Raw genomic sequence first — 57,671 nt, forward strand, 5'->3', positions numbered from 1 at the left:
CGGTTATTTAAATCAGTAGATGAGTTAAAGAATTTACTGGATAGATTGTTAAATCAGGGAGAACTAATAATTCAATGGGGACGAAAAGTAAAAAATAAAGGAAATGCTGCTATTGCAAACTAAATGTGGAACAGCTTATTACCCAGTTAGAAATTCCACATCGCTCAACCATCTATAGATTCGTCTCTAAACTAGAGCCAGAAGTAATAGCACAGGAACGCTATGGGAAGAGGATAGCTTCTCAAATGTATGACCCGGTGCTTAAAGGTCCACGCCCTACACGTCCCTTAGAGAGAGTAGAAATTGACCACACCAAACTGCCGCTATTTGTTGTGGATACGCAAACTCGGATGCCCATTGGTACTCCTTGGTTAACTTCTGCTGTAGATAAATATTCAGGGATGACGCTGGGCTATTACGCCAGTTTTGAACCGCCAAGTTATCTATCAGTAATGCAGTGTTTACTGCACACCATTCGCCCTAAAAATTATCTCCACTTTGAGTACCCAAGTGTAGAAAATACTTGGGACGCTTATGGATTACCGGAAGTAATTGTAGTAGACAATGGTAAAGAGTTTTACAGCACCCACTTTGAAGATGCTTGTCTGCAATTGGGAATCACCATTCAATATTGTCCTCCAAAAATGCCTTGGTATAAAAGCGCGATTGAAAGATACTTTGGGGCTTTAAATAGTCAACTGCTAAGTGACCAGCCGGGTAAAAGTTTTCCTAATTTTCTTCAAAAGTATGATTACGACCCGATAAAAAATGCAGTAATTTCTTTTGAAGCCCTACAAGAAATTCTGCATATCTTCATTGTCGATATTCATAATCAAAGTTCGCATCCAGAACTAAAGTCTCCACGTGCTAAAGTATGGTCAAAAGCTATCACCGAGTTTCCCCCTGCATTGCCAGCTTCTAATCAAGAACTAAAAATTTTAATTGGTAATATAACTACTCGTAAAGTCAGCAGACATGGGGTGGAGTTTGAAGGTCTATTTTACAATAGTTCAGACCTGGCACGTCTGCGTTCTTCTAGTTTGAAATCTGAAAAAGCAATTGTCAAGTATGACCCCACTGATTTATCCCGAATTTATGTTAAAGACCCAAATACAGGGCAGTTTTTAGAAGTTCCGGCACTTTCTCAAGATTACACAAAAGGATTAAGTCTTTGGCAGCACCAAGTGGTGAAACAATTTGCACGCACCAGTGTTGATAACGTAGACATTGTTGCTTTGGTCTTAGCTAAAGAGAAAATACAACAGATTGTCGAGCGGGAATGGAAAACAAGCAAGAAAGGTAAAACTCGTACTGCAATGGCTAGATGGCTTGGGGTTGGGCGTGAAGAGTTAAAGGGGGGCGACCAGGAATTTTCTCCTCCTCCACAGGAGCCGATTATAAAATCTACCATAAGTCACAGTCTAAATGAAGAGAAAATAGTTGATAATCGCGAAGAAGATTGTACGGGTGAAATAACAGGTGTATCTGACCTTGGTAGTGCCTTAACCAATTACTCATCACCCCTATTTACTCTCGATATAGAAGCATCGGAATTGGATAAAGTTAATCACAATTGTGATGCTAGTCAAACTCCAGTAGTAACTACAACTAAAGAGATTACCAAAAAACAACGGAAACGTTCAAAAAGTAAACCATCAACTGCTGAGATTGCTAAAAATGTTTCTGTTAGTGACTTTGATACTGATGAATGGAAGCCAGATTTATCTGGATGGGATGTCAGTATTGGATTACCAAGAGGGCTATAAATTTTTATGCATCAAGAACAGAAGCCCTTAAAAGAAATGACCTTGTCAGAAAGGTTATACATTGCTAATAACGTCTATGTGCTATATCCTCGCTTCAAGGAAATTTTAGCAGCAATAGATGATTGTCATCATTTCTCAAATCTAAAAGACGAACCTGAATGCTTATTTTTAAAAGGAGAAACTGGCGCAGGAAAAACTACGATTTTAAAAAGTTATGCCCAGAATTATCCGAGATACCAAACGCCAGATGGCACTATTGTCCCTGTACTCGAAGTCACAATTCCTTCTCCCGCAACGGTTAAAAGTGTTGTTACTAAGCTTTTATGGGAGCTAGGAGATCCTGCTTATGATAAGGGAACTGTTTCTAATCAGACTATCAGGTTAATTGGATTGATGAGAGATTGTGGAGTATCTCTAGTTTTTTTGGATGAGTTTCAACATTTTATTGACCGTGATTCAAAACGAGTTCTCAAAACGGTATCTGACTGGTTAAAGGATTTAATTCTAGATACTAAAGTGCCTGTGGTTTTAATTGGATTGCCTGAAGCTGAAACAGTTTTTCAATTCAATCCTCAACTGAGTCGGAGATTTGCTAATAGACACAACCTCAGTCCTTTTTCTTGGGAAGATTCTGGAAGAGAGTTTCGTACTTTTCTACATGCTGTGGAGTCACAACTACCCTTAATTGAGGAGTCTGCTTTAGCTGGCGAGGAAATGGCTTTGCGTTTTTATTATGCCTCTGATGGTATCGTTGCTTATGTGATGAAGTTAATTCGATATGGTACACATCTAGCACTTAAGCATGGTCAAGAAAAACTTGACTTAAATGTCTTAGCTAATGCCTTTGAAAAGTATGTAAAAGCAGATAAGCCCTGTAAGAAAAATCCTTTTATTGACTCGGATTTTTTAAGTGAAGTCAAAGACGCTTACCTCTATACTCCAACAATGGCTATGGTAGGAGCTACAAGTAAAAAAATCAAAACAAAGAAAAAAACTACCAAGGCATCTGATATTTTACATAAATAAAAGGAGTGAGAGTGCATATAGGTGAAAAATTGCTGCGTAGACCCCGCCCTAACAGAGATGAAAGTCTAGCTGGTTATATTATTCGGCTTGCTGAAAGTAACTATTATCCTTCTCCTAATTGGATTTTTCAGATGTCCGATTTGAACAAAAGAGGAATTTATGCGAATTTATTTTATCCTCACAAAGATGATTTACAGAAACTGAGTCTGCTATCAGAAATAGAGTCAGATATTCTTTGGTCGATGGCTTGGACTTCCAATCAACAGAGTCATAGCATAAATCTGAATACAGTAAAGATATTGGGAGAGTCAGTTCCAATCCAAACCATAAGTACACGAAGGGTGAAACTTTGTCCCATTTGTTTGCGCTCTGCATCTTATTGTCGGTCAATTTGGGATTTATCTTTGCTCACAACTTGTCCATTACATTACTGTTTATTAATTGATTATTGTCCCCAATGTAGTAAAGATATTAAATGGTCAAGACCAAGAATCGCGATATGCAAGTGTGGATTTGACTGGCGTAATTACGAACCACAAACTTTGAGTGAGGAACAAGTTTCCTTATCAAAACATGTATATAAGCTATGTCGGATTGTGGATTTAGAATCAGAAGTAATCAATCATTATAAAAATATCAACCCTGTTCTCAAGTTGAATTTCCGAGACTTTGTACATCTTTTACATTCTGTAATGAGATTTGGAGGTCTTTATCAAATTAGAGAGAGGTTTCAAAATCGGGCAAAATCTCTCTTTCACTCTCAAGGCTCTAACTGTTATTTTGACTTAGCTTTTTTTGTTGCACTAAATTGGCGTTCAGAATTCAAAAAACTCGTATTATCTCACAAAAATTGCTTTGACTCTGATTATAATGGTTGGTTCATTAAAAGACCTAATCCCCAATATTATCTGGATTTATTTAGATGTATATTTAATTGTTTTTCGACCAAATCCTGTGGTTTTATCACAAAAATTATCGAAGATTACTTTTGGAAGTTACTGGTCAAGATGTCTATCAAAAATGTGAAAATATCTGGAATTATACAACCACGTTTTTATTCTTTTTCTAGTCCTGTTAATCAAGGTAAAAGTTTTTTAAAGAAATTAGCTGTGGATTTGGAATTAAAAGAGTTAACTATTGCATCCTTATTTGCTAGAAGTAAGGTTGAGATATACAATGAGACTATTTTCTTTAAAATGACGTATCTGAGCGAACTTTCTGAGTATGAATTTTTTGAGTGTGATTGGTAATTGTGGTGCTTTTTTCTTGAGCAAGGAACCAGCGAATGGTTCTTCTCCAAAAGTTCTTGGCATTTGGACAGTGTCTCAGATGTAGGAAATTTTCATCTTTTGAGCGAATTGTGTCGGAATTTTTCATATAGTCCGCGACAAATTTTCACTTTATCCGCGACAACATGAGCCAGAACCCCTATGATTGGGTTATGAAATTTTCAACTTATGTGCGAACTTACAAGAAAATTGTTGCTGTGGAAGTTGTATTTGATGGAGGATATGTATGACTCACTTTTAAGTAGATCCACTTTGTTCAAAAACAGCCAACCAATAGCCTGTGAACAGCCGTGCCGATGCCAATTTTAATTTCAACCCAGAATCACTGGCGTTAACCGAACCAGTGCCGCTGACATTACACCCAGCTGAGGTTTATCTCAACAGTCTTGGTTCTGGTTCTCGGCGGACGATGCGAGAAGCGTTAAATGCTATAGCTCGGTTGTTAACGGCTGACAGTTGTGATGCTTCTACTCTTGATTGGTCGAAATTGCGCTACCAACATACTGCTGCGGTACGGTCAGTGTTGATGTCAAAATACAGTCCGGCGATGGCGAACAAGATGCTGTGTGCCCTGCGGCGGACGTTGAAGGAAGCATGGCGGTTGGGGTTGATGTCTATCGAGGAGTATGGGCGAGCAACTGATATTGGATCTGTGCGAGGTAAAAGTTTACTCAAAGGGCGGGCGCTGGCTGTATCAGAAATTTCTACGCTCTGGGATAACTGTATAAAGGACAACTCAAATTTGGGGATTCGTGATGCGGCGCTGTTGGCAGTTTTGATGGTAGGGTTGCGCCGCAGTGAAGTGACACATCTTGATTTGAGCGATTTTAGATCGCGCAGTCGCTCATTAACTATACGTGAAACCAAGGGGGGCAAAGAGCGAATAGTATATTTAACTGAAACTGGAGTACAAGCAGTTAAGGATTGGTTAAAAGTACGCCTACTAGAACCAGGCCCGTTATTTTATCCTTTAGATAAGGGACAAAAAGTTATACCGAGACGCATGAGCGAACAGGGGATATTGCGAGCATTGCAACGGCGTGGAGAACGTGCAGGTGTAGAAAATTTTACTCCCCATGATTTTAGAAGAACTTTTATTGGTAATTTATTAGATGCAGGAGCGGATATTGTCACAGTATCTAAGCTTGCAGGTCATGCATCACCAAGTACTACTTCTAAGTATGACCGACGTGGGGAAGAGGCGAAAAAGCGGGCGATTGATTTATTGAATGTACCCTTAAAAAGCACTACCAATAGCAGTAGCCAAGCTGCATGTGCGGGGCAATCCAAACACCCAAAACAGTCTCAACGAGTGCAGGCAAACACATCGAATCTAAAATGCCCTAACTGCAAATCAAAGAAACTTCAAAAAAATGGTTTTCAGGTATTAGCTGATGGTTTAAAGCACCAACGTTTTCGATGTCAAAACTGTGACTATGTGTTTACCCCCCTTTTATCAATTCCGAATTAAAAAGTTGGAAATTAAGCGGAGGCTGATAGTATTACTCATTCTTCACTGCGACCGTTACCATTACGGGGTTCATAGCGTAGGTAACGCCAGATTTCACGAATTTCTCGGCTGTTTTGCGCTACTAGCTGTATGGTTTCAGTTGTTGAAGTTGTGACTAGTTCGGCTAGCTGATTCATCCGCATCTCCAGTCTGTTTATCTGTTCAGAATTCTGTCTAGTCTGCTCCTCAATCCTTGTAAGCGTTTCATCATGCCTAGATACAGAATTTTCTAATCTACTGAGAACTTCATCATGGCGATCAAGCTGTTGTTGCTGCCTCTGGGCTTGCCTAGTGCTAAATTCGGCTAGTTCACGGTGTGCGATCGCTAATTCATTGAGGATTTGGCTGTGGACTGCTTGAGTGACTTCAATGCGGTCTAGTCTACTTGGTTGGTCTTGAGTCATTTGTTTCTGGAGTTTAGTCAGCTTGACAGGGGGCTGCGGTATTAAACCAACGAGACATAACAATGATTAGGTACAACCGGGCTGCATCAAGTTTAGCTCGAATCAGGTTTTTTAAGTTTGCCGTTCCATAATAGTGCGATCGCTTTTTCACATCTCCTAACTAGCACATTTTTCAAAGGAGGGCTAAAAGCTTTGCCATATAAGGCTTCTAAAATGTGCAAGTTAGAAGGTACCTCATAAACCTGCAATACGCTGTAACTTGGTTTTGCTCAAATTTTCGTAGTAATACATTTTGAAGTGCGGAATGTGAGCAGTTTCAACTTCTACTTTTATGAGCAGCGTTCGCAAGAATATTGTTTACTGCCATTACAAACTCTTGTTCCAGATAGGGTTTGGTAAAGTAAGCAGTTGCACCCAATTGCATTGCTAATTGGTAATGTTTCTCATTGCTACGAGATGTGAGTATAACAACTGGAATTTGCAAAAATTGAGGATTTTGACGGCGGTAATTGAGAAACTCAAAGCCATTCATTCGAGGCATTTCAATATCACAAATTACGAGTTGCACTGAAGAATTTTGCCGTAATTTCTCGATCGCTTCTTGTCCATTTTGTGCTTGTAGAACTCGAAAACCAGACCTTTTTAGGGAAAGAGCCAAGCTGCGGCGGAGAGTGACTGCATCATCAACAACCAGAACCATAGGTGCTAGAACGGGTTTGCTGGGACTCAAAGACGGACGAACTGATATACTTTCAGTCTGAGATGGAAATCGCAAACCAGATGTATTGCTAAGTGTATCCCTGTTTTGCGTTTGCACAAAGTTCAAGAGGCTATCAGCATCAATCACAGGAATCAAACTGCCATCTCCCAAAATGGTGCAGCCATAAGTATAGCTAGGTGGTGTGATCGCACCACCAAAGGGTTTAATCACTAACTCTTGCTCGGTCAGCAGTTGATTAACCTGCAAAGCCACTAGCTGCCGATCATGGGTGAGGAGCAATACTGGCAATTCCCAAGATTCGGGTGCAGAGATAGAAGCCCATATCCGACTAGGAGAGGTTTCTGGTAGCGGACAGCCATAATCTAAAAGGTCAGCTAGTTGATAAAGTGGAATAATTTTTTCTTCCCAAAATAGGAAGCGCTGTGTTCCAGATTGTCTGATTTGGACGGTTTGAGGTGCTAATATTTCAACCACGCTGTCAGTGCGTAAGGCAATGGTGGTCGAACCGCTACTACAAATCATTAATCTGGCCATGATTAAAGTTAACGGCAAATATAAGGTAAAGGTTGTTCCCAGGTGGGGAACAGACTTCACAGTAATTGTTCCTTTGATTGATTGTAATTGCGATCGCACCACATCCAGACCAATGCCTCGCCCTGAGAGCTGATTCACCTGAGAAACTGTTGAGAATCCTGGCTCAAAAATCAACTCGTAGAGCTGGGTTGGAGGAGCGATCGCCACCTCTTGAATTGATAAGTAGCTTAATTCTAACGCTCGACTGCGAATCCGTTCTAAATTCAGCCCTTGACCATCATCCTTTACTTCAATAATTGTTTGATTGCCTTTATGATAAGCGCAAATTTCAATCTGCCCTTGTTCTGGTTTAGAGTGGTGTCGTCTGACCTCTGGTGGTTCGATACCGTGATCAAAAGCATTGCGAAGTAAATGTAATAATGGGTCATAAAGTTTTTCTAGGATCGCTTTTTCTACCAATACATCAGCACCAGTAAACTTTAAGGTGACAGGTTTATGATAGGTTGTGGACAGATCTCGCAATACACGAGGAAAACGATTCAAAATTTCGCCCAAGGGTAACATCCGCGCTCGCAGCAGGTCATCCCGTAGGTTTGTCAGCATGTGTCGCTGTTGAGCGAGGGTGTGTTCCGACTGCTTGGCAAAGAAGTTCATGTCGTCAGTAATTTCTTCTAGCTGCACCATCTCCTCAACAATCTCCTGGACATGGGAGTGCAAAGCTCCATATCTATCTATCTCCAGGGAATCAAAATCGGGCGTAGTTAGATGATCTCCACTGGCAGCAACGTGTTGAGTTTTGTTGGTCTCCAAGAGGTGACTTTGTTGTGGAACAGCTTCACGAGGACGATCACGTTCTGGCATCATCAGCGTTTGATCACACAGTTGCCGCAACTGGTTCATTTGCCTCTGCAATCGGGCAAACCGCTGCCGCAAGTTTCGCAATCCTCCTTGAAGCTGCTCATTTTGGAGGAAAAGCCCTTCACGGCTAATAACCAGTTCGCCCACAAGGTTGTTCATGCTTTCTAGGTGCTCTGAGTCTACCCGAACGGTCAAACTTGGATTGGTTGGCAATTCAACCTGATGAACGTAGAATGGGGGAATTGTCTGGTATGGCTCGGTCGGTTGACTGACTTGCAGGGCACTACCAAGCTCAGATGGAATGGCTTTTGGGGAGAGATTTAGCTGATGTTGAGGAATGAGGTGCGATCGCTGCTCAGGGTTCTGGAACTCCTGCTTTGGGGACGCCACAAATTCCGCACTGCCTGACTCATCTCCATTTTCTTCTGCTTGAAGAACACTTGAAATTTCGACTGCCGTTGTCGGTTCAGGATCTTCAGTTTGGAGGTGTAATAAATCGTTACTTACAGAGACTGAAGTTGACAAACTTGCGGTTGGGTTAGCGTCCTCAAACTGAGGTATGATGTTTATCAGGTCAGAGATAACTGACTCTGTTTCCGGAATTGGCTGCACCACAGTCAATTGCTCAGAAATTGATGAAGTGGTCGTTGTGGTATTTGCCAAGGCCATTAAGGAAGCCGAAGCACCTGTTTCTTGAACGCGATCGCCTGAGAGTACCGCAGTTCGATATCGCTCAAAATCAATCAATGCCAATAGTGTAATTTCCAAGGCACGGTACGGGTAAGCCTCTAGAGCCTGGAGAGCCATTTTGGCAATTGATCCAAATTCTGGCAGGTTCAAGAGTTCGGCAAATCCGGCAAAAACTTCTGCTTGCGCCCGCAACTCTCCTGCAACTTGATACTGATGAGGAGCGGCAATAACCATTGCCAACCGCTCCAATCCTTGAGCAACATCCACAGTAAAAATGTCAGTCACCAGATTGACACCTAAATCGGGTGAACTCGGAATATATCGATCTGTGTTGAATAGTGCATCTCCACAACGGGCCTCAAGTTGGCTAAAAATCGGTTCAGCGATCGCCAAAGCTGCCTCTGGGTCAAAACACCCTGTTGTTATTTGTTCTATCAAGGGTATACGGAGACAGTCGTAAGCTTGTAATAGATAGGTTTCTAGCTCTGTATCAATTTCTAATGTTTCGTCATAGAAAGCTCCCAGAATGTTTTCCAGACGGTGCGCCAGCGTTGCGATCGCACTTAACCCAACGCTAGCGGCTCCTCCTTTGAGGGTGTGAGCAGTACGCATTAAGTCGTGGACTTTGGCTGTGCTCCGCTCTTGGTTGAGCGACAATAATCCAACTTCGAGTACTTGCAGTAACTCAGGTGCCTCTTCAACGAAGAATTGGTAGGCTTGGTCACGGATATCAGGGGGAATTGCCATAGTAGTCTGTCAACAGGGAAGGGATCGGGGAAGGTGGGGCCCCCTCTGGGGATAAGGGGTAACGGGGATCGGGGATCGGGGACACGAGAGATGGGGAGAATAACTAATGACCAATGACAATTGACAATTAACAATTGACTACTGAACTTTAAATTGCCCGACACTCTCCTGTAATAATTGCGCTACTTGGCGCAATTGCTCAAACGACGATAAGACTTGATTGGCTTCTGCTGAAGTTTGATTGGCGATCAAGGCAACATCCTGCATAGTTCGGGTGACAGCTTCGGATGTTTGAGATTGAGAAATCGTTGCTTGAGAGATCGTAGTAACCCGTTGGCTAATTTCAGAACTGACTGCTGTAATTTTATTTAAGCTTTGGCGAGTGTCGTCTATGAGCTTGGTTCCGGTCACAACCTGCTCTGTCCCCGATTCCATGGCTGTAATCACTTCTCTTGTTTCTGCTTGAATACTGAGAACTAACTGTCTAATTTCTTCTGTTGCTTCTGCGGATTGTCGTGCCAGTGTCCGTACCTCATCGGCAATCATGGAAAAACCCCTTCCTTCTGATCCCGCGCGGGAAGCTTCCACGGAAGCATTGATAGCTAGAATATTGGTTCGAGCAGCAAAGGCACTAATCAGCTCAACAGCTTTAGAAATTCTTTGTGAGGACTCTCCCAAATATTTCACCTTCTTAGCGGCCTCCGCAACCGTTACCCGGATTGCCTGCATTCCATCCACCGTTTGGTTCATGACAGCATCTCCTTCAGCTACAGTCAAATCTGCGAGTTTCACAGCCTCTTCTGCCTGTGCAGCATTGGCAGCAACTTCTCGGGCAGCGTTTGCCATTGTTGTCACGAGTTTTAAGGCAGCAGTTACTTCCTCTGCTTGCCGTAATGCCTCTGCTGATAAAGATTGTATTGAGGTATCATTTGTGTCCGTTGTGACAACTACTTGATTAGTGGCTTCCTGGACTTGCAGGACTATTTTCCGCAAGCTAGCCACAGTAGCATTGTAGACGTCTGCGATCGTGCCAATCTCATCATCCGTGACCTTTGCCCGGATCATCAGATTTCCTTGGCTAATGGGATCTACTTCTTTAAGCAGTTCTAATGCCCGTTTTTGCAGCCTTTCTTTGAGTTGACGCTGCTCTTCTGCTAGATGGATGGTTCGCTCTAGCAAATCGACTCGGTAGATCGAAAGCCCAAGTTCATTGCTTAAGCGTTTGAGGAAATTAATCTCGGACTGCTGCCAGTTACGCAAACTTGAGCAGCTATGAGCAATTAACAACCCGAAAATCTCATTACCACTGAGAATGGGGATGATCAAACTTGCTTTAACTTGTAACTGCTCTAGCAACTTGAGATGTTCGGGATGAAACTCTGCCTGGGAGATATCATCTGCGACCAGAACTCGGCCTTGATGGTAAGCATCACGGACTAGTTGAGGAATGCAGGAATCATTGACGTTAAGTTCAAAGGCACTTGACCAGTTTTCTGCCACAGATTCTGAGATAATGCCTCCACTGGAGCCAGCATCGAAACGATAAATCACCAGCCGATCCAATTGCAGGAGATTTCGGGTTCCCTCAAGGGTCTGATCAAAAATATTTTGCAGATCCGGTGTCCGTAATGCCCCAGATCCTTTGGCTGCCGTCAGTAAGCGCTCCTGCGCTGTTTCAAACGCTTGTGCTCCTGAAGACTCCTGCAACTGTTGTGCCATCTGGTTGATGTTGCTTGCCAGTGAAGCAATTTCATCTGTTCCCTGAAAGCGTAAACGAGTTCCCAATGCTCCTTGACCAATTTTTTCAACTGCCGTTGCTGCTGCTAGAATTGGGCGAGTTGCGCGGTTGGCAATCATCGCTGCGATCGCAGCTACCAATAAGGCGGTGATCGCAGTTCCAATCGACAGCGTCAGCAGAAATTGTCGTTGCGTAGCGAAAGCAGTCTCTGTATCAACAGATACAATCGCCTGCCAATTGAGATTTGGCAATCCTCGTAGCTGAACAGAAGGACTATAGGTGAGCAGATGCTCAGTCCTGGTGATTGAATTGTAGGAAATAATAGTGCTAACCTGATTGGCTGCCTTGATGCGCTCAAATAAAGGATAAACTTCTTCAGCAATAATTTTCTTGTATTCCTCTCGACGCTCCGTTGTGGCTGGATTTGCAGCATCAAATGTTATCACCTTTGTCCCTTCAGTAGAGCCTTCAGGGCCAAGAAAAATCTCGTTAGCAGTATTGATCAAGTAATACTGTGTTCCTTGAGTTCCATAATTTCGGAGTACCTCATCCAAAAATTCCATCGGCACACGCGCCCGGATGAAACCAATGGGTCGATCTGTGGTTTTATCTTTAATAATAGAAGCTGCATAAAGAGCATAAACCTTTGAGCTTTCCGAAAGCCTTGGCTGGCTGATGCTCGCTCCGTTGTTTTTTAAGGCAGCTTGAATATAATCTTGGTTAAGCTGGTTCCCAAGAGGAGGCCCTGCTGTTTGAGCAACTACATTTCCCTGTAAATCAAAAATTGCAATACTATCATAGATGCCATAGCTATTCATGAGGCGGGTAAGAGTTGCTACCTGATCTTCGACTGTCGCTTGCGATCGCAACTGGGGATCGGTAAAAACATCTAGGCTTGCCATCGCTTGGATGTCATTAAAACGTTGACGCATAAACAGGTTCGCTTTCTGTTGCAAGTCAACTACCTTTGCTTTGCCAAAAGCTTCCACTTGCTGAGTAATTGACTGATCGGCAAAATAATAAGCAGTTCTCCCAATCACTAAGACGGGAATCGTACTCATCATCACCGCCAAAGAGGTGACTTTTGCTCTCACATGCACGCCTTGCCACCAGCGAACCAGTTTGCCTCCCACAGGCGTTTGTAAGTTGTCGGCGATCGGCTCGATTTTGTTCAACAGGGGCTGTTTGGAAGTTTGGCGTGATTGTAGCGGTAAAGCATCAGTGGAATTTATATAGATTAAATCAGTGCTCTGGTGATCTGCGAACTTAGAAGTTTTATGTTCACTGCGATCGGATTTGAATGGCTGTTGAACCATAATTACACATTGTTAAGTAGTTGGACAAAATTAAATTTCTTAGCCAAGACAGGGAATACGGAATGGGAAACAGGGAACAAGAAAAACAATGTGTGTAATTAATCCTGTCTGAGTACATTTACTACCGGGGCATGGCTCGCAGAATTGCAGAACCATCTAAAACTGCTAACATCACATCATTAGATTTCCACCAATATCCGCGCAAAATATGTGTTAACTTCGGATTGAGCGTGAAGTTTGGAGGACATTGAATGGCTTGCCAATCACACCATTCAATATCTTCGACTCGATCAACGACTAGCCCCAGCGTCTGACTTTTCGGCTGAGTCTTTGTGGATTGTTCATCAGCCACTTCCAACACGATCGCTTCATACACCGAAGGACTAGTTATCTGTTCGTACCAGGGAGCAAGTCCGCATAGGTGGCCAAGATCGATCATCCAAAGAACTTCACCCCGCCAGTTATAAACTCCCATCACCCAAGACGGCATATGAGGAATTGGTACAATTGTGCCAATCGGAATTGTCAGCACCTCAGCTACCTGTTGAATGGGTAACAGAGCCGTCATGTCTTGCACAAGATGTAGCCGTAAAAATTGTTCACTCTGGGCTGAAACCGATACCAGGGCTGAGTCTTGCCTATTCTCAGGGGATGAGCTTGAATTTGGCAGGAATGAAAAGTTAGTCATTGGAGTTGCTTCAGGTATCACTACTTTTGATGAACTGTTTAATTGTCTGCACCAGTTCTTCTTGGTCGATTGGTTTCGTCAAGTAAGCAGATGCTCCCTGTTTCATACCCCAAAATTTATCCATTTCGCCTCCCTTAGTAGAGCATAGGACAATCGGAATCTTATTTGTATCGGCGTTTCCCTTAAGTTCACGACAAACCTCAAATCCACTACAGCCAGGTAGAACAACATCCAAGAGAACGACATCCGGCTTCTGTCGGCTAATAGTGGCAATGGCTTCTTCTCCAGTTTGAGCAATTAAGACATCGATGCCTCCTTTCTGAAGACAGCCGATCAAGATTTGCATATCCGTTAATGAATCCTCGACAATTAACACAGTTCCCATAGCTTCACACAGAATAAATGAGGTTGATTTAGTTAGTAGTCACCAGAGAAATCGTATGCACCCTAAATATTTTTGGATTGTATAGAGTACAGCATCAGCAGATAGCGGCTGACTGGGAAAATCCGACGCTCCAACATAATTAGAGTTGCGACGGTGTGCGGAGCCAGTATCGGCTGTCACAATGAAGACTCAGAATATTGTGAAAATACGCAACTTCGCATAACTGCTCACAAAGCTCATAACCATATACTTTTAGGTATGATCAAGTCCAGAGAAACTAAATCTGGCTTTTATGATTGGTAGCACCCCGATTGCCCGCAGGGGATAATCCACACCAATAACACTGATACCCAGCACTGGTGAGCAATGTTTCCATCGTGCGGAAGACTGATAATCTCCTATGATCGTGCGTTAAGTGTATTTTGATGATAGAAATTTTTCATATTTAACTAAATCTTTAGCTAGTCTTTATATATCTTTATCTAATTCATTCTGTTAAGGCAGTAGTAGTCTCTCAAGTGATTGAGGGTTTGTAGTAAGCACTTTAGTGCTTAAAAATTCAGGACTAAATTAAGTAAAAAGCTTACAGCATAAGTGTTCTTTCTTTTGACTTTTTACTTTTGCCTTTTTGTACTAGTACAGTCAAATGTTGCATCTAAAGAAGCTGCTATTTGCACAAATACCCGGCCGACTGTAGAAGTGGGATCTGTTAAAGTCAGTGGTTGTCCGATGTCACCTCCCGTACAAATTCGTGCATCGATAGGTATCTGTCCAAGCAACGGGACATAAAGTTCTGTTGCTAGCTGTTGACCACCACCACTGCCAAAAATGGGAGTCGGTTCTCCACAGTGTTCACAGATGAGATAGCTCATATTTTCAATAATCCCTAAAACTGGAACACCCACCTGACGAAACATATAAATACTACGCCGGACATCTGAGATTGCCACTTGTTGTGGTGTTGCAACTAAAATCACCCCACAGATAGGACTTTCCTGCACGATTGTGATTTGGGCATCGCCTGTACCTGGTGGCAGATCAATCAGTAGGTAGTCGAGATCGCCCCAGGCAACTTCATGGATGAACTGTGTGACAATTTTATGTAAAACAGGGCCACGCCAAGCTAAGGGATGATCGGGTTCTGCTAGTAACCCAACTGACATTAACTTAATGCCGTGAGCTTCTAGAGGCACAAAACGTTGACCGTTTGGGGTGTCCAATATGTTCACACCTGTTTGTCCCAACCCCATCATCTGAGGCACATTTGGACCATAGACATCAGCATCTAATAGCCCTACCTTTGCTCCTTGTAAACTTAGGGCAACTGCCAAATTGACTGAGACAGTGGATTTGCCAACGCCACCCTTGCCGCTAGAAATTGCTAGAGTTGTTTTGACTCCAGGGATTGTACAAATATGAATGTATGCCTTTTTACACCAGGATAAAGTTGACAGAGCCGATTGAATTTGCTCTTCTAAGTGGTGTTGATGCTGCCCAACGTAAAGCCGCAGGTAAACATAGTTATCTACAACCCGTAGATTACGAACCATTCCCAAACTGACAATATTGTTTTTGAGAATTGGTTCGGTGATTTGCTTGAGACAGTTAATAACTGCTTGTTGGCGATCGCCCATCTGCAAGTCAGCTATTCTTCCTGAATTTTCTGCACTAGCTTGCTCAAAAGGAGAATCGTCACTAGGCATGGGCAGATCCCTGCTGCGATTCCTGAATAGCTTGAATGGCTCGTTGTGCGTAAATACAAACGTCTCGATCTGGGTCGTCTAGCGCTTGCTGAAGAGCATTGATCGCGGCGGGATTCTTGAGAATACCAAGGGCGATCGCCGCATCTCGACGCACATCTGAGGATTCATCAGTCAATGATTTCACTAATGCAGGTAAAAACCGATGATCTGGTGTTTTGTGTAATACCTGAATCGAAAATTTTCGGACTTGCCAATGTTCATCCTCTAGAGCAATCGTCAGCGCTGGCAATGCTGCCGGCGATGCATGGAGTGCCAGGGATTTAGCTGCATTACGGCGCACCTGCCAATCATCATCCGCTGTCAGCGCTTGACACAGCAAGCTAACCACCTGTTGATCTGCCAGATGTCCGAGCGTCAGGGCAGCTGCACGGCGCACTGTTGCATCGGAATCTGCGATTAACGCCAAGGCTGGCTGACATCGCTCGACTTGGTTGAGGTACCGGAGCGTTGTCACTGCTGCTTCTCGTAAATCTGGCTGTTCCGCCTCAAAAAAGGGCAACACATAAGGTAGAGACTGAACATCATGAATTTTCCTTAACAGAGTCAGCACACTGATCTGTACATTTAAATTGTCCTTTTGCAGAGCATCCAAAAGCAGCAGCAGATGATCAGGTGTAACTAACTCCCCTAAAGCTGATAGTGCTTCTTGACGAATTTCTGCATCAGGTGATTCTAAGCAGGTCAATAAAGCTGGAACAGCATGAGGATTTGCCAACTCCCACAGCGCTGTTACTGCTAACTTCTGCACAGCCAAGCTCTCATCCTCTAGTGCCGTCATCAATGGCTGTAGCGCTGCTTCCTCACCTAAATGTTGCAGAGTTTTTACCGCCACTAAGCGATCGCTTAACTCAGGCGATCGCAGCATGTCTAACCATTGGTTCAGTTCAGAATTTGTATCAGCAACCATGTTTTATTATTTACATTCACTATCAGCTATTACCGTAACAAAAATGGAATTTGCACCGTGATTGCGTTTGTAGGGCATTCTTTCTCACAGGGTAGGCAAAACCAGCATTCATCATACTTCATATATGCCTTGCCTGTTTCCGGATTCTTCACCAGCACATCTAACGGACAAACCTCAATGCAAGCCGTACATTTTTCCAGACACTTCGACTCATCAACAATCACCGGAACATCCACTCTTTGGATTGCTAAAGCCATAAATTTGATACCCTCCTGCTTTGAAAACTTAGTACAACATTACACAAATTCACAAAAACTCTGCGTTTAAAAACCCTCTGAACTTGACGCAAACCTAGCGAACCGCAACATCGTAAACTTCTTTCTCTAGATCCACCTCCACCACATATGGCTCAATCTGGCGCTTAAAGAGAATCATTTCTCCCGACTCATGCTTTTTCAAGTTAACGTGGCAGAACCATTCCTCATTATTTTTTTCTGGGTAGTCTAACCGATAGTGGTATAATCCCCAACGACTTTCTCGCCGATACAGCGATGACCGGGCTGCCATTTCCGCGCAATCTCGAATAAAGTGAACCTCCATACACCGCATCAGTTCGTGGGGATCACGAGCGCCCATCATGTCCAAAGTCTCGCTGTAGCGGGTAAAGTAGTTTAACCCAATTTCCATTTTGTGACCAACTTTGGGCGGCTGTAGATAATCGTTGACAAGTCTGCGTAATTTATACTCCACTTGTGTATGTGGAATACCATTCGGGCGAGTCAGCGGAGCATAGATCCGTGCTTTTTCTGCTGCCAAAAAGTCTAAGTCAGGCTCGATATGCTCCAAGTCTTGGATGTAATCTACAGCACGTGTACCTGCTAATCGTCCAAAAACAAATGCCCCAATCATGTAATTATGGGGAACACTTGCCATATCCCCTGCTGCATACAATCCTGGTACAGTTGTTTCCGCCTTCTCATTTACCCAAACACCAGATGCGCTGTGACCACTGCACAAACCAATCTCAGAAATGTGCATTTCTACGCCATGAGTGCGGTAATTTTCTCCCCGCCCTTCGTGGAACCGCCCCCGACTAGGGCGTTCGTTTGACCAAAGAATGGATTCAATCTCAGCGATCGTATCTTCATCGAGGTGGGTCATTTTGAGTTGGATCGGTCCTTTACCAGAGTGAAGTTCTTTCCAAACCTCCAGCATCATTTGACCGCTCCAATAATCACACCGGATGAAGCGATAACCTTCAGCATTGGCGGTGTAAGCACCAAAGGGACCAGCAACATAAGCACAGGCGGGTCCATTATAATCTTTGATCAATGGATTAATCTGAAAACATTCGATATTGGTTAGCTCTGCTCCGGCGTGATATGCCATCGAGTAGCCATCCCCTGCATTCGTGGGATTTTCATAAGTACCGTAGAGGTAGCCAGACAGAGGTAGCCCCAAACGCCCACAGGCTCCGGTACAGAGAATTACTGCCTTTGCTTGAATGACGACAAAATCCCCCGATCGCACGTCAAACCCAACAGCCCCAATCGCACGCCCATTCTGCACGAGTACACGAGTTGCCATAACGCGATTGGTGACTCTGGCTTTATGTCGTTTCACCTGACGGGTCAAAATCGTTTTGAGATCCTTGCCTTCTGGCATCGGTAATACATATTTTCCCACCCGATGCACTTGTTTTAAGTCGTAATTTCCTTGAGTATCTTTTTGAAACTTAACTCCCCAACTTTCCAGTTCTTGGATGATCTCAAAGCCAAGTTTACCAGTTTGATAAACTGCTTTTTGGTTTAGGATACCATCATTAGCAATGGTCACTTCGCGCACATACTGCTCTGGGGTGGAATTGCCAGGAATCACAGCTGTGTTGACTCCATCCATACCCATGGCGATCGCACCACTGCGACGAATGTTTGCCTTTTCTAAAATCAGCACATCACCATCGGGATTCGCTTGCTTGGCCTTAATTGCTGCCATTGTTCCCGCCGTACCCCCGCCAATGACCAGAACATCTGTCTGTATCCGTTGTGTGTTGATTTGAATATCCACTTTGATCTCCTCTCTAGCCGTTGCAGTTATCAGTTGTCAGTTATCAGTTATCAGTTGTCAGTTAATAATTTTCTTCCCCTGCTCCTCTGCTCCCTGCTCCCTATTCACTGTTCACTGATGACTGATAACTGTTTACTGATTCAATCTAACTCCATACTTTTGAGTGTTTCTTCTCGAATTAACTCAAAAATTTGCCGATTCATTTTCACAAATTCAGGCGACAATAGACTATCGATATGGCGAGGACGTTCTAGATGTACATCAATCTTCGCTTTGATATTACCGGGATTAAAACCCATGACAAAGATTTTGTCACTCAGAAAAACAGCTTCCTCAATATCATGGGTAACAAAAATCACCGTTGTTTGGAAATTACTCCAAATCGTTAACAATAGCTCTCGCATCATCTGACGTGTTTGGGCGTCCAAAGCTGCAAACGGTTCATCCATCAGTAGTACTGAAGGAGAGTTGACTAACGCTCTGACAATACTTGCACGTTGCTGCATTCCGCCTGAAAGTTGATGAGGATAGGAATGTCGGTGCTTATAAAGACCGACTCGATTTAAGTAATCACTCACCAACTCCTGGCGTTCTGATTTTGGTACTCCCCGAATCTTTAGCCCAAATTCGACATTCTGAAATGTGGTTTTCCAAGGTAACAAAGAATACTGCTGAAAAACAAAACCCCGGTCAGCACCTGGAGTACTGACTTGTTGTTTGTCAACAAAAACATTGCCACTAGTTGGTTTGATAAATCCAGCGATCGCATTCAGAATTGTTGATTTGCCACAACCTGACGGCCCCAATAAACAAGCAAATTCACCAGGATGGAGTTGAAGATTGATCGAATCTAAAACCTGTACCGTATGACCCTTCCGCTTAAAACAGACAGACAAATTCTCTATTTCGACGAATCCCTTTTGCGATCGCACCGAACTTATATTCGCCAGTGTTGCCATTTGTGGTAAATCTCCTGGACGTACAGTAATAACTTTACCTATTACCTATTGCCTATTGCCTATTGCCTATTGCCTATTGCCTATTGCCTATTGCCTATTGCCTATTGCCTTGTTCGATCAATTTATGGATTCTGCTTCTTCGTCACTCGCCACGGCATCAGCAACCGAGTTAGCCAATCAACGGCATAAGTGCTAAAAGCACCCATTAAACCAATCATTAACATTCCCATGACGATGGGGGGATAGTTCGATGTCACATAGGACTCCCAAGTCAGATAGCCTATGCCATAACGACCTGCCAGAATTTCAGCCGTGACTAAGCAGAACCAGGCGTTACCCATGCCAATCACCAGACCACTGGCAATACTGGGCATTGCTCCTGGCACAACAATATCTTTAAATAGATGCCACTGCTTTGCTCCCAAGCATTGACCCACCCGCAGCAGTAATAAATCTGTATTCTCGACGCCTCGGATGGTGCTGATGAGAATTGGGAAGAACGCACCGATGAAGGTGATATAAATCATTCCAGATTCTGAAGAGGGAAACATCAGAATTGCAAGCGGAATCCAGGCTACGGCGGGAATCGGTCTCAATAGCTCCAAGGGTGGAAATATCAAGTCTTCAATCTGCTGGAACCAGCCGATTAAGATGCCCAGGCTAATGCCAACCAAAGCAGCGATCGCAAAGCCAGATATGACTCGAACTGTGCTGGCCCAAATGTGCAGCATCGGGTTGTTGGAGAAGAACTCGATGGTTGACCCCAGAACTTCTAAGGGTGATGGTATCAGCGTGAAGTTAATAAAGAAGTTGAATTTGATGGTGCAGAGAAATTGCCAAACACCAAAAAATAACACTAGAGAAAGAACCCGCCGGAATCCCTTGGGGCTAAAAAAGAAGTGGAAGGGCGTTGGCGTACCCTCTCCTTTGGAGAATCGCTCACGGCGGTGTAACAGATTCAATGAGTGGGCGATTGTGGCGCTAAAGCCTCCAAACACTTTGCTTTTGAGTGAGGAACGCTCAGAAAACGGGCCAGACATTGAATACCTCTAGATAGTAGGTGTCCCCAACCTAGCTTCTCATAAATTTCGCAGCTGTTTTGTAACAATGTTCAAAGCTATCTTTAATTTTTATAACTTCGATGGTTGTTGAGTTTGAGCATAGGATTGCTGTAATCCTTTAAAATCAACAACTTTGACACCTGATTTTTGAGCAAAATCTTGAGCATTTTTCTGAGTTAAGAATGCAGAAATTTCATTACCATCTTGAACATAGAAGGAGTTTTCGGCTAGCAGTTTCCAACCATTGTTGCGATCGTGAACGAAGATTACCCCTTCATCCTGTTTACGTTCAGCCTTCAGCTTTTGTGACATTGCCATCATGTTTTTGATGGAGGCAAAATTCATCACTTTATCGTTACCTTTGAGCCAGAGTTGAGCAGCCATTTTCGGATTTTTAATCGGTTCCTTAGTTTGGGCATCTTCACCGGAAATCACAAAGTCTTTTGCATTTGCAACCTCATCATAATTGAGACCAACTTCTTTCATGGCTTGCCGCAAATAGCTATCATCCGCCCACTTTGTCACATCTTCAGGATTGACACTAGCATCTAACCGACCCAATTGCTTCAAGGTGACAACGCTATTTTTTAGAGCATCAAAGTTAACTTGACGAATTGTGGGATTAATTTGTTGTAATCCGGAGGGGCCAAAAAACATGTACATTACTTCACGCTCAACCCCACACCATTTCTCAACATTCGTTGCCATGGCCTCTGGCTGTTCTCGGAACATCTTATTTGCTTCTAACAATGCTTTAAGATAAGCCACAACAATTTCCGGATTTTCTTTAGCAAAATCTGAGCGGACTAACACTCCATGAAAGGTTGGAACTCCTGTCTCTGCTCCGTCGAAAATTTTTCGAGCAAAACCCCGAAAAGGAAATAGCTCACCGAAGGGAACAAAGTTAGCATGGGCATCAATTTGACCTGTCTTCAAACTGCTTCCGCCAACTTCTGGACTTTGGCTAATCAGAGTTACATCTTTCTGCGGATCTATCCCTACATTCCTGAAAGCTCTCAACAACATTCCGTGAGCAGCTGAACCAAAAGGTGCAGAAACTTGCTTGCCTTTCAACTCAGTTAAACTATTAATAGGGCTATTTTTGGGAACCATCACAGCATTCCCCGCTCCATTTGGGCTATAGGCAAGGCTGGCAATGTAAATTGTTCTTACACCATTTCCCTTCTGCTGGAACGTTGTCATATTAATGGTTGATGGGAAGTCACCCATCATACCAATATCAATTTGATTTGCCAACATTTTATTGGTGATGGGAGGCCCTGATGTATAGCTTGTCCACTCGATTTTGTATTCTACGTTTTCATATTTACCAGTTTTAGGTAAGTACTTTTCTAAAAGTTTCTCCTCTCGAATGACAGCACCTCCCGTTACCGTGTTAATGGTTTGATCTTGGGTGCCAATGGCAATGCGAATTACTTTTTTATTGGTGGAAGAGCGGCTGGTGGTATTGATCGAATTATTGTCGGAAGTCTGGTTAGAACAAGCACCAGTAAAAACTAGAGAAACTAGTAGTAAGCAAGATAGTAAATTTCTTCGAGTCATCGGGTATACACACATAACAGAATAAATCCTTGTTTCGTTGAGTTAATTCAGAGGACAAAATCAGCCTGGTTTGATTAGGTTAACGGCAGGTGATAGCGCAGAAGGCTTGGCATAATTCTCCCATGAATCAAAAGCTGTACATTTAAAATAAAGTCGTGAAGCTTAGTGGTGCAGAAAACTTTTTTTCTTTATTTTGTCAATCATTATTACTTGACCGGCTCTCTAGAATACTTTACGTTCTTCTAGATGAGCAAGAATATCTGAACGATCGCGCCACACAGGACGCAACTTTTTGTTGGCGAACATCTGTAACTGGTCGCTACTATGGCGTGATCCGGGTTGAGTTGCGTTACCGTAGGTAGTTAGTACCATTGCTCGTACTGGGTTAGAAAATTCAATTGCAGCAACATAAGAATCTCCTGCAACCGCTTGGAACTGACCGTTTTCACTAGGAGCAAAATCGACTGTACGAAAAATTCCTAAGTTACCATCCCCGCCATTACTAGGCAAATCTATATCCCCCAACCGTAGCCGGAAAACATCCCCCCACGCTACATCCATCGTTTTATAAGTTTTTTCTAGCTGTGCTGCAACCGTTTGGAGTGTAGCAACTGCACTTTGAGAATTAGCTAAACCATCGGGTGTAGTGCGGGGAGATTTTTCACTCCAAGGTTTACTAAAAGTTTTATCTAAGTCTATCTGTTGCACCCAAAAGGCAAATAGTACTCCTCCCCGACTCTCTGCATTGGCTTGGCGATCCCAGGCTTCTAAGACACTAGCTGCTCGCTGTCCTAAATCATTACCATACTTGCGTGCAGCTGGGATTAAATCATCCAAAATCCGATCAGCCAATTCCATCCGGGTAGAGTGCTTGTATGCAACCATTTCATCAAAAGATATTTTTTTATCCTCAGCCAACATCTTTACAGAATTTTGTGAGCGGAAATCCATATAACGAGGAGCCATGTAAGGTGGGTAATTCTCTGGATTAATTGCGGCTGGAAATGTAGTTGTCCAAGGTGGGTCATTTGTATTTTGTAACCAACCACTTTTAGGATCAACTATCCGTGGTAAATCTTGGTAAGGATGAATTTTTGTCCATAAGGTTTTAGATGTATCACCAGGGATCACACCTTGCCAATATGCAAAGTCTCCTTGAGAACGTACCGGAACTTGACCGTTGAATAGGTGCATAATATGCCCTTCTCTGTCCGCGTACATTACCGTAAACATTGAGAGTTGTAGGCGCTTGAGTGCGGTTTCAAATTGCTTGAGGTTTTGGGAACGTGCCATATCCCACCACTGCTGGAGTACACCTGGTCGGTCAAGACCTGCTACTCTCAGCGCCAAAGCTTTACCATTTTTCTCTGTGACTACAGGCCCGTGAACAGAAGTTTTCACTACTAATGGTTGCTCTTGCAAGGAGCCATCTTTCTGTTTGATCTTCAACGAGAGGGTTTTTGTGTCGAAGTTACGAACTTTGTTATCAAAGCGATAACCTTTATCCGCCAATGTCAGTTCGTAAACATCCCAGCCATCGTAGGTATTAACAGTGTGAGTCCAGCCCAAGTTGTTGTTAAATGCGATCGCCAATACAGGAATACCCACAAGTGTTGCTCCGTAAGCATCAATTCCTGGCGCGGTGATCTGGGCTTCATACCACAAAAATAAATCTGACCAAGGTAGGTGTGGGTTTGCTAACAACATTGCCTTGCCACTGGTAGAATGACTTGGTGCGATCACCCAACCATTAGATCCTGCTTGCAATTTTTCTTTGCTTAAGCCTAATATTTGCTCTGGATTAGCTACAAAGGTGAAATTGAGTACCCGATGTAGATGAGCCATGACATCTTCCGGCTTGACTGGTAGCACTACCTTGACTTCATTGTCAATCAACTTCGGATTTTGGGAAGCATAAGCATTGATCCCAGCCGCAAAAGCATTGAGATAACTGCGAAAAGTTGGATTCTGTGCCTTGTACCAAGTACGAGCGCGTTCTGATATTCCAGTCGTCAGTACCCATTGATCTGACTGTGCATATTTCTCTCCCCAGTACTCGGCTGCGCGTCCTCGTGCTTGACCATAGAGACGTAAAAGCAAATTTCCATGACTTTGCATTTGCGACCAACCGAAGGCATAAAATGCACTCTGGTTATCTTTACCGTATATATGCGGAACGCCAAAAGTATCCCATAATATCTCTGTGGATTTTGTTGGTACGGCTATAGTTTGGCTACTTACAAACAAAACCAGTATCAAACTGAGTATTAATGGTAAAACGCGTATTGATTTTCTTTTGTAAACCCTGAGTAAAATATCAATCCTCATTCACACCACCATGTGCAGATGTAACGCCTGTAATTTGTTATTTTTACTTACGTAATAAATGTGTAAGCTGGTGATTTAGATTAAACAGAACAAGAAAAGCTAAGATGACAACACCCATTGTGGCGATCGCAACTCCTGCTGCCTGTGCAAAAATAATTACAATCTGGTAGCGGATGGCATCATTAGGATTTAACCGATCTAAACTCAAAGATGTACCAGTCAGGGCATTACCCAAGACCATACCCAAAAGTGGAATCAAATACTGAGGCTCGTACCAAGGCTGTACACGTAGAATACCACTAACTATTATCCCAGTCACTAAAAATGAACCACTCAAAAGCGAAATAAAATTGTTCCAATAAATACTAGGAAAACGCCTACGTGTACGGTTGACACTAGATACACCAGCGATACATGTCATGCCCAAAGCCAAAACTATGATTAATATAGGATTGCTCAGAGTAAACACCCACTGCAATATGTAACCCACTAGTAGCAACTGTATGACCATCCGTAGTGAGGCTATCCCCAGACTCCGTTCCAGTCCCAACCGCAGACTAAAAGAAAGACCTATATTGACGACAATAAACAAAGTCGCCAAAGCCAATTGTCCATAACTAATCTGGATATAATTGGTTTCCATTAGTCTTTTTCCTTTAGGGTAATTTGGCGGTTGGTAATGCGTTCCAACTGGGTAGGATCATGACTTGTCCAAAAATATGCCCTGTAAGGTTGTTCATTTTGCCAAACTGCAACTAAAGCCTCTAAACTTTGAGCAGTGATCGCATCCAGTGAGGCGGTTGGTTCGTCTAATAGCAGTATAGAAGGTGAAAGTTGCAAAGCTCGCAAAAAGGCAACAATCTGCGCTTCACCACCAGAAAGAGCGCTTACAGGACGGTGCAAAAAATCAGGCGTTTTCTGTAAAAGATGCAGATAGTTTAGAATCAACTCGTGTTTATAAACTTGATGGCGGTGGACTGCTAATCGGTAAACTTGCTGAAGATTTTCCTCTACAGTTCCTTCCCAAAGAGCTGGTCGCTGGTGCAAATAAATGATTTGGGAACGATAAATGGGCATAAAATAGGAGTGAATTGGCTTTTGGTGAAAAATAACTTGTCCTGCTTGCACTGGATCGAGACCAGCTAATGCTCGTAGCAGCAAACTTTTACCAGATCCAGAAGCACCTACCACTGCGATTTTTTCCCCTGGAAATACTTGAAAATTTAAGTTACTCCAGATCCAACTTTCCTCAACTTTTCGACCCAAGTCTTGGACACAGAGAATAGGGTTGTTGGGAGACAGTTCTAGCTCAGTGGTCTGGTTTTTAGTAAGTTGATCTTTCATAGCTGTCTCCCGATAATCTTCAGAATACTTTGCGTTCTTCTAAAATGGGCAAGAATATCTGAGCGCGATCGCCCGCCGATATAGCACGCAAATGCAGGACACTACTTTTCGTTAGCTAACTTTGCATTTGCCACCAACAGAAGGCATAAAATAATCTAACAATATCACTTTATTGAGAAACTATATCAAAGCTTGAACGATATGTTTGATTCCTGTTTAAAAATCGGGAAGTAGCTACATGATCGCCAAAATAATGTAATCTATATATAAATTTATCAAGAAAGATTATCAATTTGATCATTATAAAGCTGTTCAATATTGAGAGTGCCGATTAAAGAAACAAATAACCAGTATCAGCATGACAAAAACAACTACAGCATTACCTAGAGGCTGGAAGACACCCCCGCTCACATCCTTGGTAGGTTTAGTTCTAGGACTAGTACTTTTACTAATTTGTTTGGTGTACAGTGTCACACTAGGTGCTGCGGATATTCCTCTAAGTAAGATTTTGGAATCCTTTGTCACTTTTGATGGTTCCTATGAACATCTAGTGATCCAGAGTGTCAGATTACCGCGATCGCTTATTGCTATGCTTGTGGGATCAGCCCTTGCAGTAGCCGGAGCGTTAATGCAAGGTTTGACACGCAATCCTTTAGCAGATCCAGGAATTTTGGGAATTGAGTCAGGAGCAGCACTGGCTGTAGTTGTAACAGTTTTTGTTTTGGGTAGTTCGTCTTTGAGTATTTTAACTATTGTGGCTTTCTTGGGGGCAGGAGCCACAGCAATGTTAGTTTACTTTCTTGGTTCTCTAGGACGAGGAGGAGCTACCCCACTGAATCTGACAGTAGCAGGCGCAGCGCTCACGGCTCTGATTTATTCTCTGACTACTGCTATTCTCATCGTCAGTCAACGCACTTTAGAAGAAATTAGATTTTGGTTAGCAGGTTCATTAGCAGGTCGAGATACTAACATCCTCTTACAAGCATTGCCTTTCGTTGCTATTGGACTAATAGTTGCTTTTACCCTTGGTAGACAGATTACTACCATGAGTCTAGGTGAAGATGTCGCCAAAGGCTTAGGTCAACAGACAGCTTGGATTAAAATAATCACCGCGATCAGTGTTGTTTTACTAGCAGGAAGTTCAGTATCGCTTGCAGGGCCAATTGGTTTTATTGGCTTAGTCGTTCCTCACATTGTGAGATTTTTCATTAAAGCCGATTATCGTTGGATTTTGCCTTACTCGGCAATTGTGGGCGCAATTTTAGTTCTGGTTGCAGATATTGGCGCTCGTGTGTTAGTCAAACCGCAGGAGTTACCTGTAGGTGTCATGACAGCACTGTTTGGCGCTCCCTTTTTCGTGTACTTGGCTAAGTCAAAGGTGAAAAAATGAGTTTTGATTGGCTAGTCATCCGTTCCCAGGCGATATCTTTCCGTATCGACCGACGTGTACCACTAATACTGCTATGTTTGGCAGTAGCGATCGCATTAGCAATGGTGATGAATTTAGAGCGAGGTGAATATCCAATTTCGCCTTTGGATATTGTCAAAACTGTATTGGGTATAGATACAGGGAACCCAGATCATGCTTTTGTGATTCATAACCTACGTCTACCCCGTAGCCTTGTCGCTTTTATGGTAGGAGTGGCGCTGGCAATTTCTGGCACTATTTTTCAAGGGTTGACACGCAATCCATTGGCTGACCCTGGTATTATTGGTATCAATGCTGGGGCAAATTTGGCAGCAGTGACAATGATTATTTTATTTCCATCAGTACCAATTTACACTTTGCCCCTTTCAGCCTTTGCAGGTGCTTTGTTGATGGCTGTCTTAATTTACTTGTTGGCTTGGAATAAAGGTAGTTCGCCGATTTTATTAATTTTGATGGGAATTGGTTTATCTGCGATCGCTAGTGCTTTCACCAACTTGATGATTACCTTTGGAAATATTTACGACGTTAGTGCTGCTTTGGTTTGGTTAGCTGGAAGTGTTTATGGGCGCACAAGTGAACAAGTATTTTCTTTATTACCGTGGTTAATTATTTTTGTACCACTGGCTTTGACACAAGCCAGACATTTAAACGCTTTAAATTTAGGAGATGATGTCGCCAAAGGTTTAGGTAGTCAGGTAGAGTGGCAACGTGGTTTATTAGTCCTAGTAGGTGTAGCCTTAGCAGGTGCATCAGTCGCCACCGCCGGAAATATTAGTTTTGTTGGTTTAATCGCACCCCATATAGGAAGACAGTTAATAGGCCCAAACCATGAAGGATTGATTCCTACCGCAGCGCTTTTGGGAGGAGGGATTGTTGTGATGGCAGATTTTTTAGGAAGAATATTGTTTGCACCTATTGAACTTCCTTGTGGAGTGGTAACTGCTGCTGTTGGCGCTCCTTATTTTCTGTATTTATTAATTCGTAATCGTAAAAAGTAACCTATGAAAGGACTGTCAACCAAAAGCCTATCTTTAGCTTACGATGGTGCGACGATTATTCGTGAGCTGAATTTGGCAATTCCCGTCGGACAAATTAGTGCTTTAGTTGGTGCTAATGGTTGTGGTAAATCAACTTTACTGCGGGGTTTAGCAAGATTACTTAAACCTTGTAGCGGTACTGTATATCTTGAAGGAACATCTATTTTTAATCTTTCCACCAAAGAAGTAGCACAGCAGTTGGGTATTTTGCCACAAGGTCCGGTAGCACCGGAAGGGTTAACAGTGCGAGATTTGGTAGCACAAGGACGTTACCCTTATCAAAATTGGTTACAGCAATGGTCAGTCAAAGATGAAAAAATCGTACAGCAGGCGCTAGAGATTACAAATTTGTTGAAGTTGGCAGACAGAGCATTAGATACTTTATCTGGTGGACAACGACAGCGAGCCTGGATTGCAATGGCGCTGGCACAGGATACAGATATTTTACTTTTGGATGAGCCGACTACTTTTTTGGATTTGGCGCACCAGATAGAAATTTTAGATTTGTTGTATGAGTTAAACCAAACTCAAGGACGAACAATTGTGATGGTGTTGCATGATTTAAATCAGGCGTGTCGTTATGCTGATTACTTAGTTGCTGTCAAAGATGGTCGCATTTTTGCTGCTGGAGAACCAAAACTAGTCATGACTCAAGAAATGGTTCAAGAGGTTTTTGGGTTGGAGTGTCGTATTGTGAGTGATCCTGTTGTAGAAACGCCCATGTGTGTACCGATAGGACGCAAGGGGAAAGGAAATTTGTGTTAATTAACATCAATGGATACGATATTTCTACTCAAAATGGAACGTAACGATAGGTACATTATTAGCAGCAAAGGAGCAACTAAAAACACTATGGCATACCAAGGGATGCCAAAATAGAGCATCATATTAGCCCAAATATATACAGTATTACTACAATAGCTATTGATTGCAGGAGTTCCCGCCACTTCTAGCGGTGGTGATTGAGTAAAAATCCGATATATATTTCCTATGGCAGCTTTTAGCATATCTATTGCTTGACTATTCCAGAAACTCCAAATAAAGAAATCATCACTAGCCATTCCATTTTTTTCTGCTAATTTTAATCTAAAATACCAATTTGAGATAATTGAAGAGAGTGAAATAATAAAGCCAAACCCAGCAAGAAAAGTACCATATATTTTCAATTTTGCATTTTTCAAGACATATTCTATATTGATAGCAAACGGAATAAACATAATAGGTAAAATAGTAATTATGTGACGAGGCCCCCATCCCCAAGCACCATACCAATTCCTTAATCTTGCATGTAGCAAGAACCAGAGTACAGTAATCACTAAAACATACATAGCTTCTTTCTTGTGTTCTCTATAAAATTTATAAAATAGAAATACTGATAAGATCAGTAGTGGTGCATAAATAAAAATACTTTTGCCAGGACTTAACAAAAGTCCACCTAAACCTATAATTAGATTACCATCTAAGGAATTGGTACTTATGTATGTTTCTGTTTGAACAGGAGAAAGATAAAAAATGCCTGTTCTTAAATTGTTATACCAAAACTGCCACAAAACAAAAGGTAAGAGTGTAAATAATCCAATAGATATTCTTCTCGTTAACTTTGTGACTGATTTAGTGATAAGAATCAGGTAAAAGAAAGAAGTCACTATTGCTAAAATCATAGAAATTCTGGTAATAAAACCCAGTCCTAATAAAATAAAACTAGTGACTAAATGCCACCACTTGTTACTCTGTTTATAGTTCAATAAAAACAAAAAAGATAGAGTTAACAATGTTGTAGATAATATAGTATCGTATAATTCTCTAGAGTAAGTCCAGAAATAGGTAGTTAAAGCTAAACATAGAGTTGCCAGAAAACTTGTAATAACTTGTAGAGAAAATCCCACACGCAAAATTCCAAAGAAAGTAGTTGCAGTTATTGCAGAATAGACTCCACCTTGAAAGGAAACTATAAACTGTTGAATTATAGTTATCAATTTTTTGTCACTGATAAAATTTGACAAAATATTTTCTATTAAAAAGTTCAAAAATGCGGTAGGTAATAAGAACAGTGCATTTCCAATCTCGTGTGCAGCATATATTCTTCCATTTGGTGCTGCTACAAAAACTCCCGGTATAGGCTGTACATCAAAGCCTAAGTGTCCATGTTTAACAATTTGTTCTGCAACTAAATAAGCATACCTACCTTCTGAAGAATCCCATCCATTGTTACTGAGAGCGAATAAGGCCCAAAAAAATAGAAAGACGCTGAAATACTTCTTATGATTAGGCTCCATTGACTGCCAAAATTTGATTATACTTTTCATGCAAACGCTCCTTGTTCCATTTTTTCAGATAAAAATTCCAAACTATTGGTAGGAATTTTCTGCAAAATAAACTTTGAAAAAACCAAAATTTGCATCTTATTTTAGGGAATCCTGGCAAAAGCGATCGCACAAATGCCAATTAGGATACTGCAACATCACACCTTAAGGAACTAGTGCCACAATTTGAAAATGTGGATACCAAAGAGTCCAACACAGAATCGGTTGGCTAACAATTGCTCCTGTTGATTGCAAAACCTGAACAATATCTCTAGACCGACGTTGGTGAACCCATTCTCTAGCTAGCAATAAGTCATGAAGCTGATTCATACAAGATCCGAGAATTTTCGATGCTTCTATGTCTTTAATAATCAACTTCGCTCCTGAATCCATAGTGGCGACGGTTTTTCGGATAAAATCATTTTGCCGTTCCAAAGGAATGTGGTGCAGAACATCAATCATAGTTACTGTGTCATATCCAGACAGGTTCGGAGGAGTTTCCTCTGGATGCAAGTGGAATACTTGAAATCTCTGAGGTTCGATTTCAAAAGCTTTAGAAGCTTTCACTGCTTGACGCGAAATATCATAGCCATGAGCAACTGTGACTGACCGGAATTTTAAAGCAAGATAGAGTAATGCTCCAGTTCCACAGCCAATATCATAAAGACTTGCGCCTTCAGGAATCTCTGAAAGAACCAAATCAAGGGGACAGATAAATGGGCGATAGCGTGTCTTGAGTGCAGCAAGACCAGACATTTTTTTACAGGGTGATTTAAGTGCGTGGAAGAGGCTCAAAGAATTCATACAAAAAAATCTTTAGATTGAAAGTTGTAAATCCTCAACAGACACCTTGATTGCTGATTTCTTCAGGCGTAAGATTTACTCGATCCAGCCTCGATGTTTCAACCAGAGAATAACAAGACAGGTGAAAACCCAACCACCGACAGTTACCAGGATTGACAAGTCCTTCAAGAGAATTTCTTCTGGTCGTTCGCTGCGTCCACCTTGCTCAACACCGATGTCAGTACGACGGGCAATTTCCTCCGGATCACTGAGGAGACGTTGACACTTCACAGGATGCTGACGGTCAGATTTTACATCCGCAATGTCATTCAGCGGATAGAAACTACTAGATGTACAACAAAAAACTAAGAATGCCAGCAGGCTACCCAATAGAGATGAGAGGTTGATGCTAAATGCAAACAAGGGTGCTGCAAATACTACTAGGTTTTTTGTCCACTGCCTGGGGCGTAGAGTAGCTAAATACGGGAGCTTTATGGTACGGGCTGATGTAGCCGACAAAGGTTGAGCGACAAGCGAATTCCGTCGAAAATCCATGAGATTTCGGTCTCTTTATCTAGAGGAACATTACGGTAAACGCACTTCATCCTGTATCCACTTTCTATTAAAACGTTTAGCAACTGTTATCTAAATTTTACTTTTAGTGATACTAGTAACCTAGTGGATAAAGCCAAATTTCTATACATTTTAACCCAAGTTGCGACTTATTAACTTTCAGTCGAATACAGTGTAACTTAAAATCTCAGGTTGAACAGCAATCAAATCTATACAATTTATTTTGAGCGATCGCATACCCGTTGAGCTTGCTTCTCCTGTAGGGTAGAATTATCGCCTTTTATTTACTAATAATAATCCTGTTGCTAAAATTGCAAAAATACTTCCAGTAATAAAAGTAGCTTTTGGACTGAGTAATTCCCACAAACTGCCCGCTAAAATACTCGCAATTAAAAGCGCTACACCAATAGCCAAGTTAATAAACCCAAAAGCAGTTCCCCGCAAATTTGTAGGGACTGTTTCTGCAACCATGGCCGACAATATGCCCTTGGTCATTCCCTGATACAATCCATACAGCATAAACAATACCCATATTTGCCACGAAACAGAAGTAAACGCAAAACCCAAATATGCCAAAGCATACAGTAAAAAACCACTCACTAACAGCCTTAATCGACCAATTCTATCTGATAGTAATCCAGCCGGATATGCACTCAAAAAATAGGTAATATTCATTACAACTATTGTTAAAGGTATGAAAGCAGTTGATACTCCTATTTGCTGTGCTTGCAGCAATAAAAAAGCATCGCTGGAGTTACCCAAATTAAACACTAAAGCAACTGCAACTAACATCCAGTATTCTTTACCCAAACTCTTGAGACTATTTCTATTTAGAAGATTTTTCTGTGTTTGTTCAAATTTTGTCTTTGGTTCCTGTATAAAAATAGCCAATAAAACTACAGCAAAAATACCTGGTATAAGTGCCACCCAAAAAACTAACTGAAAGTTTTGCCCAAACAGAGATATCAAAACAAATGTAACAATTGGTCCTGTAAATGCACCAATAGTATCAAGGGACTGACGCAAACCGTAAGCTGCTCCCAGATTAGCTTTATTGGTAACATCTGCGACCAATGCATCACGAGGAGCAACGCGAATACCCTTGCCAACTCTATCTCCAAAACGCGCCATCAGAACCCAAACGGGACTGCTAGCTATAGCGAATAAAGGTTTTACCAAGGTCGATAAACCATACCCAATCACAGCAAGTTGCTTGCGTTGTCCAAAATAATCGCTTAATATTCCAGAAAATACTTTTAATACAGAAGCCGTTGATTCTGCAATTCCTTCAATCAAGCCAACAGTAAATAAGTCTGCTCCGAGAGTGGAAACAAGAAATAGGGGCAAGATTGAATCAATCATCTTAGTGCTAATATCTGTCAACAGACTAACAAAGCCCAAAATCCAGACATTACGCGGAATATTGTGGAAAATTTGATGTTTCACTAATTTAATGATGGAATATTTAATAGTGAGAGACTCACGCACAGGTCAAGGAAAAACGTAGACACGAAGGATGGGGATAAGAGTTTCCGAGAATTTTTGCGTAAGCCCTAATTTATTATCGTTTATTTTCTGATTTTTGAGAATTACTATCATTTGTCAGTAGAAGCTGCTACTCTAGAAAAGAGTAAGTTATGAATTCCGACATGTACATAATACTCAATAAACTTTTTTGCAACACTTTAACTATCTTGTAGAGTGCGTTTTAAGTAGCGTATCAATCACGTAACTACAAACAATAAACAGTCGTGGCAATAACATCAAAGAAATCTCTTAAAGTTTCTAATCAGCGTCAGAATTCAGCCTATCCTTTACAACGCTTGTTAAACTATGGAAGTCAATATCGCCAACAAATTTGGCAAGCCACATTATTTTCTATCATTAATACGATTTTAGATTTAGCACCACCTTGGTTAATTGGTGTGGCGGTGGATATTTTAGTCAAGCAGCAAGATTCTGTAATTGCTCAGTTGGGTATAAAAGATATATTTTGGCAATTTTTACTGCTTTCAGTTGTCACTATTATTATTTGGATACTAGAATCTGCTTCCGAGTACGCATATAGTACTCTTTGGCGTAATTTAGCTCAAAATATCCAGCATGATTTACGCTTAAATACCTACAATCATGTACAAGAATTAGATTCTGCTTACTTTGAAGAAAGTAGTACTGGCAGTTTGATGTCGATTTTGAATGATGATATCAACCGATTGGAAGATTTCTTAAATTTTGTTGCTAATGAAATTATCCAAATTACCACCTCAGTGATTATTTTAACTTGTGGTGCTTTTTGGATTTTACCTCCGGCGATTACCTTGGCGACATTATTACCAATGCCGTTGATTCTTTGGGGTTCTTTTACTTATCAAAAGCTGCTGGAAGATCGTTATGCAGAAGTGCGAGAAAGGGTAGGTTTTCTCAACTCAAGATTGGCTAATAACCTCAGTGGTATTAATACAATTAAAAGTTTCACTGCTGAAGCTTATGAAAGCGCTAGATTTGCCGGAGAAAGCGAAGCATATAGAAAAAGTAATACTAAAGCAATTAGACTTTCTGCCGCATTTAATCCTTTAATCAGAATGTTAATTTTAGTAGGCTTTACAGCCTTACTATTTTGGGGAGGTATGGCGACCTATGCTGGTAAGTTATCTATTGGTAGCTTCAGTGTTTTACTCGTTTTAGTACAGAGATTGTTGTGGCCATTAGTAACATTAGGAGAAATATTTGATAAATATCAAAGATCAATGGCTTCTACCAATCGCATCATGGATTTATTAGATGCTCCCATTAATATTATTTCAGGATATAAAGATTTACCTGTTGAGCAAGTACGTGGAGAAATTGACTTCCAACAAGTCACTTTTGCTTATCACGATAGAGAGCCAGTAATTAAAAATTTATCCTTACATATCCCCGCAGGGAAAACTACTGCAATTGTTGGTTCTACAGGTTCCGGTAAAAGTACTTTAGTGAAATTATTATTGCGATTTTATGATATCTCTTCAGGAAGAATTATTATTGATGGTATTGATATCCAGGAATTAAATTTAGGTGATTTGCGTCGCAGTATCGGCTTAGTCAGTCAGGATGTATTCTTATTTCATGGTACTGTTGCTGAAAATATCGCCTATGGAACTTTTGATGCTACGGATGAACGAATAATTGTAGCTGCGAAAATTGCGGAAGCCCATGATTTTATTATGCAGCTACCCCAAGGTTATGAGACAATAGTTGGCGAGCGCGGACAAAAATTATCTGGTGGACAACGCCAAAGAATTGCGCTCGCCAGAGCTGTTCTCAAAAATCCGCCGATATTAGTTTTAGATGAAGCCACATCGGCAGTGGATAATGAAACGGAAGCTGCTATTCAACGTTCTCTAGAACGGATTACAGTTAATCGAACAACGATCGCGATCGCTCACCGTCTTTCTACTATCCGTAATGCTGATTGCATTTATGTAATGGAATATGGAAAATTGGTTGAGTCGGGGACTCATGAGAAATTGTTGGAGAAGAATGGAATTTATAGTAATTTATGGCGGGTACAATCAGGGGTGAAATAAAATTTAACCCTTGTAGAGACGCGATATATCGCGTCTCCATTTAGATTCATACTATGATTTTATCGGTGGAATTTGCGTGAAAATAGCAGACTTTAAAAGTTTAGGAAGCTGTTCCCAAGTGAAAGCTCCTTGACAACTTTTGATATACATTTGCATAAATTCCATTAATGCTGACGCACTTTTGTCTGGAGAAAGATTAACAAATAGATAGGTAGGTTTATCGTGGCTCGATACAGCTACAACACAGCCTTGTTTGCAAGCCCATAAACACTCAACAGGCTGAATTTCAAATTCCTCAGAGGGAAATTTTTCAGCACGCAAATTATTTAGTTGGTCAATTAAAATATCGCCATCGAAAGGTAATTTTTTTGGTCGTCTTTGAGATGAACGGTGACAGGATTTGCAGACGAAAAGCGTATGTTTTGACATAAATTTAGGGAGTATTGACGAGGTATTTGAATAAATCATCAATTACTGCATCAGAGGGATAGGATATATTTAGTCATGATTTAGGGTGTGTTGATGAGGTATTTAAATAAGTCATCAAGTATCTTGTTTACTCCCAAAGGACCAAAGCTAGCCCATACATCTGGTTTCACCTCATAAACTCGTTTATTCTTGACAGCTTTTAGTGAAGACCAAAGAGGATGTTGCAAATAGTGTGAAAGAGGTGTTTTTGCATAGTTGATAACAAATATGATATCAGTATCATATTTCTTTAATGCTTCAATACTTAATGTCACACTATAATTTTTTTGGTTCTCGATTATAGGCAAGCGACGAATACCAATATCAGTAAGAACTTGGTTATAAACTACATTCAGATTAGACACAAAAAATAAATCTTTACCAGAGTAGTTATAACCAATAACAGATACTTTGATTTTTTTTAACTGCTGTTCTATCTGTTTCTGTAATTCGATAATTCTTTTTTGATATTGATCTAAAACTTGTTTAGCTTTTTCTTCCTCACCTAAAACTTGAGCAATAAACTGAAGATTATCCTTAAAAGAAGTCTCAAATTTACTTCTATCAATTATCACTGTTGGTGCAATTTTAGAAAGTAAATTATAAAGCGTATTATTTCCTTCTCGTGCTAGGATTAAATCAGGTTTCAGCATAAGAATTTTTTCTAAAGAAGGCTGAGTTACTGAGCCAACTAACTCTATACCTTGAGATTGTTCAGCAGACAATCCACGGAATTTAATACCCTTATGTTGCCAATATGATGTTGCACCGATTGGTTTGATACCAAGGGCTAATAATGGGTCTAGAATCACTGAATCATCTAGCGCAATAATTCGGTGCGGTTTAACTGGAATGACAGTTTCACCTAAAGAATGTTTTACAATTCTTGTCCTGACAGGTGATTGGGAAGTAGAGGAAATTTGCTTATATTGATTTAAGTTAACAGGATTAAAACTACCATGACAAGCCCCAAATAAAATGACAATCGCTATCCCGAATAAAAATAGCTTGAAAGCGTGATTAACTCTAAGAATACTTTATTCTCCTTTGATAAATTAATCAAAATAGTAGACCATGTCTTAATTCCAAAGGGCAAACTTTGAATAATTTGCCCTCTGAAATTCATTTAATCCGAAGCGTCAAAACCTCCAAGATACTGTTCCTTGCACCGTGAAAGGCTGTCCATAATTAACGCGAGTAGCACTTGATCCATTTTCAAAATATTCGACATCAAACAGATTTTTGAAGTTGAGTGCAAATCTAAATGTATCTCTATTATAGAAAATAGCTGCGTCAGTCCGAAGATAGCTAGGAAGATCGTAAGTATTTCCTAAATCTCCAGCGCGATCGCCTGCAAAAAACAAGCCTAAACCAAATCCTATACCTTGTAAATCACCTTTTTGAATTTCATAGGTTGTCCATAGGTTGAAAGAATGATATGGAGTATTTGGTAATTGATTTCCAGGATCATAAGTATTATCTTTAGTAATCCGTGCATCAGTATAAGCATAGCCTGCGATAAAATTCCATCCCGGCAAAATTTCACCCGCAAGATTTAGTTCAATACCTTGGCTGTTCTGCTCACCCGTTTGGATTTGAAAACCTGGATTATCAGGATCTTCCGTTAAAACATTTGTACGAGTTAAATCATAGAACGCCAAGGTTGCTGATAATCTGTCATTTAAATCTGCTTTTATCCCAACCTCATACTGACGACCCCGTTCTGGTTCCACAGAATTGTCTAAACCACCGCCAAAAAGAAATACACCGCTTCCTGGAGTAAATGAATTAATATAGCTAGCATAAAGTGAAATAGCTGGGATAGGTTGATAGACAATCCCAAGACGAGGACTAAATGCACTATCTGATAAATTGCTTTCTGTGTCAGCAGAGAAATCTTCAGATTTTTGATCAAAAGCATCAAAGCGTCCACCTAATAGCACTTTTAAGTTATCTGTCAGCGAAATTTGGTCTTGAATATAAATTCCCAATGAGTTCGTTACAGTTGTATTACTAATTTCTGGACTAAGCACACCTCGTGGTTGACGGTAAATCGGATTAAAGATATCAATTGGTGCAGCAGTAGTAGAAGTAAATTTTGGTACTTTGTTTTCAAAACTATTCAAATCAATCCCAAATAATAGCTGATGCTCAATTGAACCAGTTGAAAATTTACCAACAACATTCGTAGTCAAATTATAAGATGTGCTTTGAAAGTCGAATTCTCGGTAGGAACGATTCAGGGTTCGATTATCTGCTTGCAATCTTCCAGGGAATGTTCTTTTGTCACTGTAATCACGAAAACTGAACAAGAAAGCATTGCGTAACGACCAGTTGTCATTAAACTTATGTTCTAGTTGGTATCCAATTCTGCTAAGTGATGCATTTATTTCATCTGAAGGTTCACCAACGTTACGATTACGGGGTATTTTACCATTAGGGTTATCTAATACAGAGCCAATGACGGGTACAAATGGTGTGAATCCAGAATCTCTGGTTTCAATATAGTCTCCCTCTACGATCAGGTTAGTTCTCTCACCAATTGCCACACTGATTACAGGCGATATATTAAAATGTTCGCTATTGTAAAAATCGATAAAACTACCTGAATTTCTGTAAGCTGTGTTGAGACGATACAACACTGTTTTTAAATCATTTAAGGGCCCAGATAAATCAATCGCACCTCGATAGAAACTGTTACTACCAAAAGTTGCATCAATACCATAAAAAGGTTCACTCAAGGGACGTTTAGTTATTATGTTGATGCTTCCGCCTGGATTACCTAAACCAAATAGCACTGATGCGGGTCCCTTGAGGACTTCAACTCGTTCAACACTGGAAAGTTCAACTGATTCTCCAGCTCCTGCATCAACTTGACCATTTCTGAGCAAATTATTACCTGACGCTTCAAATCCACGAATTCTGTAGGTGACGTATGGTCCAGAGTTAAATTCTTGAGTTACACCAACAACATTTCTCAGAGCATCATCTAAGCGGGTAATTTGCTGGTCACGTAACACTTGTTGTGGTACCACCTGAATCGATTGGGGAATGTCACGCAAAGGTGTATCGGTTCTTGTTCCGGTAGTAGTATCTGTGACGCTATACCCATCTTGCTCTCCCGTCACTACTAATTCAATCGGCTCATCCTGTTCCTGTTGTGCTGTTGGTTCCTCTTGTGGTGTTTCAGGTTGCTGTGGTGGCTGGGTTGCTGTTGTAGCCGAATTTATACCAAAAACCAACCCTACATTATCGTCAAATAATTCAACGGCTGGCAAAGCGTTTTCACCTACCACTGTCACTCGCACCGTATTGGCATCGATATTTGTAACTGTTATTTCAGTAATACCCGCAAGTGGTTTTTCTGAACGAAATACAAATGGCTCACCGGAAGGTAAGCGCAATTGCCCACGAGATATATCTGCAATAAAATTATTACCTGTACTGCGATTTGTAACTTGTAATTGTTCTCCAACAGGTGTTTCTAAAATTACCTCAATACCTGCCTGTGTAGGATTTGCTTTCACTCCGGTAATTGGTATGACTTGACCCCCACTTCTTTGTTCTGGGTTAGGAGAGTTAGTTGGTGTTGGTGACTGTACTAACCTTTGGGCGTTAGTAGCGGGAAGTTGGATTTCTCTGAGTTGAGGAATATTTTTAGTTGTTTTATCCGACTTTGCTCTTTGCTGTGAACTTGCAATCTGAGACTTTTGGAGTCTGGTTTTTCTAGTATTGGAAGCTAATCTCGGAGATTTGGTGATGACAAATTCTTTACCCAATGTAGATTTCCCTGACGTCTGGTCTTGAATATCCTCGCTTGCATCCTGAGCTTTAACAGGAGTGCTTATAAAAACAACAACCACACCTGTCAGCAGCAGGCTTTGAAAAAATCTATCTGACTTCATTTATCCGCTTTCACTCAATCACACTACTGGCCTGTACTTGAAGACATAATGACGAATTTTGCAAATCATTGTCATTTAGTTTAAGTTATTTGAATCATATTATGGAGTGACACAATACACAAGATAATTAATAATCTTTTTTATTTAGTTATGGATGCCAAGTAATAATTACTTTTAACCCAGATAGTTGCTTGACGAATAGGAAGCGGGAATTGACACAGTGACGTGGAAAAAAATTGCAAGATGTCTGGCTTCTCAAGAATATAGCTGGTCAGGGGTATCAGCCCTCATTAAAGATTTTTCGTTATCCCAACGGACGTAGAAGCGCGTAACTTGCTTGGCGTAGAGGTAATTTCGCGTCTCTACAAATACAAAAAATATCAATAATTTTAATAACTAAAACTGATGCCAAAAAAATTATTGATAATTAATATCTATAAATTTTCTCTTGCTAAAGCTACTTATTCTCGTTAGTGTAATCAAAGATAAATAAAAATTACTTGCATTAACTCAGAATTTATCCAAAGAAATCACTATATATCAGCGTTTGGACAATCTAAATGTTTGGCTGAACTAATTACGATGGATTGCAAGTTAGTGAGGTTCAGTATTTTGGTCTACAACCCAGATAAAAATTCTTGCTTACTTCTGACTCCTGAATTCTGCTCAAGAATTAGATAAGCGATCGCGTTAAATAGCTGCTCAATTACAAAAATTAGGTTTGACTAGGAATAACACCTTATTATGTTAGACACGTCCGGAATATTTATTCTGAGCCAAAAGCAGGACGTACAGCTAATAAATTATTTATAAAAGTAATAACCAGATTTTTGGCGTAATTCTAAAAATTTTGCTTATGAAGATGGTTACGAACCCAAAAAAGAAATTAAATTTTATATTTATGGGATTTTTGAAATCAATGTTTCATTGAGAGTCTGATGAGAGAATAATTTGTACATGGTGTTGAGTTGAAATGAAAATCTCTGATCATTTGGGTGATTTTTCTACAGTCGTCGAATTACTGCGCCTCAGAAGCTCTACGCAGCCAGATAGAGATAGTTTTACCTTTTTATTAGATGGGGAAATAGAAAAAGCAACATTAACCTATCAAGAATTAGATAGGCGATCGCGTCGAGTAGCTGCTCAGTTACAAGCATTGGGTTTGACTGGGGAACGAGCTTTACTACTCTATCCCCCAGGACTAGATTTTTTAGTTGCTTTTTTTGGTTGCTTATACGCGGGAGTCGTAGCGGTAACTGCATATCCACCTCGAAATGAACGCAATACACCAAGAATCAAAGCAATTTCCACAGATGCACAAGCAGCGATCGCTCTGACAACAACAGAAATTATATTTACAGTGCGGTCTTTAATGACACAAAAGACTGACGTAGAATCTTTGCAATGGTTAACTACTGATAATCTTGCTCTAGGAATAGAAGATACTTGGCAAGAACCCTCTATTGATCAAAATACCTTAGCTTTTCTGCAATATACCTCTGGTTCTACAGGCACACCCAAGGGTGTAATGATTAGTCATGGAAATTTAATACATAATGCTGCTACGACTTACCAATTCATGGAGCATTCAACCGAGAGTAAGTTTGTCTCATGGTTGCCAACTTACCATGATATGGGTCTGATTGGCGGAATATTGCAACCTTTGTATGGAGGTTTCCCCTGCATCTTAATGCCTCCAGCTTCCTTTCTTCAACGTCCTTATCGTTGGTTGCAAGCTATTTCCCAATATAAAGGTACAACGAGTGGCGCCCCTAATTTTGCCTATGAATTATGTACTCAAAAAATTACTCCTGAACAAAAACAAACTCTTGATTTGAGTAGTTGGAGTGTGGCATTTAACGGTGCTGAACCGATTCGGTATGATACTTTAGAACGGTTTGCAGAAGCTTTTGCTGAGTGTGGTTTTCGTAAACAAGCCTTCTACCCTTGTTACGGAATGGCTGAAACAACTCTAATGGTTTCTGGTGTGGAGAAGCTGACAGTACCAACTATCAAAAGAGTCGCAAAATCTGCATTAGAATCCCATCGCGTAGTGGAATCATCTGCTCAAGATGAAGATGCTTATCATTTTGTCAGCTGTGGTCGAGTTATACCAGAACAAGAGGTAGTCATTGCCAATTCAGAAACACTCAGTAGTTGTAAAGTAGATGAAATTGGAGAAATCTGGGTATCTGGGCCGAGTGTTGGTCAAGGTTATTGGAATCGTCCTCAACAGACAAAAGAAACCTTCCACGCTTATCTATCAGACACAGGTAACGGGCCATTCTTGCGGACGGGAGATTTAGGATTTTTGCAGAATGGCGAGCTTTTCATTACAGGAAGAGCCAAAGATTTAATTATTTCTCGTGGTCGAAATCTTTACCCGCAAGATATAGAATCAACCGCAGAACGCAGTCATCCATCATTGCGTTCTGGTGCTGGTGCAGCATTTACAGTCGAAGTTAATCATGAAGAACGGTTAGTAGTTGTACAAGAATTAGAGTTTCGCGCCAAGCCAAATTTAGAAGAAGTCATCTCTGCTATTCGCCAAGCAGTTACTGAAGAGCATGAGATACAAGTTTATGCTGTAGTCTTGATTAAACCAGGTAGTATTCCCAAAACTTCTAGTGGTAAGATTCAAAGACATGCTACTCGGACTCAGTTTGAGAAAGGTGAACTCAATGTAGTTGCAAGTAACATTCTCAAAATTAGTAATATTGCGAGAAAAGAAACTCAACTACAGCGTTCGGAACTTTTGGCACTTTCCCCCAGGGAATGTCAACCACTTTTAGAATCATATCTAATTGAACTCTTGGCAGGAGTACTTGCAATTAGAGGAGATGATATTAATCCTCAAGAACCATTAAGCACTCTCGGACTTGACTCTTTAAAAGTATTTGAGTTGAAAAACCGGATTGAAGTTGATTTGGAAGTAGAAGTATCGGTAGCAGACTTTTTTGCAGGGATGAGTACGCGATCGCTCGTCACTAAAATCCTTACTCAAATGACGACAGATGGACTACCGTTACTATCTCTGACTCAACATACTCAACAACAAAATACATATACATCTATTCATCCTCTATCTTTTGACCAGCAGGGATTATGGTTTATCAACCAGCTAAATCCCGATACTCCTACATACAATATTCCTATAGTTATTAACTTCAAAGGTTGTGTTAACCTAGCTGTCTTAGAAGATAGTCTGAACGAAATTATTAGACGACACGAAGTATTACGCACAAGCTTTACAGTGGTAGATGGACAACCTGTCCAAGTCATCAATCAAGCTGTATCCTTAACTTTGGCGGTTCAAGACTTACGCTCACTATCAGAAAATGAACGCAATAGCACAGCACAAGATTTGGCTAGGGAATTAGCACAGCAGCCCTTTGATTTATCTGCTCAATCACTTCTACGTGCTAAAATTTTACAATTAAATGATAAAAATTATCATTTAATTGTGAGTTTTCATCATATAATTGCAGATGGTTGGTCTATCGGTGTTTTCATCAAAGAACTAACTGCGCTTTATCAAGCATTTTCCGGTGGTGAACTTTCACCACTTGGGGAATTACCTATTCAGTATAGAGATTTTGTCAATTGGCAGCAACAATGGTTGAATTGCGAGAGCGATCGCATTCAACCGTTATTGACCTATTGGAAACAAAAGTTGAGTGGTGAACTTCCTGTACTGAATTTACCAACTGATCGTCCGCGATCGTCAGTTCAAACCTTCAAAGGCGCTCAAGCGAAATCAGTTCTTTCTCCAAACTTGACAAAAGAACTCAAGAAATTGAGTCGTCAGCAGGGAGTAACTCTATTTATGACCTTGCTTACAGCCTTCAAAATCTTGCTGTATCGCTATACAGGTCAGACTGATATTTTAGTCGGTTCACCAATTGCCAATCGTAACAGAGCAGAAATCGAATCATTAATAGGATTTTTTGTCAATGTTTTAGTGTTGCGTACAAACCTTTCTGACGACCTGAATTTTCAGGAGTTGTTAGCGCGGGTGAAGTCAACTACTTTAGAAGCTTATGTTCATCAAGACTTACCTTTTGAAAAGTTAGTAGAAGAACTACACCCAAGCAGAGATTTGAGCTATAACCCACTTTTTCAGGTGATGTTCGTTCTGCAAAATGTGCCAAAACCCAATCTCAATCTATCGGATATATCAGTTACTTATGAGGAAGTGTACAACGGCACATCTAAGTTTGATTTAACCTTGTTTATGGAGGACTCCGAGCAAGGATTAATTGCTACTTGCGAATACAACACGGACTTATTTAATGCAAATACTATTAACCGGATGCTGGGACATTTTCAGAATTTACTAGAAAGCATAGTTAGGAATTCTCAACAACGCATCTCAGATTTACAATTACTTACATCATCTGAACTACAACAACTACTAGTAGAGTGGAACAATACCAAGACAGATTATCCTCAAGATAAGTGCATTCATGAGTTATTTGAAGCCCAGGTAGAGAAAACACCAGATGCGATTGCAGTGGTGTTTCCAAATCAGCAATTAACCTATCGCGAACTCAACGCCAGAGCAAATCAACTAGCACATTATTTGCAACAGATCGGAGTCAAACCAGAAGTATTGGTTGGTATCTGTGTAGAGCGTTCTCTTGAAATGGTAGTAGGATTACTTGCCATTATGAAGGCGGGGGGCGCTTATATGCCCTTAGATCCAGCTTATCCTAAAGAACGCTTGGCTTTTACCTTGGCAGATTCTCAGGTGTCAGTATTGCTAGCACATGCTGATTTAGTTGATGATCTACCACCACATTCCGCAAAACTAGTATGTATTGATACCGATAGTCCAGCATTTACTGATTACAGCCGAGAAAATATAGTCAGTAATGCGAACCCAGAAAATTTAGCCTATGTAATTTATACATCTGGTTCTACGGGAAAACCCAAAGGAGTACAAATTCCTCACAGCGCTGTGGTTAACTTCCTAAGTACCATGCGTCAAACTCCAGGACTAACTAAGGAAGATATTTTCCTATCTGTCACGACGTTATCGTTTGATATTGCAGCCCTAGAATTATACCTGCCGCTAATTGTTGGCGCTCGTTTAGTATTAGTCAATCGAGAGATGACTACCGATGGCACTCAGTTATTAAAACAGTTAATCTCCAATGATGTAACAGTGATGCAAGCTACCCCTGCTACTTGGAGAATGTTGCTAGCTGCTGGATGGAAGAGCAAGAATACCATGAAAATTCTTTGTGGTGGTGAAGCTCTCGACTCTTCACTTGCCCATCAGTTGCTAGAACGAGGTCAACAGGTATGGAACTTATATGGCCCCACAGAAACTACTATTTGGTCGGCAGTCCAAATAGTAAGCTATCAAGAGCAACAACAGGGTGTTAGCTTTATTGGTCATCCGATCGCCAACACCCAATTCTACATATTAAATCCAGATCAACAATTAGTTCCTGTAGGAGTTCCAGGTGAATTGCATATTGGCGGTGTTGGGCTAGCGCGGGGTTATTGGAATAGACCTGAGTTAACTGGAGAAAAGTTTATTCCTAGTCCTTTTGAATCAGGAAAACGCCTCTATAAAACCGGAGATTTAACGCGTTACCTAGCAGACGGCAAGATTGAATTTTTGGGTAGAATTGACAATCAAGTAAAAATTCGCGGTTTCCGTATTGAACTCGGAGAAATTGAAGCTTTATTAGAGCAACATCCACAAGTACAAGAAACGATAGTAATAGCTAGGGAAGATATACCAAATGACCGTCGTCTAGTTGCATATCTAGTTACTCATGAGAATGCGACGCCTTCTGTAAATGAACTACGAGGGTTTCTCAAAGAAAATCTACCCGAATACATGCTTCCTTCTGCCTTTGTCATTTTAGATGCTTTACCTTTGACACCTAATGGCAAAGTAGATCGTCGTAGTTTACCTCTACCTGAAAATCTACGTCCAGAGTTAACAGCATCTTTTCAGCCTCCTCAGTCTGAAATGGAACAGCAGATAGCAAAGTTTTGGCAAGAAGTACTGCATCTAGATAAAGTAGGTATTCATGATAATTTCTTTGACCTTGGTGGACATTCACTACTAATGCTGCAAGTCAATAACAAGCTGCGTGTTATTTTGCAGCGAGATATACCAGTAGTAACAATGTTTCAAAATCCAACTATTTATTCCTTAGCAGAATATTTAAGTCAAAAACCAGAAGAGAAATCTATTTTGGAACCGATGCGCGATTCTCTTTTGGAGAGGCTGCGCCAACGCGTGCAGAAGCAAAAACAAGCACGTCAGAAACACAAACAATTATTTATGAAACAATCCAGAAATAAGTAGAACAGCGTAAATAATTAAAGGTTTGTAGTGAGGACTTTAGTCCTCAAATAAGGACTAAAGTCCTCACTACGAACTAGATTTCACTTCACATAGTTTATTTTTTAATGTAAGAAATACTAAAAATATTAATTAATAATTATGGATACTAGCAAAAATCCTAATTCAATAGAAGGAATAGCTATTATCGGGATGGCAGGACGCTTTCCAGGGGCTAAAAATATAGAAACATTTTGGCAAAATTTACAAAATGGTATAGAGTCAATAAAGATATTGACAGATGAAGAATTAATAGCTAGTGGTGTTAATTTGACTTCTATCAATGATCATAATTATGTCAAATTAAGTGGTGTATTAGAAGATATCGATTTATTTGACGCTGCATTTTTTGATATTAATCCCAAAGACGCGGAAATTACAGACCCTCAACACCGTTTGTTTTTAGAATGTGCTTGGGAAGCTTTAGAAAATGCTGGATATGACTCCACTAAATATGAAAGTCGGATTGGAGTTTATGCTGGTGCTAGCTTAAATAATTACTTATCTTTTGATTTGCAAGATGACCAACTAGGGTCAGCAGAGTTATATCAAAAATTAATTGGTAATGATAAAGATTTTCTCTCTACTCGTGTTTCTTATAAATTAAACCTGAAAGGGCCAAGTATTACAGTTCAAACCGCTTGTTCTACATCCCTAGTTGCGACCACCCTCGCTTATCAAAGTTTGCAAAGTTACCAATGTGATATAGCTTTAGCCGGAGGGGTTTCTATTCGAGTCCCACAAAAAACGGGTTATTTGTATCAACAGGGAGGGACGCTTTCACCTGATGGTCATTGTCGAGCGTTTGATGCGAAAGCACAAGGAACAACTATTGGTAATGGGGTGGGGATTGTTGTCCTGAAGCGGTTGGAAGATGCGATCGCAGATCGTGATCACATCTATGCAGTCATCAAAGGTGCAGCAATCAATAATGATGGTACTGGGAAAGTAGGTTTTACAGCCCCTAGTGTAGATGGTCAAGCACAAGCGATCGCAGAAGCGATGCTGTTAGCCGAGGTGGAGCCTGAGACAATCAGCTATATTGAAGCTCATGGTACTGGCACAGTTTTAGGCGATCCGATTGAAATTGCAGCACTAACGAAAGCTTTCCGTGCTAGTACTGAAAAAAACGGTTTTTGTGCGATTGGTTCAGTTAAAACAAATATTGGTCATTTAGATGCAGCTGCTGGAGTTACAGGATTAATCAAGACTGCTCTTGCTCTCAAACATCAGTTAATTCCGCCCAGCCTCAATTTTGCACAACCCAATCCGGAAATTGATTTTGCTAATAGTCCCTTTTTCGTCAATACACAACTGACACAATGGCAAACAGGTTCTACTCCACGTCGTGCTGGTGTTAGTTCCCTGGGAATCGGGGGAACTAATGCTCATGTTGTTCTCCAAGAAGCTCCTGTACTTCCAGCCTCTAGTGGTTCTCGCTCTTGGCAACTATTACTACTCTCTGCTAAAACCGAGTCTACCCTAGAAAGTGCTACACGAAATCTTGTTCAACATCTAATGGTGCATCCTCATGAAAACCTAGCAGATGTGGCTTATACCTTGCAAGTAGGGCGTAGAGACTTCAATTATCGGCGAATGCTGGTTTGCTGTGATATCCAAGATGCAGTTAATGAATTAAATGAACAAGCATCAAAACGAGTTTTCACTCAATTTCAAGAGCCAAGCGAGAATCGCTCCATCGCTTTCATGTTTCCTGGACAGGGTTCTCAGTATGCAGACATGGGTAAAGAACTCTACGAAACTGAGCCGATATTTCGTGAGCAAGTAGATCACTGTTGTGAGATACTGACACCCCATTTAGGGTTAGATTTGCGTTTACTCATTTATCCCAGTGAGTCTGAAAAACCAGCCGCCGCAGAGCAACTCAAACAAACCTGCTTTACTCAACCTGCGTTATTCGTCATTGAATATGCTCTCAGCCAGTTGTGGATCTCTTGGGGTATTTCTCCTCAAGCAATGATTGGGCATAGTGTAGGAGAATATGTAGCTGCTTGTGTTGCTGGAGTTATGTCTGTTGAAGATGCTTTAGCATTAGTTGCTATACGTGGACGACTAATGCAGCAATTACCCTCTGGGAAAATGCTCTCTGTACCTTTAAAAGAAGCAGAAATTGAACATTTTCTTGATGAGAACTTATCTATAGCTGCTTGCAATGCACCTAACTCATGTGTAATTTCAGGAAGTGATGCAGCAATAAATAGACTTCAAGAACAGCTGGCAAATCAAGGTGTAGAATATCGGCTTCTACATACCTCTCACGCCTTCCATTCTCAAATGATGGAACCTATCTTGGAACCATTCATTGCAGCAGTTCAAAAAGTCCAACTTCATCCTCCCCAGATTCCTTTGATCTCCAACTTGACTGGAACTTGGATCACAACAGAAGAAGCAACAAATCCAACTTATTGGGGAAGACATCTGCGACAAACAGTGAGGTTTACGGCAGGTATATCTAAGCTGTTAGAACAGCCAAATCAGATTCTATTGGAAGTTGGGCCAGGACGTACTTTGTCTACCCTCGCCAAACAGCATGTACAACAGCAAGAGCAGTATTTTATACTTTCTTCCTTACGCCATCATAAGGAAGAACAAACGGATGTAGCATTCTTACTAAACACTCTCGGTCGCCTCTGGCTATCTGGAATTACGGTAAACTGGGAAACTTTTTATACTTTTGAACAGCGCGATCGCTTGCCTTTACCGACGTATCCATTTGAACGAGAAAGATATTGGATTGAAACACAAAAAACATCTAGAAATTCTTTAGGAACAAATTATCAAAAGCTAGATATTGCAGATTGGTTTTATATTCCAATTTGGAAACAATCTATTGCACCCCAAACTACTCAACCTAGAAAAAAAGCACTAATTTTTATAGATGCTTGCGGAATTGGGGAAGAAATAGCGAAAGAATTGGAAAGTAGTGGATGTGATGTTATTGCTGTAGCTTTGGGAGAACAGTTTAGTCAAAAGAGCAATTGCAAATACACTATAAATACTCAATCTCCTGATGATTACGATACTTTAATTGCAAATTTACAGGCGCTGGATCAAATTCCAGATGTCATATTACATTTATGGAGCATAACACCAAATCAACAGACACAATCAGGAATTGAGTTATTTGAAAATTATCAAAATCTAGGTTTTTATAGTCTCTTATTCCTCACAAAAACCCTTGATAAAAATGGTATTACTCAACCTATAGATATTTTGGTTGTAACCAATAATTTATATGATGTCATAGGTACTGAAAGTTTAAATCCTGAAAAAGCTACCGTTGTAGGAATGTGTAAAGCTATTCCACAACATTACCCGAACATTACCTGTCGCAATCTTGATATTGTAACTCCCGTTTCTGATACTTTTTTAAAAAACCAACTTATACACCAACTGCTAACCGAATTAAATACTAAATCTACTGACATTACTGTTGCATATCGTGGACATCATCGCTGGGTACAAACCTTTGAGTCATTAGACTATGAAGCTGCTACATCTCCATTACGAGAAGAAGGGGTGTATTTAATTACTGGTGGTTTAGGAGGTATCGGACTTGAACTTGCAGAATATTTAGCTAAAACAATACGAGCAAAATTAGTACTGACAACCCACTCAAATTTTCCCCCACCAGCAACATGGGATGAGTGGTTAGCAACTCATGACGAGGAAGATAAACACAGTCGTAAAATACTAAAAGTGCGTTTCCTCCAACAACTGGGTGCAGAAGTTTTAATATTGAACGCCGATGTTGCAAACGAATCACAAATGCAAGCTGTGATTGATGAAACTTTGCAGCACTTTTTTCAGATTAATGGAGTCATCCATGCAGCTGGGATTAAATTATTCAAAACAATTCCTGAAATAACTAGGAGTGAATGCGAACAGCAACTAAGAGCAAATGGACATGGGCTTTTTGTATTAGAAAAAATATTACAGGGAATAGAACTAGATTTTTGTGTATTGATATCGTCTTTATCATCTGTTGTTGGTGCTTTAGGGATGGCGGCTTATCCAGCAGCACATATATTTACAGATGCTTTTATTTACAAACATAATCAGACAAGTAGTATTCCTTGGATCAGTGTCAACTGGGATAATTGGTTAACCAGGGAATTAGCAGTGGAATTAGCTAACAAACCAGAGATTTCGACTAATTTATTCATCACAAGCAACCAAGGAATAGAGGTATTTGAACGCATTTTATCTATCAAAAACATCCATCAAATAATAGTTTCAACCACAAATTTACAAGCTAAAATAGAACGATGGATTAAACCAAAAGAAGTTTTGAAGGAAAAAACTGAACAATTACTTCATCTACGGTCAAATTTAAGCAATAATTATATTGCTCCTCGAAGTGAAATTGAGCAAAAAATAGCCGATATTTGGCAAGAAATTCTTGGAATTCAACAGATAGGAATCTACGATAATTATTTGGAAATAGGAGGTGATTCTCTCCTAAGTGTGCAGATTACTGCGAGAGCGAACAAAGAAAGGTTGCGATTTACTAGTCAGCATTTATTTGAATATCCAACGATCGCACAATTAGCAGAAATCGTAAGTAGTACAAACAATGTGGTTGCTGAACAGGGATTAGTTGAAGGAAAAGAAGGTCTAACACAAACTCCAAAATTTACTCCTGCGGACTTTGCAGAATTTAAATCTAGTCAATGGAATCAAGATGATATTGATAATATTCTGTCATCTCTCAACTATTAAAGTTTGAATATCAAAAAGTTTTGCAGCATCATGAAAAATAACGCTCAAAAAAATATTGAAGATTTTTATCCGCTTTCACCGATGCAACAGGGTATGCTGTTTCACAGTCTTTATGCTCCAGAATCAACAGTATATCGTGAAGTTTTCAGTTGCCAAATTGAAGGATATCTGAATATTTCAGCATTCAAGCAGGCTTGGCAAAAATTACTAGATCGACATCAGATTCTGCGAACTTTTTTTGTTTGGAAAGGTTTAAAAGAGCCGGCTCAAGTTGTGCATAAACAAGTTAAATTGCCTTGGGATCAACAAGATTGGCGTGGAACTGAAAGTATTAGGCAGCAAGAGCGTATAGAAGCTTTTTTACTCGCAGAGCAACAGCGATCTTTTGATATTTCTCAAGCTCCATTGATGCGTTTAAATTTAATTCAATTAACCAAAACTTGCTATCAATTTGTTTGGAGTCGTCATCACTTGCTAGTAGATGGATGGTCTTCATCTTTACTAATGGATGAAGTTTTTGCATTATATCAAGCATTTAATCAGGACAAAGATTTATATTTGAAACAACCTCGCCCTTACCGAGATTACATAGCTTGGCTACAACAGCAAGACCTTACTAAAAGTGAGATTTTTTGGCGACAGCGTCTGCAACAATTTACTGCAACTACTTCTTTGAATATAGACCACACCTCTAGTAATTTACCTGATGAAAATAAAGAATATAAACAACAACAAATTAAGCTATCAACAGACGAAACATTAGCATTGCAGTCTTTTGCACGACAGCAACAACTAACTTTAAATACTTTAATTCAAGGTGCATGGGCTATTCTTTTGAGTCGTTACAGTGGCGAGAATGATGTTGTTTTTGGGTCTGTTGTTTCTGGTCGAGGTGGTTTAGCCGGAAGTGAGTCAATGGTAGGAGTGTTAATCAACACTGTACCAGTACGAGTGTATGTCAATCCAGAAGAATCTCTTGTTTCTTGGTTAAAACAACTGCAAGCACAGCAAAATCAAACACGCCAGTACGAACAATGTCCATTCATAGAAATTCAAAAATGGAGTGATATACCAACTGGTCAACCTTTGTTTGAAAGTATAGTTAATTTTCATAATTACCCGATAAATTTTTCTAAAGTAGAGCAAGTCAGCAATTTAAAAATATCTAATATTTATAATTTTATGCATCCTAATTATCCCCTCACTGTGTCAGTGAAGGTGGATTCAGAATTATTGTTAGAAATTTTCTATGAAAGCGATCGCTTTGAATCAACTACAATAACTCGGATGTTGGGACACCTCCATACATTATTATTGGGTATGATAGCTAACCAACAACAGCGTGTTAAAAACTTACCGTTGCTAACGGCACAAGAACATCGCCAATTGTTGGTAGATTGGAATAATACCCAAGTTGAGTATCCTCAACAGTTCATCCATGAGTTATTTGAAGCACAGGTAGAAAAAACACCGGATGCAGTAGCTGTAGTATTTGCAAATCAGCAATTAACATATTGTGAACTCAACGCCAAAGCGAATCAACTAGCACATTATTTGCAAAAATTAGGAGTAAAACCAGAAGTATTAGTGGGGATTTGTGTAGAGCGATCGCTCGATATGCTCATCGGATTATTAGCCATTCTCAAAGTAGGTGGCGCATACATTCCACTAGACCCAAGCTATCCGAAAGAGCGATTAGAATTTATTTTACAAGATGCTAAAGCCCCAGTATTACTAACTCAAACATCCCTTTTAAAGGGAATACCGCAATACAAATCTCAAGTTGTTTGTTTAGATGCAGATTCGCAGAAAATTGCACAACAAAGCCAAGAAAATTTACTTTCTGAGCTAACTACTAACAACCTAGCTTATGTCATCTATACTTCTGGTTCCACAGGTAAACCGAAAGGCGTACAAATTCCCCACAGCGCTTTGAGCAACTTTTTGTACTCCATGAAGCAAACCCCAGGATTAACCCAGGATGATACCTTACTAGCAGTTACAACTTATTCCTTTGATATTGCAGCGTTAGAACTTTTTCTGCCAATTATAGTTGGTGGTCGTTTGGTAATTGCTAGTCGGGAAGTAGCTTCAGATCCAATGCAATTGTCAGCAAAAATTATAGATTCAAAAGCAACAGTCATGCAAGCCACACCAGCGACTTGGAAACTACTTTTAACAGCAGGCTGGAGTGGTAATCATCAATTAAAAATTCTCTGTGGTGGAGAAGCTTTACCTAAATATTTAGCCAATCAATTATTGCATCGATGTGCCTCCTTGTGGAATATGTATGGTCCCACAGAAACCACCATTTGGTCAGCAGCATCTCAGGTGGAAACTGGCAGCGCAGTTGTGTCAATTAGTCATGCGATCGCTAATACACAACTCTACATTTTCGATCAATATAATCAGCTAGTTCCTATAGGTGTGGCTGGAGAATTACATATTGGTGGGAATGGACTTGCAAGAGGCTATCTTAACCGTCCTGAGTTGACGGCCGAGAAATTTATACCCAATCCATTTAGTGAGCAACCGGGGACAAATTTATATAAAACAGGAGATTTAGCACGCTATTTACCCAATGGACAAATCGAGTATATTGGTCGGATTGATCATCAAGTAAAAGTCCGTGGTTTTCGTATTGAACTAGGAGAAATTGAAGCAGTCATCAATCAATATTCTGGGGTGCGAGAAGCTGTAGTTATAGTACGCGAAACTTTAAATGATTCTCAACAAATAGTATCCTATATAGTTCCTGAAATTGAACAAAAATTAATTATTACTGAACTGCGTAGCTTCCTAGAGTCAAAATTACCAAGCTATATGGTGCCAACAAATTTTGTCATCTTAGATACACTTCCACTAACACCTAATGGTAAGGTTGATCGTAAGGCATTATCGGCAGTTGATACAGTACTTCCAGAATTGGAAGAAACCTTTGTTGCACCTCAGACAACTGTTGAAAAGCAGTTGGCGATTATCTGGATGCAAGTACTTGGTTTAGAAAAAATAGGAATAGACGACAACTTTTTTAAATTGGGCGGACACTCAATTTTAGCAACTCAAGTTATATCTCGGATTAATAAAATTTTTAATATTGAGTTACCACTACGCCGAATTTTTGAATTACCAACAATAGCAAGATTAGTCGAAATTATCGACAAAAAACAGCTAACTTTTAAGTCATTACCAGCGATTAAACGAGTTTCACGAGATATAGAACTACCTTTATCTTTTGCTCAAAAAAGATTGTGGTTTCTAGAACAATTAGAAAGGGGAAGTTCTACATATAATATGCCGGCTGCTGTTTATCTGAACGGAAATCTAAACATAGATGCTTTAGGACAGGCTTTCCAAGAAATTTCACAGCGTCAAGAAGTATTACGTACTACCTTTAAAAAAGTAAATGGAAATCCTGTACAAGTAATTGCTCCATCTGTTTCTATCTCCCTACCAATCATAGATTTAAGTGAAATTTCACCAGAAAAACAATCTGTGAAGGTGCAGCAGTCAATTCTAGAAGAAGCTCAACGACCTTTTGACTTAGCTAAAAGTCCATTATTGCGAGTTAGTTTATTACGCTTGGGTGAAGAATCTTATCTATTGCTGTTAGTAATGCACCATATTATTGCTGATGGCTGGTCAATTGGTATACTCATTCGTGAATTATCTACACTTTATGCAGCTTTTCTCAAAAAAGAATCTTCACCTTTAGCAGAATTACCAATTCAATATGCAGACTTCGCCTATTGGCAAAATCAGTGGCTGCAAGGAGAAGTGATGGATAAACACTTATCTTATTGGAAACAGCAACTCGCTAACTTATCTGTATTGGAATTACCTACTGATTATCCTCGTCCTGAAATTAAAAGTTTTCGTGGTACTAGGCAACATCTAGAATTAGCAAAAGAACTTTGTGAGGAAATTAAAGCATTAAGCCATAGAGAAGGAGTCACTCTATTTATGACTCTGTTGGCAGGATTTAAAATCTTAATGCATCACTACACAAAGCAAGATGATATTGTGATCGGTACTGATGTTGCTAACCGTAACTTTCCAGAAATAGAGAATATCATAGGTTTTTTTGTTAATCAGTTAGTATTACGTACTTACTTGGGAGGAAATCCAACTTTTCAGGAATTATTACAACGTGTTCGTGAGGTGACATTGGCTGCTTATGAACATCAAGATATGCCATTTGACCAATTAGTATTAGCCTTGAAACCAGAACGGGATTTGAGCCGCACACCTCTGTTTCAATCCAAATTTGTTCTACAAAATGCCCCAACCCTACCACTGGAACTAGAAGGTTTGAAATTGAAAATTGTCGAAGATATTGACAATAGTACAGCTAAGTTTGATTTACTACTAACTATGTGGGAAAGCGAACAAGGTTTAAGTGGTAGTTTGGAATACAGCACAGATTTATTTAATGCTTCTGCGATCGCAAAATTTATTACAGATTATGAAATGATTTTGCGTGCAGTTGTTGCTCAACCTGATATTAAATTTACAACTATCAAAGAAATATTGACAACAACAGATAAACAAAGACAAGCCACAAAAAAAGAGGAATTTAAACAAGCGCGTAGCCAAAAATTTAAAGCATTTAAATCGCAACCCAAACCTAAACTAATTAACTTATCTCAAGAAGAATTAATTACAAAATATTTTTTACACGATGAAGATAAACTACCTTTAGTTATTACACCGAAATTCAGCGATTTGAATTTAAAAACTTGGACTGAAAATAATCAAGAATTCATTATCAATAACTTATTAAAATCTGGAGGAATTTTATTTAGAGGTTTTGCGATTAATCAAAAAGAAGATTTTGAGCAATTCGTTAGTGCAGCATGTCCTCAATTAATGCCTTATATCGAATCTTCCACACCTCGTATTCAATTAAGCGAAAAAGTCTATACATCTACTGAATTTCCGGCTGATCAAACCATTGCTTTACACAATGAATCATCCTATGCCAATATCTATCCCATGAAGATATGGTTTTGTTGCATTGAACCTGCAACCGAGGGGGGAGAAACTCCAATTGCTGATGTGAGAAAAGTATTTCAAAATATTCATCCTCGGATTAGAGAACGCTTTCAAGAAAAAGGGTGGATGTTAGTTCGCAACTATGGTAATGGGTTTGGTTTACCTTGGCAAAAAGTTTATCACACTACAGATAAAGCTGTGATGGAAGAATATTGTCGTAATGCTTGTATTCAGGTTGAGTGGAAAGACAACGATTGCTTAAGAACTCGTCAAATTCGCCCAGCCATAGCACAACACCCAAAAACCGGTGAAATGGTTTGGTTTAATCATGTTGTTTTTTGGCATGTATCGAGTTTACAAACAGAATTTCGAGAAAAATTTTTCAGCGAATTTACAGAAGAAGATTTACCATATAACACTTTTTATGGTGATGGTTCTCCCATTGAAGACTCGGTTATTGCAGAAATTCGTGAAGCTTATCAACAAGAAATGATTGTTTACCCTTGGCAGAAAGGGGATATATTAATGCTCGATAATATGTTAACAGCTCACGCACGTAATCCTTACTCCGGTTCCAGAAAAATCTTAACTGCGATGGGTGAGCCTTTTCAGCATCGTTTTTAAATAATTATTCAATCATAAAAACCCCTAGGCGATTTCTCTCTTTTCTCTGTGTCCTCCGCGTCTCTGCGGTTCGTTAAAAAAATAACTGTATCATGAATAATAAAGTAATTCACGGGTTTCAACTTTCGCCACAACAAAAACATTTATGGCTACTACAACAAGATAAAAATAACCTTGCTTATCGCTCATTCAGCATTGTGGAAATTACAGGTGATTTAAATATTGAAGCGTTGAGAATTGCCTTAAAAACTATTGTCAATAGACATCAAATTCTTTATACTAGTTTTCGTTGCTTACCAGGAATGAATATTCCGCTACAAGTAATTGAAAATGACAGCGATTTGTTAATACGAGAATACGATTTCAGAGCAATTCAACCTGAAGAACAAAATAATGCTGTTGAATTACTGCTTGAATCTGTTAAGCAGCAAACTTTTGACTTTGAGAAATCATCATTACAGATATCTCTAATTACTTTGTCAGAATCTAAATATGTATTAATATTAAACTTACCTGCTTTACACGCAGACACAAAATCACTGAATAATTTATTAACAGAAATAAGCCGTGCTTACACTGGTGACTTAAATGATGATGAACCAGTACAATACATAGTCTTTTCAGATTGGCAAAATGAATTATTAGAATCGCAAGAAGCAGAAATTGGTAGAGAATATTGGCGACAAAAAGATATTAACCATATTTTCAACTTAAAACTAGCAAATGAAAAAAAACTTTCTGCTCCAACTCAATTTAAACCCCAAGTTTTCACTCAGATAATCCCGCCTCAACTGGCAGAAGAAATAACTGCGATCGCTAAAAAATTTCACACTTCTGCATCAACATTATTACTAACATGCTGGCAAACACTACTATGGCGTTTAACCAATATATCAAATATGGTTATTGGTACTAGTTGTGATGGCAGATCAGAAGAAGAACTGCAAAAAATGCTGGGGTTACTTGCCAAATATGTACCAGTAGATTGCTATCTCCAAGGTAACTTAAAGTTTAGCGAAATTTTACAGCAAATTACTTTTACTCAAAATCAAGCTTATGAATGGCAAGATTGTTTTACATGGGAATTAATTTCAGGTTTAAATCAAGTTATTGACGAGGTGCCTTTTTTCCCGTTCTGCTTTGAATTCCTAGAACAAGATTGTACTCTTTTGACTACAAATACAATTACATTTTCTATATCACAGCAATATGTT

General features: G+C 40.2%; 34 protein-coding genes and 1 pseudogene (1 of these 35 running past the window's edge). 13 read left to right on the forward strand and 22 right to left on the reverse strand.

The genetic code is table 11. The features are described 5' to 3' along the window. The first annotated feature begins 125 nt into the window (after positions 1 to 125). The 5 genes and pseudogenes from ACE1AT_RS24100 to ACE1AT_RS24120 all read left to right on the forward strand — a co-directional run bounded on the left by ACE1AT_RS24100 (position 126) and on the right by ACE1AT_RS24120 (position 5,552). Complete coding sequence (locus tag ACE1AT_RS24100; RefSeq protein ID WP_374872994.1) at positions 126 to 1,766, forward strand: Mu transposase C-terminal domain-containing protein; 1,641 nt, start codon at positions 126 to 128, stop codon at positions 1,764 to 1,766. Positions 1,767 to 1,772: 6 nt separating this feature from the next. After that, on the forward strand, positions 1,773 to 2,792 hold the full coding sequence (locus ACE1AT_RS24105; RefSeq protein ID WP_374872996.1) for a TniB family NTP-binding protein: 1,020 nt from the start codon (positions 1,773 to 1,775) through the stop codon (positions 2,790 to 2,792). A gap of 11 nt (positions 2,793 to 2,803) precedes the next feature. Next, a pseudogene (locus ACE1AT_RS24110) lies at positions 2,804 to 3,220 on the forward strand (TniQ family protein); the annotation flags it as partial. Positions 3,221 to 3,388: 168 nt separating this feature from the next. Next, complete coding sequence (locus ACE1AT_RS24115) at positions 3,389 to 4,042, forward strand: hypothetical protein (protein WP_374873241.1); 654 nt, start codon at positions 3,389 to 3,391, stop codon at positions 4,040 to 4,042. Between the two features lie 319 nt (positions 4,043 to 4,361). Beyond that, positions 4,362 to 5,552 carry a tyrosine-type recombinase/integrase gene (locus tag ACE1AT_RS24120; RefSeq protein ID WP_374872998.1) on the forward strand — a complete coding sequence of 397 codons (1,191 nt, stop codon included), beginning with the start codon at positions 4,362 to 4,364 and terminating at the stop codon, positions 5,550 to 5,552. Between the two features lie 35 nt (positions 5,553 to 5,587). On the opposite strand, the gene ACE1AT_RS24125 is transcribed toward ACE1AT_RS24120, so the two are convergent. The 15 genes from ACE1AT_RS24125 to ACE1AT_RS24195 all read right to left on the reverse strand — a co-directional run bounded on the left by ACE1AT_RS24125 (position 5,588) and on the right by ACE1AT_RS24195 (position 25,664). Beyond that, positions 5,588 to 5,995, reverse strand: coding sequence for a hypothetical protein (locus tag ACE1AT_RS24125; protein WP_374873000.1), 408 nt, complete (start codon positions 5,993 to 5,995; stop codon positions 5,588 to 5,590). A gap of 316 nt (positions 5,996 to 6,311) precedes the next feature. Then, entirely contained in the window at positions 6,312 to 9,545 is a 3,234-nt protein-coding gene (locus ACE1AT_RS24130; protein ID WP_374873002.1) for a response regulator, read from the reverse strand. 138 nt (positions 9,546 to 9,683) lie between these two features. Continuing rightward, positions 9,684 to 12,599, reverse strand: coding sequence for a methyl-accepting chemotaxis protein (locus tag ACE1AT_RS24135; RefSeq protein ID WP_374873004.1), 2,916 nt, complete (start codon positions 12,597 to 12,599; stop codon positions 9,684 to 9,686). Positions 12,600 to 12,720: 121 nt separating this feature from the next. Continuing rightward, positions 12,721 to 13,287: a chemotaxis protein CheW gene (locus ACE1AT_RS24140; protein ID WP_374873006.1), complete on the reverse strand. Its 567-nt coding sequence runs from the start codon at positions 13,285 to 13,287 to the stop codon at positions 12,721 to 12,723. A gap of 10 nt (positions 13,288 to 13,297) precedes the next feature. Then, positions 13,298 to 13,672 carry a PleD family two-component system response regulator gene (locus tag ACE1AT_RS24145; protein ID WP_374873008.1) on the reverse strand — a complete coding sequence of 125 codons (375 nt, stop codon included), beginning with the start codon at positions 13,670 to 13,672 and terminating at the stop codon, positions 13,298 to 13,300. A 614-nt stretch (positions 13,673 to 14,286) separates the two neighbouring features. Continuing rightward, positions 14,287 to 15,375: a P-loop NTPase gene (locus ACE1AT_RS24150; protein WP_374873010.1), complete on the reverse strand. Its 1,089-nt coding sequence runs from the start codon at positions 15,373 to 15,375 to the stop codon at positions 14,287 to 14,289. Next, positions 15,368 to 16,342, reverse strand: a complete 975-nt coding sequence (locus ACE1AT_RS24155; protein WP_374873012.1) for a HEAT repeat domain-containing protein — start codon at positions 16,340 to 16,342, stop codon at positions 15,368 to 15,370. Before ACE1AT_RS24155 ends, ACE1AT_RS24150 begins: the two co-directional genes overlap by 8 nt. A gap of 29 nt (positions 16,343 to 16,371) precedes the next feature. Beyond that, complete coding sequence (locus tag ACE1AT_RS24160; RefSeq protein WP_016868862.1) at positions 16,372 to 16,599, reverse strand: ferredoxin family protein; 228 nt, start codon at positions 16,597 to 16,599, stop codon at positions 16,372 to 16,374. A gap of 94 nt (positions 16,600 to 16,693) precedes the next feature. Then, entirely contained in the window at positions 16,694 to 18,409 is a 1,716-nt protein-coding gene (locus ACE1AT_RS24165) for a fumarate reductase/succinate dehydrogenase flavoprotein subunit (RefSeq protein WP_374873014.1), read from the reverse strand. 140 nt (positions 18,410 to 18,549) lie between these two features. After that, the gene (locus ACE1AT_RS24170) at positions 18,550 to 19,368 is read right to left on the reverse strand and encodes an ABC transporter ATP-binding protein (RefSeq protein ID WP_374873016.1); all 819 of its coding nucleotides are present in this window, start codon (positions 19,366 to 19,368) and stop codon (positions 18,550 to 18,552) included. A 122-nt stretch (positions 19,369 to 19,490) separates the two neighbouring features. Next, entirely contained in the window at positions 19,491 to 20,408 is a 918-nt protein-coding gene (locus ACE1AT_RS24175) for an ABC transporter permease (RefSeq protein ID WP_374873018.1), read from the reverse strand. A gap of 90 nt (positions 20,409 to 20,498) precedes the next feature. Beyond that, on the reverse strand, positions 20,499 to 21,992 hold the full coding sequence (locus ACE1AT_RS24180; RefSeq protein ID WP_374873020.1) for an ABC transporter substrate-binding protein: 1,494 nt from the start codon (positions 21,990 to 21,992) through the stop codon (positions 20,499 to 20,501). Positions 21,993 to 22,214: 222 nt separating this feature from the next. Then, complete coding sequence (locus ACE1AT_RS24185; RefSeq protein WP_374873022.1) at positions 22,215 to 24,320, reverse strand: acylase; 2,106 nt, start codon at positions 24,318 to 24,320, stop codon at positions 22,215 to 22,217. A 43-nt stretch (positions 24,321 to 24,363) separates the two neighbouring features. Continuing rightward, a complete protein-coding gene (locus ACE1AT_RS24190) occupies positions 24,364 to 24,963 on the reverse strand; it encodes an ABC transporter permease (protein WP_374873024.1) in 600 nt (199 codons plus the stop codon). Next, positions 24,963 to 25,664 carry an ATP-binding cassette domain-containing protein gene (locus tag ACE1AT_RS24195; protein ID WP_374873026.1) on the reverse strand — a complete coding sequence of 234 codons (702 nt, stop codon included), beginning with the start codon at positions 25,662 to 25,664 and terminating at the stop codon, positions 24,963 to 24,965. The genes ACE1AT_RS24190 and ACE1AT_RS24195 overlap by 1 nt, the downstream gene beginning before the upstream one ends. Before the next feature lie 358 nt (positions 25,665 to 26,022). Here ACE1AT_RS24195 and ACE1AT_RS24200 point away from each other — a divergent pair, with 358 nt between their 5' ends. From ACE1AT_RS24200 to ACE1AT_RS24210, 3 genes are read left to right on the forward strand one after another with little or no spacing between them, the layout of a single operon-like run. Next, positions 26,023 to 27,054, forward strand: coding sequence for a FecCD family ABC transporter permease (locus ACE1AT_RS24200; RefSeq protein ID WP_374873028.1), 1,032 nt, complete (start codon positions 26,023 to 26,025; stop codon positions 27,052 to 27,054). Further along, positions 27,051 to 28,091, forward strand: a complete 1,041-nt coding sequence (locus ACE1AT_RS24205; RefSeq protein WP_374873030.1) for a FecCD family ABC transporter permease — start codon at positions 27,051 to 27,053, stop codon at positions 28,089 to 28,091. The genes ACE1AT_RS24200 and ACE1AT_RS24205 overlap by 4 nt, the downstream gene beginning before the upstream one ends. Before the next feature lie 3 nt (positions 28,092 to 28,094). Further along, positions 28,095 to 28,895 carry an ABC transporter ATP-binding protein gene (locus ACE1AT_RS24210; RefSeq protein WP_374873032.1) on the forward strand — a complete coding sequence of 267 codons (801 nt, stop codon included), beginning with the start codon at positions 28,095 to 28,097 and terminating at the stop codon, positions 28,893 to 28,895. Here the strand turns inward: ACE1AT_RS24210 and ACE1AT_RS24215 are convergent. The 4 genes from ACE1AT_RS24215 to ACE1AT_RS24230 all read right to left on the reverse strand — a co-directional run bounded on the left by ACE1AT_RS24215 (position 28,892) and on the right by ACE1AT_RS24230 (position 33,235). Further along, positions 28,892 to 30,436: a glycosyltransferase family 39 protein gene (locus ACE1AT_RS24215; protein WP_374873034.1), complete on the reverse strand. Its 1,545-nt coding sequence runs from the start codon at positions 30,434 to 30,436 to the stop codon at positions 28,892 to 28,894. The two genes, ACE1AT_RS24210 and ACE1AT_RS24215, sit on opposite strands and share 4 nt — an antisense overlap. 162 nt (positions 30,437 to 30,598) lie before the next feature. Then, complete coding sequence (locus tag ACE1AT_RS24220; protein WP_374873036.1) at positions 30,599 to 31,189, reverse strand: class I SAM-dependent methyltransferase; 591 nt, start codon at positions 31,187 to 31,189, stop codon at positions 30,599 to 30,601. 123 nt (positions 31,190 to 31,312) lie between these two features. Next, positions 31,313 to 31,771 (reverse strand): hypothetical protein, encoded by a 459-nt coding sequence (locus tag ACE1AT_RS24225; protein WP_374873038.1) that lies wholly within the window; start codon positions 31,769 to 31,771, stop codon positions 31,313 to 31,315. 288 nt (positions 31,772 to 32,059) lie between these two features. Next, positions 32,060 to 33,235, reverse strand: coding sequence for an MFS transporter (locus tag ACE1AT_RS24230; protein WP_374873040.1), 1,176 nt, complete (start codon positions 33,233 to 33,235; stop codon positions 32,060 to 32,062). A gap of 305 nt (positions 33,236 to 33,540) precedes the next feature. On the opposite strand from ACE1AT_RS24230, the gene ACE1AT_RS24235 reads away from it, so the two are divergent. Continuing rightward, positions 33,541 to 35,355, forward strand: coding sequence for an ABC transporter ATP-binding protein (locus tag ACE1AT_RS24235; protein WP_374873042.1), 1,815 nt, complete (start codon positions 33,541 to 33,543; stop codon positions 35,353 to 35,355). Between the two features lie 51 nt (positions 35,356 to 35,406). On the opposite strand, the gene ACE1AT_RS24240 is transcribed toward ACE1AT_RS24235, so the two are convergent. From ACE1AT_RS24240 to ACE1AT_RS24250, 3 genes are all read right to left on the reverse strand, one after another. After that, complete coding sequence (locus tag ACE1AT_RS24240; RefSeq protein WP_374873044.1) at positions 35,407 to 35,784, reverse strand: DUF1636 family protein; 378 nt, start codon at positions 35,782 to 35,784, stop codon at positions 35,407 to 35,409. A gap of 80 nt (positions 35,785 to 35,864) precedes the next feature. Then, complete coding sequence (locus tag ACE1AT_RS24245; protein WP_374873046.1) at positions 35,865 to 36,635, reverse strand: iron-siderophore ABC transporter substrate-binding protein; 771 nt, start codon at positions 36,633 to 36,635, stop codon at positions 35,865 to 35,867. Between the two features lie 327 nt (positions 36,636 to 36,962). Beyond that, on the reverse strand, positions 36,963 to 39,728 hold the full coding sequence (locus ACE1AT_RS24250) for a TonB-dependent siderophore receptor (RefSeq protein ID WP_374873048.1): 2,766 nt from the start codon (positions 39,726 to 39,728) through the stop codon (positions 36,963 to 36,965). Positions 39,729 to 40,701: 973 nt separating this feature from the next. Here ACE1AT_RS24250 and ACE1AT_RS24255 point away from each other — a divergent pair. The 4 genes from ACE1AT_RS24255 to ACE1AT_RS24270 form a co-directional block, all read left to right on the forward strand. Then, positions 40,702 to 46,059, forward strand: coding sequence for an amino acid adenylation domain-containing protein (locus ACE1AT_RS24255; protein ID WP_374873050.1), 5,358 nt, complete (start codon positions 40,702 to 40,704; stop codon positions 46,057 to 46,059). A 138-nt stretch (positions 46,060 to 46,197) separates the two neighbouring features. Further along, positions 46,198 to 50,838, forward strand: a complete 4,641-nt coding sequence (locus tag ACE1AT_RS24260) for an SDR family NAD(P)-dependent oxidoreductase (RefSeq protein WP_374873052.1) — start codon at positions 46,198 to 46,200, stop codon at positions 50,836 to 50,838. 30 nt (positions 50,839 to 50,868) lie between these two features. After that, positions 50,869 to 56,457, forward strand: coding sequence for an amino acid adenylation domain-containing protein (locus ACE1AT_RS24265; protein WP_374873054.1), 5,589 nt, complete (start codon positions 50,869 to 50,871; stop codon positions 56,455 to 56,457). A gap of 92 nt (positions 56,458 to 56,549) precedes the next feature. Continuing rightward, positions 56,550 to 57,671, forward strand: the 5' end (the start) of a protein-coding gene (locus tag ACE1AT_RS24270; RefSeq protein ID WP_374873056.1) for an amino acid adenylation domain-containing protein. It continues 2,127 nt past the right edge of the window; the window shows 1,122 of its 3,249 coding nt (coding positions 1-1,122); its start codon is at positions 56,550 to 56,552; its stop codon lies beyond the right edge, outside the window.

Origin of the sequence: Pelatocladus sp. BLCC-F211 (assembly GCF_041928655.1) — a bacterium.
Lineage (GTDB): Bacteria > Cyanobacteriota > Cyanobacteriia > Cyanobacteriales > Nostocaceae > Pelatocladus.

Bases quoted from the DNA above. Each gene is read 5' to 3' on its own strand.
- ACE1AT_RS24105 (WP_374872996.1), top strand. From the start codon at position 1,773: ATGCATCAAGAACAGAAGCCCTTAAAAGAAATGACCTTGTCAGAAAGG.
- ACE1AT_RS24125 (WP_374873000.1), bottom strand. From the start codon at position 5,995: ATGACTCAAGACCAACCAAGTAGACTAGACCGCATTGAAGTCACTCAA.
- ACE1AT_RS24130 (WP_374873002.1), bottom strand. From the start codon at position 9,545: ATGGCAATTCCCCCTGATATCCGTGACCAAGCCTACCAATTCTTCGTT.
- ACE1AT_RS24135 (WP_374873004.1), bottom strand. From the start codon at position 12,599: ATGGTTCAACAGCCATTCAAATCCGATCGCAGTGAACATAAAACTTCT.
- ACE1AT_RS24140 (WP_374873006.1), bottom strand. From the start codon at position 13,287: ATGACTAACTTTTCATTCCTGCCAAATTCAAGCTCATCCCCTGAGAAT.
- ACE1AT_RS24145 (WP_374873008.1), bottom strand. From the start codon at position 13,672: ATGGGAACTGTGTTAATTGTCGAGGATTCATTAACGGATATGCAAATC.
- ACE1AT_RS24150 (WP_374873010.1), bottom strand. From the start codon at position 15,375: ATGCCTAGTGACGATTCTCCTTTTGAGCAAGCTAGTGCAGAAAATTCA.
- ACE1AT_RS24155 (WP_374873012.1), bottom strand. From the start codon at position 16,342: ATGGTTGCTGATACAAATTCTGAACTGAACCAATGGTTAGACATGCTG.
- ACE1AT_RS24160 (WP_016868862.1), bottom strand. From the start codon at position 16,599: ATGGCTTTAGCAATCCAAAGAGTGGATGTTCCGGTGATTGTTGATGAG.
- ACE1AT_RS24170 (WP_374873016.1), bottom strand. From the start codon at position 19,368: ATGGCAACACTGGCGAATATAAGTTCGGTGCGATCGCAAAAGGGATTC.
- ACE1AT_RS24175 (WP_374873018.1), bottom strand. From the start codon at position 20,408: ATGTCTGGCCCGTTTTCTGAGCGTTCCTCACTCAAAAGCAAAGTGTTT.
- ACE1AT_RS24180 (WP_374873020.1), bottom strand. From the start codon at position 21,992: ATGACTCGAAGAAATTTACTATCTTGCTTACTACTAGTTTCTCTAGTT.
- ACE1AT_RS24185 (WP_374873022.1), bottom strand. From the start codon at position 24,320: ATGAGGATTGATATTTTACTCAGGGTTTACAAAAGAAAATCAATACGC.
- ACE1AT_RS24190 (WP_374873024.1), bottom strand. From the start codon at position 24,963: ATGGAAACCAATTATATCCAGATTAGTTATGGACAATTGGCTTTGGCG.
- ACE1AT_RS24195 (WP_374873026.1), bottom strand. From the start codon at position 25,664: ATGAAAGATCAACTTACTAAAAACCAGACCACTGAGCTAGAACTGTCT.
- ACE1AT_RS24200 (WP_374873028.1), top strand. From the start codon at position 26,023: ATGACAAAAACAACTACAGCATTACCTAGAGGCTGGAAGACACCCCCG.
- ACE1AT_RS24205 (WP_374873030.1), top strand. From the start codon at position 27,051: ATGAGTTTTGATTGGCTAGTCATCCGTTCCCAGGCGATATCTTTCCGT.
- ACE1AT_RS24210 (WP_374873032.1), top strand. From the start codon at position 28,095: ATGAAAGGACTGTCAACCAAAAGCCTATCTTTAGCTTACGATGGTGCG.
- ACE1AT_RS24215 (WP_374873034.1), bottom strand. From the start codon at position 30,436: ATGAAAAGTATAATCAAATTTTGGCAGTCAATGGAGCCTAATCATAAG.
- ACE1AT_RS24220 (WP_374873036.1), bottom strand. From the start codon at position 31,189: ATGTCTGGTCTTGCTGCACTCAAGACACGCTATCGCCCATTTATCTGT.
- ACE1AT_RS24225 (WP_374873038.1), bottom strand. From the start codon at position 31,771: ATGGATTTTCGACGGAATTCGCTTGTCGCTCAACCTTTGTCGGCTACA.
- ACE1AT_RS24240 (WP_374873044.1), bottom strand. From the start codon at position 35,784: ATGTCAAAACATACGCTTTTCGTCTGCAAATCCTGTCACCGTTCATCT.
- ACE1AT_RS24250 (WP_374873048.1), bottom strand. From the start codon at position 39,728: ATGAAGTCAGATAGATTTTTTCAAAGCCTGCTGCTGACAGGTGTGGTT.
- ACE1AT_RS24255 (WP_374873050.1), top strand. From the start codon at position 40,702: ATGAAAATCTCTGATCATTTGGGTGATTTTTCTACAGTCGTCGAATTA.
- ACE1AT_RS24260 (WP_374873052.1), top strand. From the start codon at position 46,198: ATGGATACTAGCAAAAATCCTAATTCAATAGAAGGAATAGCTATTATC.
- ACE1AT_RS24265 (WP_374873054.1), top strand. From the start codon at position 50,869: ATGAAAAATAACGCTCAAAAAAATATTGAAGATTTTTATCCGCTTTCA.